Source organism: Thiorhodococcus drewsii AZ1 (assembly GCF_000224065.1).
GTDB lineage: Bacteria > Pseudomonadota > Gammaproteobacteria > Chromatiales > Chromatiaceae > Imhoffiella > Imhoffiella drewsii.
Genome location: NZ_AFWT01000017.1, coordinates 57,672 through 113,534 on the forward strand (window position 1 = coordinate 57,672; position 55,863 = coordinate 113,534).

Genomic DNA, 55,863 nt, shown 5'->3' on the forward strand with positions numbered 1-55,863 from the left:
CTGGACGGCATCCTGGGTCCGCTTCAGGACATGATCGGCACCGGCGGCCCGGTGCTCATGTTCCTGAGCCTGCTTTCCGTGGTCGCGCTCGCCATCGTGCTGGTGAAACTGTGGCAGTTCCATCGTCTGCAGTTGGGCCGGCTGGGTCCGGTCCGCGAGTCGCTGCGACGCTGGCAGCAATCGGACGCCCAGGCCGCAATCGCGCTGGTCGCCGGCCGCAACCAGCCTGTGGCGCATCTGGTCCATCTGGCCTTGGTCGGGCTCCATCGGCCCAGGGTCGAGATGGCGACACTACGCGAGGAGCTGACCCGGGTCGCCAGCCTCCAGCTCGAAAGCCTGCGCAGCCATCTGCGCGCACTGGAGATCATCGGCACCCTGAGTCCGCTGCTGGGTCTGCTGGGGACCGTGCTGGGCATGATCGAGGCCTTCCGGCAGCTCGAAGTGGCGGGCAGCCAGGTCGATCCATCCATCCTCTCGGGCGGCATCTGGCAGGCACTGCTGACCACGGCGGTCGGACTCACGGTCGCCATCCCGGTGGTGCTGGCCCACACCTGGCTGGAACGCCGGGTCGAGCGCTGCGGTCATCAGATGGAGGATGCCGTCACCCAAGTCTTCACCCGCGGACTCAAGGCCCCGGTACTGACCACCGAGGGACGGCATCATGCCAAGTCCCAATCCGAGGTCGGCTATGCAGCTTGATCTGCCGCGCTCGCGCGCCGGCCGAGGCATCAGTCTCACGCCGCTGATCGACGTGGTCTTCATCCTCCTGCTCTTCTTCCTGCTGGCCTCGCACTTCGATCAATGGCGGGCGCTGCAGCTCGACACCGCCTCCTCCCTGGTCAGCGACCAGGCGGACGACAGCCAGCCGCCCGCGCTGCTGCTGCGCGTCCACACCGATGGCCGGCTGGACATCAATGGCGAATCGCTGGATTCGGCCCAGCTCGTCTCCAGCCTGAAGGATTATCGTGCACGCCGCCCGGATGTCTCGGTGGTGATCGAATCCGATGCGGACGTCCGGCTCCAGCATCTGGTCCGGATCATCGACGGCGTGAGCGCGGCCGGGATCGAGGAGCTGAGTCTGAAATGAAGTTGGCCCGTCAGAACCAGCGTCCAGTGAGCGACAATCACCTGATCCCGTTGATCAACGTCATCTTCCTGATGCTCATCTTCTTCATGGTGGTCGGGCAGATCAGTCCGCGCGAGCCATTACCGGTGGATCCCCCGATCTCGGAGCAGCAGGCGAACGGCGAGACGCACGACCGGGTCATCGTCCTCGATGCCGAAGGCCGCATGGCGGTCGGCGACCGGATACTCTCGTCCGAGGCGCTGACCGAACAGCTCGCCGCCTGGAAGGCGGCTGCGGGCGGAGCCGACAGGATCCGGGTCACCCTCAAGGCCGATGCCGCCGTCACCTCCGCGAAGCTGCGCGAGACCCTCAATCTACTGGAGGCGGCCGGTATCCCTCGCATCGAACTGATCACGCGCGCGGCCGGTCGATCCTGATGGAGATTCGCCCACGTCACTGGATGATCGCCGTTTCGACGGCCGCCCTCGCCCACCTGGCGGTGGTCGCTGGCATGCGGGAAGAACCGCGCTCGCCGCCACCGACCCCGGTCGTCATCCAGCTCGGCGACGCGGGAGGCCCTGCGGCGGCCTCCGGCGGTGAGCCGGCGGCCGCCGAGTCGAGCGCGAGCCCAGCGGCCCCCCTCGCCGCAGCCACGCCCCTGCCGATGCTCGCGCCCAGCGAGACGATCAAGGCGGAGGTGGTCGAACCGCCCAAACCCAAGGTCGTCAAACCCAAACCAAAACCAAAACCGAAGCCGAAACCCAAGGCCAAGCCGAAACCCAAGCCCAAGGCCAAGCCGGCGCCAACGCGGACCGAGCGACCCAAGCCCAGGTCCCGAGCCAGCGCGAGCAACGGCCCGAAATCCAAAACGCCCGGCTCCAGTCGCGGCTCCGGGACGCGCTCCAGCGGCAAGGCAGGCAGCGGACGCGGCCATGGATCCGGCTCTGGCTCAGGCTCCGGGTATGGCTCCAAGGGCACCGCCAACTACTACGGCAAGCTGGCCGCCTGGCTCAACCGCCACAAGCGCTACCCGAACCGCGCCCGGCGCCTGCGTCATGAGGGGACGGTCAGGCTGACCTTCACCATCGACCGCAGCGGCCGAGTCCTGTCGCACCGCATTGCCTCCAGCTCGGGGCATGCCCTTCTGGATCAGGAGGTAAAGTCCCTGATCCGACGCGCCTCCCCGCTGCCGGCCATCCCGCCCGGAATGTCCCAGTCCCGGCTCACCGTGACGGTGCCGATCCGGTTCAATCTGCGCTGAGCGGATCCGTTCTGGTGACCGACGCCTTGCCGTGACTTATTGAAAAGTTACCCCCGCTTCGAGGAAATGGACGAGGAGCCGGCCGATCGCGTCGGGCTGATCCTCCATCGCAAAATGACCGCATTCCGGGATGAGGTGCAGCACCGAGCCCGGAATGGCCGCATGGAGCCTGTGCGCCCAGTCGACGACCTGCCAGGGGTCGTTCTCGCCCCAGAGGATCTGTACTGGGACGGCCGAGAGCTCCGCCAGGCGGGAGGCGATCTCCAGCGTGTGTTTGGGGTCGTAATGTGCGACCTGATGCTGGAACAGACTGGCCTGTCCGACCGGCCCCGAAATCAGGTCCAGATAGGTGTCGAGCGCCTCGGAGGCGAAGTGCTCGCGGTGGTGGGCGGCGTCCCTCAGCCAGGCGCTGAAGTGTGCTCGATGCTCGGCGTCGGGGCGTTTGCTCAGGGTATCCAGCCCAGCCGCCATCTGTTCGCGCGTGCGCGGCGACGGGTAGCTGTCGAAGCTCACCGCGTCAATCAGGGTCAGAGACCTCAGCCGTTCCGGTGAGAAGATGCCGAATCGCTGTGCGATCCCACCGCCGAAGTCGTGCCCCACGACATGGGCCGAGTCGAGTCCCCAATGCGCCAGCATCCCCTCCAGAATCGGCACCTGTGCCGAGATCGAGGTGTCGATCGCCGGATCCCAGGGGCGCTCCGAGAGCCCGTATCCCAGCAAGTCGAAGACATGGACCCTGTATCCCGCCTCGACCAGTCGCGGCATGATGTTTCGCCAGATGAACGAGGAGGCGGGAGTGCCGTGTAGGAGCACGACTGGCTCGCCCGAGCCATGGACGCCATGGGCGATACGCGATCCGCGGATGATGGCATGATCGGTGACGATGTGCGGCATGAGAAAACCCCGTGATATTGGTTTTCTGGAATGATGCGTGTCGCTGGAATATGATTCAAAGTGATTGTTTCGATCGAATCATCGATATAAGTCATGTGAGAGCGGGATGAAGATACGGCTCGAGATCGGCGCCCTGCAGGCACTGTGCGCCATCGACGAACTGGGCGGGATCACCCGCGCAGCGGATCGGCTCGCCCTGTCGCAGTCGGCCGTGTCGCACAAGATCAAGCGGCTGGAGGCTGGACTGGGCTGCGAGCTGCTGACACGGCGTGCCGGTGCGCCCCTGTTCACCGCGGAGGGCGAGCGATTGCTGCGCTATGCGCGTCGCATCCTCGCGCTGCACGACGAGGCCGTCCTGAGTCTCGGTCAGCAGCCACTGACGGGCCGAATCCGGCTCGGCATGACAGAGGATACGAGCGGTGGCGGACTGTCGCGCATCCTCGGCCGGTTCACTCGGCGCCACCCGGAGGTCGCGGTCCAGACCCAGGTGCTCCAAAGCCTTGAGATCGAGGCGCAGCTCGAGCGCGGCGAGCTGGATATCGGGATTCTGCAGGTCTTCATCCATCGCGTTCGGCCTTCCGATCGGGTGCTCGACACGGACAGCCTGCACTGGGTCAAGTCGCCGGATCTGTCGCTCGACCTTTCGCGTCCGGTGCCCTTTCTATCCTTCGACGACGACTGTTTCTACCGGCACTGGGCCATGGAGGTCGGGCAATCGCAGCCGCCGGGCCTGGTCACCGTGCTGACCTGCCCGAGTGGGGCCGGGATTCGCTCGGCGCTCGATGCCGGGCTCGGGATCTGTCTGATGGGCTCACGGCAGCTCACGCCCGAGATGGATGTGCTCTCCGATCCCTTCCCGCCGCCGCCCGGAATCGCCCACATCGTCCGGGTCGGACCTCAGGCCCATTCGGCCGTGGTGCGCACGCTCGTGGCCGAGATCGCGAGCGAGCTCGGATCTCGGTGGCACACCCGTGCGGCATGAAACGCGGACATTCCGCGCGTAAATCGGCCTTGCCGCTAGAGGAGCCGCCGCAGGGAAGCGTTCGGTCAGCGCCGTAGGTCGGGTTAGGCGCGTGGTAGGACGCTCGTTGTCTGCTCGATCGCTTGGCGCGCCGTAACCCGACAGCTGGCCAGGGGGTCGTCTGGTTACGCTGCGCTAACCCGACCTACAGGGGGCTATTTTCAGAAAGCCGTCTGTCGGGCCTCCCCGCGTCGGCCCAACCTACCGCCCTCATCACACCGACACATTCAATCCCTTTGCGCCCTTCGCGCCTTTGCGGTTCAAAAAGAGGAATCAGCGGTTTGTTGGGCCTCCTGACGTCGACCCAACCTACAGGGCTGCATCCTTATCCCTCGGAACCCGTCCCATAGACGGGGAACTGGTGCGTCAGCGTGGCGACCCGGTCGCGCACCTGGGCGATACGCTCGGCGTCCTGGGGCGCATCCAGCACATCGGCGATCAGGTTGCCGACGAGCCGCGCCTCTTCCTCCGCGAATCCGCGCGTCGTCATGGCCGGCGTTCCGACCCGGATGCCTGAGGTGACGAAGGGCTTCTCGGGGTCGTTGGGGATGGCGTTCTTGTTGACCGTGATGTGCGCCTCGCCCAAGAGGCGTTCGGCCTCCTTGCCGGTGAGGCCCTTGGCGCGCAGGTCGACGAGCATGAGATGGCTCTCGGTGCGCCCGGAGACGATACGCAGCCCGCGCTCGATCAGGGTCTCGGCGAGCACGGCGGCATTCGTGACGACCTGCTGCTGATAGGTCTTGAACTCGGGCGTCATGGCCTCCTTGAAGGCGACGGCTTTGCCGGCGATGACATGCATCAGCGGGCCGCCCTGGATGCCGGGGAAGATGGCCGAGTTGACGGCCTTGGCGTGCTCCTCGCGCATCAGGATGACGCCGCCGCGCGGGCCGCGCAGGCTCTTGTGCGTGGTGGTGGTGACAAAGTCGGCGTGCGGGACCGGGCTCGGATAGACACCGGCCGCGATCAGGCCCGCGTAGTGGGCCATGTCGACCATGAAATAGGCGCCGATCTCACGGGCCACCCGGGCGATGCGCTCGAAGTCGATCCGCAGGGCGAAGGCCGAGGCGCCGGCGATGATGAGCTTGGGTGTGTGCTCGCGCGCCTTGTGCTCCAGCGCCTCGTAGTCGATGTCCTCCTCGGCGTTCAGGCCGTAGCTCACCACCTGGAACCACTTGCCGCTCATGTTGAGCGCCATGCCGTGGGTCAGATGTCCGCCCTCGGCCAGGCTCATGCCCATGATGGTGTCGCCCGGCTTCAGCACGGAGAAGAAGACGCCCTGGTTGGCCTGGGAGCCCGAGTTGGGCTGCACGTTGGCCGCCTCGGCGCCGAACAGGGTCTTGACCCGATCGATCGCGAGCCGCTCGACGACGTCGACGTGCTCGCAACCGCCGTAATAGCGCTTGCCGGGATAACCCTCGGCGTACTTGTTGGTGAGCTGCGAGCCCTGAGCGGCCATCACCGCCGGAGAGGTGTAGTTCTCGGAGGCGATCAGCTCAATGTGATCCTCCTGGCGTCGGTTCTCCTGCTCAATGACAGCGGAGAGCTCCGGGTCGATGCGGTCGAGTCTGTATTGGGTGCGATCAAACATGTTCGTTCTCGGTTTTTTAGAGCTGCCAGCTTTCAGCCTCCAGCGGCCAGCCGGGCCATCGGCCGAACTGGGCAGCAAACTCTGGCTGGAAGCTGGCGGCTGGCGGCTGGCGGCTGGCGGCTGGTAGCTAGCCGCTCGAATCAGCCCAAGCTCGCCCGCAGGGTCTTGGCCGCCGAGACCATGTTGGTCAGGGCCGGGATCACCTCGTTCCATTGGCGGGTCTTGAGGCCGCAGTCGGGGTTCACCCAGAGACGCTCGGCCGGGATGCGCTCGGCGGCCTTGCGCATCAGGTCGACCATCTGCGCCTCGGCCGGGATGTTGGGCGAGTGGATGTCGTAGACGCCGGGACCGATCTCGTTCGGGTATTTGAAGTCGTCGAAGACGTCGAGCAGCTCCATGTCCGAACGTGAGGTCTCGATGGTGATGGCATCGGCGTCCATGTCGGCGATCGAGGCGATGATGTCGTTGAACTCCGAGTAGCACATGTGGGTGTGGATCTGGGTCTCGTCCGCGACGCCGTTGGCGGTGATGCGGAAGGACTCGACCGCCCAGCCGAGATAGGCATCCCATTGCGACTTGCGCAGCGGCAGACCCTCGCGCAGCGCCGCCTCGTCGATCTGGATCACGCGCACGCCGGCCCGCTCCAGATCCAGCACCTCCTCGCGGATCGCCAAGGCCAACTGCTGGCAGGAGACCGAGCGCGGCTGGTCGTCGCGCACGAAGGACCAGTTGAGGATGGTGACCGGGCCGGTGAGCATGCCCTTCATCGGCTTTTCGGTCAGCGACTGGGCGTAGTTGATCCAGTCGACCGTCATCGCCTTGGGACGGCTGATGTCGCCGAAGAGGATTGGCGGCTTGACGCAGCGCGAGCCGTAGGACTGCACCCAGCCGAACTGGCTGAAGGCGTAACCGTCGAGCTGCTCGCCGAAGTACTCGACCATGTCGTTGCGCTCGGGCTCGCCGTGCACGAAGACGTCCAGACCCAGGTCTTCCTGCTCGCGCACGCAGCGGGCGATCTCCCCGCGCATCGCCTCGACGTAGGACGCCTCCTCGATGTCCCCCGCCTTGAACTGGCGGCGGGTCTGACGGATCTCGGCGGTCTGCGGGAAGGAGCCGATGGTGGTGGTGGGGAACTTGGGCAGTTGGAGCAACTCGGCCTGCTTGGCGGCGCGCTCGGCATAGGGGCTCTTGCGCTGACCGAGCTTGGCGTCGATCCGGGCGAGCGCGGCCTTGACCTCGGGATTGTTGACGCGCGGCGAGCTGCGGCGCGCCTCGATGGCGGCGCGGTTGGCGACCAGCTCGGACTGGACCGTATGACGCCCCTGATTCAGCGCCCTAGCCAGGATGCGCAGCTCGTCGAGCTTCTGCTTGGCGAAGGCGAGCCAGGATCGGATCTCGGCATCGAGCTTCTGCTCGCTGTCGAGATCCACCGGCACGTGCAGCAGCGAGCAGGAGGGCGCGATCCAGAGACGCTCGCCGAGCTGCGCCTGGATCGGCTCCAGCCAATCGAGCACCCCGTTCAGATCGGTCTTCCAGATGTTGCGCCCGTCGATCACGCCGAGCGACAGGATCTTGCTGGACGGCAGCAGATTCAACAGCGGCACCAGATCCTCACGCCCGCGGACGACGTCGATGTGCAGACCGGCCACCGGCAGATTGGCGGCCAGATAGCGCTGATCCTGGAGCTCGCCGAAATAGGTCGCCAGCATCAGCTTGACCGGCGCGCTCTTGAGCTCGTGATAGGCGATCTCGAAGGCATGACGCCAGGGCTCCTCCAGCTCGGTGACCAGGATGGGCTCGTCGATCTGCACCCACTCGGCCCCGTTCGCGGCCAGCGTATTCAGCAGCTCGGCGTAGACGGGCAGCAATCGCTCGAGCAGGGCGAGCCGATCGGAGTCGTCCTTGGTCTTGCCGAGCGCGAGATAGGTCACCGGACCGATGATGACGGGCTTGGCACGCACGCCCTGCGCCTTGGCCTCGGCCAGCTGGTCGAGCAGACGCGAGGCGTCCAGTTCGAACCGGGTGTCGGCGGTCAGCTCGGGGACGATGTAGTGATAGTTGGTGTCGAACCACTTGGTCATCTCGCCGGCGGCGACGCCGCCGACGCAACCGGCCTGATCCTCGGCGGCCGGGGCCGAGCGGCCGCGCGCCACGCGGAAGTAGTTGTCGAGCCGGTCACCCTCGAACCCGCGCACGCGCTCGGGCAGATTACCCAGCGTAAAGCTCATGTCGAGCATCTGGTCGTAGAAGGCGAAGTCGCCGACCGGCACCAGGTCCAATCCGGTCTGATCCTCCCAATGACGCGCCCGCAGCTGGGCACCGACGGACTTGAGATCCTCGATCGAGGACTGGCCCTTCCAGTAGGACTCGAGCGCGAACTTCAATTCACGCTTAGCGCCGATGCGGGGAAAACCGAGATTGTGGGTGATTGCCATGTGATCTTGCCTCGAAGGATGAATCTGGAAAAGTGGCCAGCCTTCAGCTTCCAGCCGCCAGCAGTTGTGTCGCTCAAAAGCTGGCGGCTGGAAGCTGGTGGCTGGTAGCTAGTGACTGACTACTCTTCAACCTGCGACCATTGTCCTCGGGCCATCACATGAATAGAAATGGTATTATTTCATCAAAGCATGCACTAAATTCATGAATTAGACCCACCATGGCTCAATTGGAACGTACCCATCTGGCGATCGTCCGCGCCGTCGACCAGCACGGCTCGCTGACCGCCGCCGCCGAGCAGCTGCACCTGACCCAATCCGCGCTGAGCCACGCGATCCGCAAGCTGGAGGATCAGCTCGGCGTCGCCATCTGGACCCGCGAAGGCCGGCGGCTGCGGCCCACCCAGGCCGGGGCCTATCTGCTGTCGGTGGCCAATCGGCTGATCCCGCAGCTCACCCACGCCGAGGCGCGTCTGCGCCAGTTCGCTCAGGGCGAGCGCGGCACCTTGCGTATCGGCATCGAGTGCCACCCCTGCTACCAATGGCTGCTGAAGGTGGTGTCGCCCTATCTCGCCGAGTGGCCGGACGTGGACGTGGACGTGAAGCAGGAATTCCAGTTCAGCGGTATCGGCGCGCTCTTCGGTCACGAAATCGACCTGCTGGTGACTCCGGACCCGCTCTTTCGGACCGGACTCCAATTCGAGGCGGTGCTCGACTACGAGCAGGTCCTGGTGGTCGGGCCTGGACACCGGCTCGCCGACACACCCTGCGTACAGCCGGACCAACTGGCCCAGGAGACCCTGATCAGCTATCCGGTCCCCATCGATCGGCTCGACATCTACACTCAGTTCCTGCTGCCGGCGGGAATTCGGCCCAAGCGTCACAAGCCGATCGAGACGACCGATATCATGCTGCAGATGGTGGCCAGCGGCCGAGGGGTCGCGGCCCTGCCGCGCTGGCTGGCGAACGAGTATGCCGAACGGCTCGGGGTGACTGCGGTCAGGCTGGGCGAGCGAGGCATCGACAAACAGATCTTTCTCGGCATCCGTCAGGCCGAGGCCGGGATCGACTATCTGCACGCCTTCGTCGAGCTCGCGCGTGCGCATCGCAACCACAGAGGATGAACGACATGGATCGGACGGCCGATTTCAAGCGCGGGCCATCGCCCTGCACCGAGGGACCGAGCGAGGAAACGGACACGCGGAAGGTGTTGCTCCATTCCTGCTGCGCCCCCTGCAGCGGCGGGATCATGGAGTCGATGCTCGAGTCGGGGATCGACCTCACGGTCTACTTCTACAACCCCAACATCCATCCGAGCACGGAGTACGCCCGGCGTAAGGATGAGAACAAGCGCTTCGCCGAGAGTCTCGGCGTGCCCTTCGTGGACGCCGACGACGACCGAAATCGCTGGATCGAGCGCGTGAAGGGTCTGGAGCACGAGCCGGAGCGAGGACGCCGCTGCGGGCTCTGCTTCGATCTGCGTCTGGAAGGCACCGCGCGCCATGCGCATGCGCACGGATTTCCCGTCATCGCCACCTCGCTGGGGATCTCGCGCTGGAAGGATCTGAGCCAGGTCGACGACTGCGGTCGGCGGGCCGTCGCACCCTACCCCGGTCTCCTCTACTGGGACTGCAACTGGCGCAAGGCCGGGGGATCGGCGCGCATGACGGAGGTCGCCAGACGCGAAGGCTTCTACCGGCAGGAATACTGCGGCTGCGCCTACTCACTGCGGGAGACGAACGCCCGTCGCATCGCCAGCGGGCGCGGGCGGATCCGACTCACCGACGGGACGGATGAGGACCGAGAGCCGGTCTGAAACCGGACTCCGGAGGTCTGGTCCGCACCGCAGACCCTACCGAGGACTGAGCCGCAGCAGGGTCCGCGGTGCGGACCGAATCGCGCTGGACGCGATTACTGGTTGCTCAGGCTGACCAGCGTCTCGAAAAGGGTGCCGTCGACCAGACCGGTATCCGACAGCCCGCGCGCGCGCTGGACGATCTTGAGCGCCTCGCGGGTCTGGGGACCGAAGTCGCCGTCGATCGAGCTATCGTAGAGACCGATCTCGCGTAAGGCCTTCTGCACGCTGCGCTTCTGCTGCGCGCTGAGCGCCTTGTCGAAACGCTCGGCGTCCTTGGGTTCGACGGCAGCGGCCATGCCGGCGCTCGAGCCGGCCGAGGCGCCGAGGGTCTCCGCATTGATCCAGATCACCGCATCCTGCGACAGCTCTTTGCCCTCGTGCTCTTTGACCGGACCCGATCCGAGGCAGGCGAAGCCCCAGACGCCGGGCGTCGGGATGCCGAAGGTGAAGACGCCGTTGGCGTCGGTGATGGCGACGATACCGGTCGCGGGCACCTCACCGTTGGCCTCCTCGGAGAAAGCGTTGGCCTTCATGTCGATGTCGGTGTTGATGTACTCGATCTCACACTCGACGCCGGGTGCCGGCTTGCCCTCCGAGAGCAACTGACCGCTGAAGGTGCTGCCGACGAACACCTGATAGGGCTTGTTGAGCGGAACGATCTCGGTCGGCAGACCAAGCGGTTCGTTCCAGGTGGTCGGCATGGCGCCCTTGTTCACATAGGACTTGGTGATCTGCTGGATGTAGATGTCCTCGCTGCCCTCGTAGTAGGGCGCCGGGGTCAGTGCGAAGACGTAGTCGCCGTTGCGGCGCACCTTGTAGGTCGTCTCGTAGGCCTTGGCCTCGTTGTGGGCGCCCTTCCAGGTGATGGGCTTGAGGCTGTCCTTGAGATCGGTCCGCTTGTCCTTGAACTGGACGAAGAAGTCGACCGGCTCGCCCATGTCCATGGTGTGGCCGTTTTCCATGGGATGACCGAAGACCAGCTTGAGACCGATCTCGGCCGGCTTCTCGAGCATCATCTCCGGGGTGTAGACGAGCTGGAAATGCGCCTGCGCAATGCCAGCGCTCAGGGTTGCCGCCGAGGCGAACAATGCGATGGATGTCTTCATGAAACTACAGCTCCACTAAGGTAAATAAGGCGTTCTGGCCCGGTTCGTCTCTGGCTGGCCGGAAGGATTTCTGCGGCGGAATCCGAGGCCCGGATCCAGCCGTTATTCCACGATATCCTCGCCGTCGATGGTGATCTCGTGACCCGGACCCGCGTCGAAGACGACCTTGTAGTCACCGTCTGGCTTGTCGAACTCGAACTCGCTGTTTTCGCTCATGACGCCCTCGACGACGGCGTTTCCGCTGCCGTCCATGACGCTTATCTTCACGCCCGAGGCAGACGACCCGTCGGAGAAGCCGCCTTCGCAGAAGACGGTCCCGTCGCCGTTGTCATAGCAGGAGCAGAGCGGGGTGTGGGCGAAGACCTGAACGGCCATGAGGCCGGTCGCGAGCATAAGGGCGGTTTGGATATAACGCATGGTGAATCTCATATCGGCTTGTAAACACGAATGGGTGGCATTGCCACAGGGGCAAAACCATACCGCAAGGAGTTAATTTGATCAAATGATAATCCTTATCGTTTGCGTCAAATAAAGACTAGTGCGTAGAATTCGTATTCATTCGCAATCCGAGCCTCGAACTTCCCCATGCCCAAGTCCCCAGAGCGCCCCGCGCTCACGCTCAACGACATCCGCCCCGGGCGTCGCGCCCGAATCCGCCGACACCTCGCCCGAGGGGCGGTCCGACAGCGGCTCATGGACCTAGGGCTCATGCCGAACGTCGAGGTGATCCTGGTGCGCAGCGCGCCGCTCGGCGACCCCATCGAGCTCAAGCTGGAGGCCACCAGTCTGACCCTGCGCCGCCGTGAGGCATCGACCATCGAGATCTTCGACGATGAATGAGCGCAACGACCTACTCGTGGCCCTGGCGGGTCAGCAGAACGCAGGCAAATCCACCCTCTTCAACATGCTCACCGGGGCGCGCCAGCACGTCGCCAACTATCCGGGCGTCACGGTCGACAAGAAATACGGCCAGTACAGCGACACCGAGGGCGTGGTGCGCACGGTGGACCTGCCGGGCACCTACAGCCTGACCTCCTTCTCGCTCGAGGAACGGGTGGCGCGCGACTTCCTGATCCAGGAGCGCCCGGACGTCACGATCAACGTGGTGGACGGCTCGAATCTGCACCGCTCGCTGCACCTGACCCTGCAGATCCTGGAGATGGAGCTGCCAGTGGTGCTGGCGCTGAACATGATGGACGTGGCCGAGGGCCGCGGACTCGCGATCGACCAGGCGGCCCTGTCCACGCGACTGGGTCTGCCCGTGGTGCGCACCGTGGGTCGTAAGGGCGAGGGACGCGCCCCGCTGCGCACCGCGATCCGCGCCCTGGCCGCAGCGGACAAGCCGCAAACGACCAAGTTCCCAGTCACCTACGGCCCGCTCGAGCCGGATCTGGTCGCACTCACCCAGGCGATTCAGACCACGCCCGAGCTGACCGGGATGCCGGCCCGCTGGCTTGCGCTCAAGCTGCTGGAGTGCGACGCACAGGCGGCGACATGGGTCCGCGAGCGGCTCGAGCCGGCCCAAGCTGAGCCATTGCTGGAACAGGCCGCCGCTCTGAGCGCGACCTTCGAGCGGAACAATGGACTGGACGTTTCCGATCATCTGGTGAGCTGCCGCGAGCGCGCCGTCTCCAACCTGCTCGACGGCGTCACGACCGACCCCGAGAGCGGCCGCCCGACACTGACCGATCGCATCGATCGGGTCCTCCTCAATCGTCTGGCGGCCCCCGCCTTCCTGGTCCTCACGGTCTTCCTCATCTACCAGATCGCCATCGTCTGGGGCTACGAGTTGACCAACTACACCTGGCCGATACTCGCCAAGACCCGCGAGCTGATCGCCGGGGTGCTGCCCGAGGCCGGATTCCTGGTCGATCCCTACACCCGGTCCATGGGCCTGTGGCTGGTCGACTCGGCCAACACACTGCTCAACTACGTGCCCATCTTCCTGATCCTCTTCGCCCTGATCGCCATGCTCGAGGACTCGGGCTACATGGCGCGCATCGCCTTCATCCTCGACAAGGTGCTGCACAGATTCGGGCTGCACGGACAGAGCACCCTCCCCCTGATCCTCGGCGGCGTCTTCGCCGGCGGCTGTGCCGTGCCCGGGGTCATGGCCACCAAGGGCATCCCGGACAACCGCGCGCGCATGGCCACCATCCTGACCGTGCCCTTCATGAACTGTCTGGCCAAGGTCCCGCTCTACACCTTGCTGCTCGGCATCTTCTTCGTCGAAGACAAGTCGCTGATGATGTTCTACATCTCGACCATGACCATCATCTTTGCCCTGCTGGTCTCCAAGCTGTTGACCAAGACGGTGCTGCGCGGCGAGGAGACCTCGCCCTTCGTGATGGAGCTGCCGACCTATCATCTGCCGACGGTCTCGGGCGTGCTGCGTCGAGCCTTCGAGCGCACCTGGATCTACATCAAGAAGGTCGGCACCATCGTGGTCGCGGTGGCCGTGGTGGTCTTCACCCTGCTGCAGTTCCCGGGCGTCCCCGAGGAGCGCATGGCCGAATTCGAGCACCGGGGCGAGGCGGCCGTGGTCGCCTTCGAGCGAGCGATGGCCGGCAATGCCTATCAGCGGCTCGCGACCGCAGAGCACATCGGTCCGCTGGTCAACTACTACAACGACTACAAGCGCGCCAAGCTCAACGCCTCGGGCGCTGAAGGGTCGCGGGCCGTCAACGCCCGCTTCGAGCAGCGCAATCCCGAGTACTACCCACTGGTCTCGCGCCCCAAGGGTGACAAGGACGCACGCAAGGCCAACCGCTACCTACGCAAGCTCAGCTCGGAACGCAAGTCGATCCGCCGCGAGATGAAGGAAGAGCGCATCACCAATTCGCTGCTCGGCATGATCGGGCGCAGCATGGAGCCCGTGACCCAGTTCGCCGGCTTCGACTGGAAGATCAACGTCGCCCTGCTGTCCTCCTTCGCCGCGCGCGAGAGCAGCGTCGCGACCCTGGGCGTGCTCTTCCAGCAGGACGAGGACCAGAACGCCTCGCTCGAGGAGCGCATGGGCGCCGAGACCATGGCGGGCGGGGCCACCGCGCTGCTGGGGACGGCCATCATCCTCTTCTTCGCGCTCTATCCGCCCTGTCTGGCGACCACGGTCATGGTCAAGGTCCAGACCGGATCCTATAAGTGGATGATCTTCTCCATCGTCTTCCCGACCCTGCTCGGACTGGGCGTGGCGAGCGCCGTCTATAGCATCGGGCTGGCCACCGGGACATCCGGTATCGCCATGATGAGCTGGACCTATTTCAGCGCCCTGGCACTGCTTCTGATCCTCGGCTTTCTGGGCGGTCGCAGCGGACGCAACCTTCGATCCACGAGCGTCGATTCGACCGAAACGGGAGAGGTGCGCGCATGAGCCATGCTGAACAATCCACTCAGACCGTCGAGCAGATCCAGTCTGGGACGGAGACGGCGGAGTCCGTGGTCAACACGAGCACCCCGCTCGGCTGGGCCGACATCGCCATCGCCGCCGTGATCGTCGCCGTGGCCTTCCACTACCTCTATCGCAAGCTGTGGCGCAGACGCGGACAGTGCGAGGGATGTGCAAGCAAGGGCAAGGAAGGCTGCGCCGTCAACAAGGTCGAACCACCCAAAATGCCGTAGGGTGCAATAGGCCGCGCAACCGGACGAAACGCCGTTCGGACGCTTGGCGCCGAGGTTTCATGCACCGCGTGCCTAACGGGAGCATGGCGCGGCCGTATTGCGCCGCATGTGGGACGGGTACGAAGCCGAATGGGATTATCCATTCGGCGCAATACGCTTCGCTATTGCGCCCTACGTCGATGACCGAGGAAAGATGTCCGCCATCCACGTCGATCGGATCACGCACCGCTACGGTCAGCGCACCCTCTATCGGGACCTGAGCTTCCGGGTTCCCGAGGGGCGCGTGGTCGCCCTGCTCGGCAAGAACGGGGTCGGAAAGACCACGCTGATCCGTCTGCTCATGGGCTTCCTGCGACCCAGCGGCGGGAGCTGCCGGGTGCTCGGGGAGGATGCGCACGACCTCTCGCCGGCGACCCGCGCCCGTATCGGTCTGCTGCTCGAGGGGCATCTGACCTACGACTTCATGAGCATCGAGCAGATCGAGCGCTTCCATCGGCCCTTCTATCCGGGCTGGCGGCGGGAGCTCTACTACGATCTCGTCGATCGTCTCGGACTGCCCTACAGCCACAAGATCGGCAACATGTCCTGCGGTCAGCGCTCCCAGGTCGTGCTCGGACTCATCTTCGCCCAGAACCCGGAGCTGATGATCCTGGACGATTATTCGATGGGGCTCGACGCGGGCTACCGCCGGCTGTTCCTCGACTATCTGCAGGACTATCTGAATCAGGGCGGAAAGACGGTCTTCGTCACATCCCACGTGGTCCAGGACATGGAATCCCTGGTGGACGAGGTGATCTTCCTGCAGCGCGGCGGCGAGCTGCTCCAGATGGATCTCGCGGACTTCCGGCGCGACTATCGCTGCTATGCGTTCGAGCGGGAAGGCACGGAGCCGCCGCGCCCGGACGCGCTCATCCGCTCGGTGGACACCCATGGCGGCCAGCCGAGGCTCTATGCCTTCGCCGAACGTGACGGGGTCGAGAAGCATCTGGCCGAACACTGGCCCGGCGTGAGGCTCGGCGAAGAGCTGGCGATGACCCTGGAAGACGCCTTCATCGGACTCACGGGGAAATACTGAGCATGCTGGGTGCCATCATCCTGAAGGAATGGCTCAAGATCCGCTGGGTCTGGGGTGCCGCGCTGCTGGTCCACCTCGGCATGCTGGTCTATCTGCTGCTCGCGATGCGGCACCAGTTCCAGGTCGAGCACTCCGAGATGATCTGGTACTGGGCCTTCGAGCTGCGTCGTCTGCTCTACACCCAGATCCAGTATCTCCCCGCCCTGACCGGGGCAGTCATCGCGGCCGCCCAGTTCGGTCCCGAAATGCTCGGCGGACGCTTCCGGCTCTCGCTGCATCTGCCCGTGCGCGGCGACCTGCTGGTCTGGAGCTGGGTCGGCTTCGGCGCGCTCATGGGCGGTCTGCTCGCGTTGCTCGACGGGGCCGGACTCTATTGGATCATCTCGACCTGGTTCCCGCACGAGGCGGCCGAGAGCGCCCTATTGACCGCCCTGCCCTGGCTGCTCGGCGGCTGGGTCGCCTATTTCGGCACCACGCTCGCCCTGCTGGAGCCAAGCAGGGCACGGCGTGCGGTCTATGCCGGGCTGACGCTGGCCTTCCTCGCCCTGCTCGACCAGGGGCACGGCTATCAGGAATACGACCGGATCATGCCCCAGCTGACCGGTCTGGCCCTGCTGCTCCTGCCTGCCGTCATCCTGCCCGCGCACCGCTATCGTCACCGGAGCTGATCCACCATGACCGCCCGACTCGCCCGCTGGTCACTGCTCCTGCTGACGATCCTGCTGCTGGCCATCTGGATCCCCCAGGCCAAGGAACTGCTGTTCGACGACCGCTTCGACAAGACCCAGCTCTTCTTCAGCCCGGTGATCGAACGCTTCGTCTACAAGGAGCTGATCGGCGAGGGCCACCAGTTCGTCTATCGCGACCAGGACGGCACGGACTACGACCGCGAGTCCTTCGAGACACTCATCCCCTTCATCTATTACAAAAACATGGAGCTCTGGGGCCGGCTGCCGCTCGTGCTAGGCGAGCATCGCTTCGACAAGGCCGCCATCGTCGCCGAGCGCCAAGTGATGGAGTTCAAGCCCCAGGACCTGTCCGATCAGGCCCCGCGCATCCAGCTCTTTCCGCTGCTCGAGTCCAATCCGGGGCGCGCGCGTCTGCGATTTCCCGAGGACATCATGCGTGCGGGCGAGCAGCTCGACTTCATCGACAGCGACGCCAACCGGTTCGATCCCGAGCTGACTCGAACCTTCACCCAGGCACTGGAACAGGCGGGCTTCCGCTTCCCGGTCCGGGCCGCATTCGGTCGGGTCTCCATCCTCAAGGCGTTCGATGCCGGCTATTTCTTGCTCGACAGCCGGGGGTCGCTCTTCCATCTCAGACGTCTCGACGGCGCACCCGAGGTCGCGGCCGTGCCCATCCCAGAGGGCATCGCGGTGCGCGACATCAAGGTGACCGAGAACAAACGGCACGAGCTGATCGGCTTCCTGCTGGCCGAGGACGGACGGCTCTTTCTCATGACCGAACGCGATCACGACCTGATCGCACTGGATCTTCCGGGCTACGACCCCGACCGCATGGAGCTGAAGATTCTCTTCAACCCGCTCTACCGCATCGCCGTCTATTCGGATCGGGAGACCATCCATGCCGTCGTCATGGACCGCGATTACCACCCCATCGATCGTTACGCGCGGCGCATGGCCATGGCCCGAGAGCGGCCGGTCGACAGGGTTTGGGAGATGCTGGTCCCCTTCGATCTGAATCTGCACGACCCGGACAGCCGCTATCTGAGCCTGGACGCACGCTTCCATGGTCTGGCTGCGGCGATCGGCGTGGCGGCCTCGCTGCTGCTGGCGCTGGAGATCCTGCGCCTGCGCGGCATCCGTCCCACGCGCGCCCGGATGGACCTGCTGCTCGTCCTCTTCGCCGGCCTCTATGGACTGCTGGCGCTCATCCTCATCCCGCCCGAGCGCGGCGACGAAACCTGAGACCATGTCCCTGCTGAGACGCCACGCTCCCGCTCCACCCCCGGAGATCCTGGTCGTCATCGGCGCCCATCGCGACGAGCTGGCCTTCGGCGATCAGGTGGCGGCACGGCTGGACGGCACGCGCTTCGGCCTGCTGCGAATCCCTCAGGGTCTCTCGGGCGAGCACCCGAGACCGGATCAGGTCGCCCTCTTCCGCCAACGTCACCAGGATCTCTATCTCCAGCTCCTGGATCATGTCGCGCCACACCATCGTCTGCTCGTCGACCTCCACTGCGGGGTCAATCAGGGCGGATACTGTGGCGACGTCCTCTGTGCCGATCATCGGCTGCTCGACTGCGTGGCCGACCATGCCGCCGAACTCGGCGCCCCGGTGCGATGCATCACCCTGGTCTCGAACACCCGGACCCTGTCCAGGACCTCCCACCTGGTGGCGCGGCCCGAGATCCCTGAGGCCGTCTGGAATCGCTCCAGTCCGATCTACGTGGGTCTGGAGGTCTATCTGTGCGACGAAGGCTCGGGCAGCCAGCAGGAGCGGCGCTTCGCCGAATCCTTGATCGGACGCGTCGCCGACTGCTCCGAGTCGCTACGCGATCGAAATGGACAGAGACGCCTTGACCTCAAATAGGAATAATTATCAATACAACTAAAGGGCGGCATGATAGAATGCGCCCCGTTGTCGATATTTGGTGGATGGGTCAATCGCGTGCAGATCAAGATTGGCGCGAGGCTCATGCTGGCGAACATGGCTGTTCTGGGCATCAGCCTGGCAATTTTCGGCCCACTGCTGCAAGAGGCAGATCCGGGCATTCTGATGATTTTCTGTCTGCTGACGGCGGTTGCCAGCCTGACGCTAACCCCCTTCCTACTCCCCTGGATCTGCTCACGCGACCTGAGGGCCATACAAGAGGTGATCACCGGGCTCAAGCGGGGCAATTTCGATGTGCCCTTGAAGATCGCGCCCGAGCCCTCGGATCCGGACGACGAGTACGAACTGAACCGTCTCAAGCGCGAGATCCACTGGATGCGCCGTGCGCTCGCGATGCGCGAGCAGAACATCCGCCGGCAGTCCGAGCATATCCTGAACCTCAACGAGGCGCTGCGCATCGAGGCGATCACAGACACCTTGACCGGGCTCTACAACGCGCGTCATTTCTGGGAATGTATCGGCCAATGCTTCAACGGGCATTTGCACACGGGCGAACCCTTCGCCTTCGTCATCCTAGACATCGATTTCTTCAAGCGGATCAACGATACCTATGGCCATCCGGGGGGCGACCGGGTGCTCGAGGAGTTCGCCCGGACCTTGCGCGAGCACACCCGTGAAACCGATGTCGTGGCCCGGATCGGCGGCGAGGAGTTCGCGCTCATCCTCCACCGGGTCTCGTCCCGGGACACCCAGGACCTGCTGCATCGATTGCACGGCCAGCTGCGCGAGCATCAGATCCAGCTGACCCCGGACACCCTGGTCAAGATCACGGTCAGCATCGGCTACTACGTGATCGAACAGCAACCACCCGCGCTCCTAGCCCATCCCGATACGGCCGAGGACATCGTCAAACGCGCCGACGATGCGCTCTATTGGGTCAAGAACAACGGACGCGACGGCATCATGGCTTGGCACGAACTGACCAAGGACTATCGCGAGCGCCGGCTCAAACTCAGAGTCTCGAACCGGCCGCCCTCCTATCCACACCAGAGCACCGATACAGCAGTCGATGACGGCGATTCCCGAACGCGTACGCTTGCATGAGGTCATAGACGTCGTCCTGACGACGCTGGACGCACGCGACCCCTATACCTACGAGCACTCGTTCCGAGTCGCTCTACTCTCCGAGATGATGGCCCGCGAGCTGGGTCTGCCGTGCGAGATCCAGCAGCAGACCCATGTCGCCGCCCAGCTGCACGACATCGGCAAGATCGGCATCGCGGATCAGGTGCTCAACAAGGCGGGACGGCTCAACCGCGACGAGATGCTCGAGATCCAGCGCCATCCGAGCATCGGTTTCAACATCCTCAGCCGGCTTCCAACCTTCCACGAGGTCGCGACCATCGTGCTGCATCACCACGAGCGGTTCGACGGAGAGGGATATCCGGAGCGGCTCGCCGGCGAGGCCATCCCGCTGGGGTCCCGGATCATCTCCGTGGCCGACGCCTTCGACGCCATGACCTCGAACCGTCCCTACCGCAGGGCACTGACGATCGACGAGGCCATCGCCGAGATCCAGCGACACGCGTACGAGCAATTCGATCCGCAGATCGCGGCCAGCATCACCAGGCTGCGCGACGCGCTTCACGAGCATCTGACCAACGGCCACACCCCGATCAACGGCGGCCACCATGCCTATGTGGGTCACGAGGACCTGATGCACTCGCGCATCGTTCAGAACACGGGCTTCTTCGTCGAGGACGACGGCCCCATCCGGCGCGCCATTCCATCCACCCTCTTCGGGCGCGACTGGACGCGCAACCTCTACAGCCGCTACCACGCGCTCCAGCACCAGGCCAGCCGCAAGGGCATTCCCTTCCACTGGAACAGCTTCTCCGACTTTCTGACCGCCCTCGCCAGGGTGGCCCCGGATGACTATCACCCGGAGACCCACCGCTTCAGCTTCGATCTCAAGCGCACCGACGCCCAGGGTCGGCGCCTGGGCTACTGCCTGGACACCATGAGCGTCCGACCCACGACGACACCGCACCGATCTCCCGGCACCGCCCGCCACAATGCGGATGCCTGATCCGTCGGGCCAGATCAGACGGTCCTGACCCGAGCGATCGCCCGGCAACTGCGGAGCCGGGCTTGTGCAATGGACCGTCGGCACCATCTCATCCGCTATCCGGTTTGGATGGTACCCCATAGGCGGATCCTTGCCCCTTCAGCGCCCAGATGCATCCCGCTCCAGTGCGCCAGCCGCGATCGCGTCCCCAACGGGGAACGGTGATGCGTCCACCGACGTCCTCTTGATCCTGGTGGCAGGGGCCTATCTGATCGCGTCCCTGGCCGGGCTGCCCCTCTATGCCGACGGCGGTCACTATCTGTTCCGCATCATCGTCGACGGCGTCCCCTATGTCCCCGATGGTCGCCTGGCCGCCGTCATCCCGCAGCTCCCGGCCTGGTTCGCCGCGCGTCTGGACACCGGACTCGCGGCGATCAGACTGGCCTTCTCCGTCAGCTATCTGCTGCTGCCCTTGGTATCGCTCCTGACCTGCTGGCTGATCCTGCGCCGGACCGCGCCCTGGCTCATGGTCCTTCCGGCGACCGGGGCATTGCTGAACCAGATCAATGCCTCCGGTGTCTCGGAGCTGCTCGCCCTCATCGATCTGATGTGGCCGCTGGTGCTGGCACTGAGTCTGGAGGGACATCGCCGGGGCGTCAGGTCGCTCGTCTGGCTGGCCGGACCGCTGATGGTGACCCTGCATCCGGTCTCGCTCCTTGCCTGCCTGACGCTTGCCTTGGCGGTCTGGCTGACGAGCCGCGACCTGCGGCTGACGATCTGGCTGGGGATCTGTGCCCTGGGTAGGCTCGCCTGGAGCCTGATGGGGCTCAGCGGCTACGAGCAGTCACATCTGGTCGGCGACGGCGCACTCTGGTACCTGCTGACACAGACGCCGGGCCAGCACGCCATGCTGGCGGTCGTCACACTCATCGGTCTGGCGGTCACCTGGGAGTCGGGGAGCAGGTCGGGACGGCTTCCGAGATGGATGCCCAGGGTCGCGGCCGGTCTGCTGCTGGTAGCCGCCGCCCTCGTCGGCCATGAGCTGATCTGGGGACAGGGCTGGCGTCTGAAGTCCGGGATCACCTTCGTCGTGCAGCTCGGCCTGATGATGGCCGTCACCCTCAGCGTGCCAGTCGCGAATGGGCGTCGAGGATCGACTCCATTGGGATCCGACATACGCTGGTCGTCCGTCCGCGATGCCGCACTGTTCGCGATCGCCGCCCTGATGCTGGTCAAAACCGCCGCCTGGTGGACCGCGACACGCGGACTGCAGAATCTCGTCAGCGAACCCGGTGGACCCTGCATCCAGCATACCCGACAGGCCCCATTCGCCCTGCAGTGGCCCTGGATGGCCCCGATCGACGAATGGAACGCCCCGATGAACGCGCTGCTGTTCCGGCCGGACTTCCGCCCGTCCGGCAGCGAGAACCTGGCCCCGATCGCCGTCCTGCTCCCGCGTGATGGCTGCGCGCGCGCCGCCGCGACCGGCATGGCTTACATGACCCCTTGGCTGCCGGTATCCTGGACTCGCCTGGAACAGCATTTTGGTCCGCTGAGACCCATGATCCCCAACCCACCGATGGAGCGACGAGCATGGATCCAAGCACCCAAACCGACGCCGAGGACCGGCTCTGGTCTCTGATCCTCGCCGCCTCGCGCCTGGTGCGCACAGGCGATCTGGATCCCGGTATCGCGACCGGCTTCAGCTTCTCCGACGGGCCGGATGCGTCGCTCCGGCCAGTCCCCGAGGGACGCGATGGCGCGGACATCCAGTGGCGTCCAGGAGAGGGCTGGAACCTGACCGAGACGCCGACCCAGGACCCTATGCGCTCGCTCGCCGAGCTCTATCTGCCGCTCTGTACGCCAGTGACCGAAGGATGCACAGCGGTCGCCCATCTGGGCCAGAGCATCGACAGCTGCGTGGCGACCGCCAACGGCGACTCCTGCTACGTCACCGGCGACGAGAATCTGCGCCATCTGCACCGGATGCGCGCACTCTCGGATGCGGTTCTGGTGGGGACCGAGACCGCCGCTTGCGACAACCCCAGGCTCACGACGCGCCTGGTCGCCGGGGACAATGCCATCCGCATCGTCCTCGACCGCTGCCGCCGGCTGCCCCCGGATCTCGGGGTCTTCACCGACGGCGCTGCGGAGACCTGGCTGGTCTGCGACGAGTCCCGGCTTGGGGATTCGGGCACTGTCCCCAAGCGTGGACGCCTGATCGGCGTCCCGACCCGCGACGACCGTCTCGATCTGGCGGCGCTGATCCAGAGGCTCGCCGAACTCGGTATCCGGCGTCTCTTCATCGAAGGCGGCGGCGTGGCCGTCTCGGCCTTCGTAGCGGAGAATCTGGTGGACCGGCTGCAAGTCGCGATCGCGCCGCTCTTGATCGGCGGCGGACGACTCGGCCTATCGCCGCCGGCGAGCGACCTGCTGCGCAACGCCATCTGTCCCTGCTCCCGCCTCTATCGCATGGGCAAGGACGTCCTCTACGACATGGACATGCGCCGCCCCCGCGACGGACGTTCGGATCGCCCGCCGACGGGGTTGCAGCGAATCGCCTGAGCTCGAGTCAGGCGATTCGACCGATCTCAAGCAACCCTGTCGAGCGGAAGCAGCCCGCCCTCCTCGCGCAAACGTCGCTGAATGCCTCCACCGCTGAGTTCGAATCCGTTGGGCCAGCAGAGAGCGCCCAGTTCGAGGAAAAACTGCCGGAAGAAGTCTTCATTCTCCAGCGGCTTGACCATCTCGGTGCCTCGCGCAATCAGGTGTTGCAGATCGTAGTCACCTCGGGTGCCGTCCGAAAAGTCCAACCGGATGACGCGATCTTGAAGAAACTCGGCCTTGACGATCTTAATCATTGTCGGCTCCAGGAATTCTCCGAAGTGGTTGCAGTGCGATAGCGCGCTGCCAATTGTCCCATAGCGCTTCCTGATGCTCGGCGCACCACTCCTTGATCAGCTTCGCAGCCTTTTTCGGCAGCCGCCCTTCGAGCAATTCTCCGGTCTCGATCGAGACCAATGCCTCCGCACCCTAGTACTCCACATGGAAGTGAGGAGGGGCATGGTCGTCGAAATACATGCGGACATAGAGTCCGAAAAAGCAGGATATGATCGGCATGGCCACCTCTGGTCGGGATCGTCCCTTCAAACGCGACCAGGGCCTCGCGGATCTCGGGATCTCGGTACGGCGAAGCATACAGAGATCTGAAGATCCAAACCTAAGGCGATGCAATCTCCAGCATCACCTCATTGCGCCTCATGAACCATGGGGTGAAGGGCGGGTTGTAGCGGGCGTAGACGGGCTCGCCGACCGTTTCCAAACCGGCCTCCCGGATGGCCGAGCGAAGGATGCCAAGGTTCTTCTCGTAATTGTCGCGGGTCCAGCGCCCGGAGTAGCGGCGTACGGCCATGAGCTTGGCCGGCTCCTCGCGCAGATGCACGCGCGCATCGTTTGGCGTCGGCAGGGTGTCCAGGCTGTAACCGGACGGCATCACGAAGCTGACGACATAGGTGCCCGGCTTCCCCTCGCCCGCCTGTTGGCTGACCGGGGCCGTCATACGGATCTTTTCGCTCTGATCCTCGGCGGGACGCTGGTTGACCGGCGCCGTCATGTCCATCTTGGTCTTGGAGCGGTTGTTGCCGAAGATGTAGTCGGCGAGGATGCGGAAGGCCTGATTGCCCGCCTCGTCGAAATCATCCCCAACCGCCGTCTCCGCCACCAGATAGGGCGCATATTGGCGCAGCTCGAACATGGGGTAGGTGCGTGTCACCTCGTAGCTCGGTTCTTCGATGGCCATCGGGGCTCCTCCGCTGAAGAACGCCAAAATCAGGAACAGGAGTCCTGCGATCGGAGTCGGGCGTATGTCTCTTGTGTTCATCGATTCGACGCCGTCATGCTGACGGTCTCTTCTGTTGCCATGGGACCTACCTCTATTGGTGCGGCCGGATGGAATCAAAGGGGATGTTCCGGTGACCGGCGTGGATCAGCGGCCAGACGCCTCCCGGATGATCCGATGCACGTACTCCATCTTCTCGATCGCCGGCTGGGGTAGCACGAATGGATAGAGATCCTGCTGACCCATGCTTTGGTTGAGGCTGTTGATCGCCGAGGTGAGCGGCACCCAGTTGTCGATGATCGGCTGGAAGTCCGCGATGTCGTAAGGGTCGAATTCCGGGTCCGCACGCTGCACGCTCCCGTCCGGCAGGCGTCGCTCCACCTCGAGCCCGTAATGGGCCGCAGTCTCCATTGTGTCGGTGATGTGCATGTAGTGGGCCCAGGTCTCGGCCCAGTCCTCCCAGGGATGGCTGCTGGCGTAGGGGGTGATGAAATGGTCCTGCCAGTCGGCGGGCGGTCCGTCGCGATAATGGTCGTCGAGGGCCTGCTGGTAATTCCGTTGCTCGTCGCCGAAGCGTGAGCGGAAGCCCTCCAGACGTCCACCGTCCCGGATGAGCAGATCCCAGTAGTAATGGCCGATCTCATGGCGAAAGTGGCCCACCAGGGTGCGGTAGGTTTCGTTCATATCCACCCGGATTCGTTCTCGATTGGCCGAGTCCGCCTCGTCGATGTCGATGGTGATGACACCGTCGGCATGACCGGTCATGACGGCCTGGCCCGGTGGCGCATCCTGGCTGGAGGGAAAGTCGAAGAGGATGCCCTGCTCCGGGTCCTCGGTCCGCGCTCTCATCGGCAATCCGAGCCGGATCAGGCCATAGGCGAGGCGCCGCTTCCCGCATTCGATGCGGTACCACTTTTCGAGATTGCCCGGACGGTCGAGATTGGGGATCGTCCGATTCGTGCGACACACGGGGCAAAGGCTGTCGGCGGCATCGGCCGGGACCATCCAGTTGCAGACGTTGTACTGGGTGTAATTGGCACACTTGCGATACCGCCGGGTATTGTCCGGAATCTCAGGGCGGCGGCTGAACCGGCTCAAACGGCGCAGCTTGTCCGTGGGTGGAATCGGCGTCCAGGTCCCGCCGGGCTGCTCCTGCAAGGCCGCCAGACGCAGCTCCTCCGGAATGAACCCCAAGACCGCACCGCAATGGATGCAGGTGTGGTTCGTGAAATAGATCGGCTGACCGCAGGATTGGCAGGCGAAGGTGCGCATCGGTTGGGTTTTGGATGGAAATCGAATATGGAGATAGACCCGACAGATCGGAATTGGTGTGTTAGACAGCGCGCGCAAACCCTCTCAGATCGACCACTCACCCAACACTCAGCCGATACCTTTCCTGCCGAACCCCCGAATGCCGCTCAGGCGGCGTGATGCAGCTCCTCGCGCAATATCCGGCGCAACGCATCCTCGTCCAAAGGACGGCGCCCGAGAGACTCGCGGAGGGCCAGGTTGATGAGCGTCTGATAGCCGATGCCCTTCTCGTCCGAGCTTCGCCGAAACGCATCCAATACGTCATCGTCCAGCATGATCGTGATTCGAGTCTTGCCGGCGCGCAGACGGTTCAGATGGTCGATCTCCGTCGCGCGGCGCACGCCCGTCATGTCGTACTCAGGTTTCATAGGCGTGTTTCTCTCGCAACGTAGCCAGGCGTGCCGAGATGAGTCGAACGGCGTTATGAACACGAAAATTGTATACGACCGTCAGCAGGGCCTTGGCCATCCCTATCGACCGCCCGGTTGCTCTACCGCCGAAGGTCCGCGCAGCGGACCCTACGGACCGTAGTTTTGAGTAGGGTCCGCTGTGCGGACCAGTCGCCGCTGTCCGGAACGACGATCAAGGCTGTCAGCAGACTCCCCAGCCATCAGCGTCTTCGCGTACCAAAGCGCGGGGATCGAAGAGCACTGGCATCGCATCTTCGAGATCGATACCGTGCTTGCGCAGATTCGCGGCACGTTTCGCTGGGTCGTATTCCAGGCACATAGGTCGAAAGTATGCATATTGAATATGCATTATCAAGGTGCGCGCTCGACCTGAGCGACGGTCGATCCGATCCTCAATCGCCCCCTGTCCGACCCAGCCCGCGAATGCCGCGCGGCAGTGCGGTGCGCTCGGCCCGCTCGAACAGCCATTGGACCGTCACCGCCAAGACGGCGGCTGGGATCGCCCCCTCCATGATCAACCCCATGTCGTCGAGCCGGATGCCGGCCAGGATCGGCTGTCCGTAGCCGCCGGCGCCGATCAGTGCGCCGAGTGTGGCAGCGCCGACGTTGATGACGGCCGCAGTCTTGATGCCGGCCAGGATGGTCGGCAGCGCCAGGGGCAGCTCGATCAGACGCAGACGCGCGCCGGCGGGCAGACCCAGCGCCTCGGCGGACTCGATGGTGGCGGCCGGGATGCCGCGGATGCCGGCGTGGGTGTTTCGCACGATCGGCAGCAGGCTGTAGAGGAAGAGCGCCACCAGGGCCGGTCCCGCCCCGATCCCGAAGAAGGGGATCATGAGGACCAGCAGGGCCAGCGCGGGGATGGTCTGGGCGATGCCGACGAAGGCGAGGACGAGCTGTCCCAGTCGCGGCCGGTGCGCGGCGAGCAGCCCGAGCGGAACGGCGGCCAGCACGGCGGCGAGGAGCGAGACGCCGACCAGGGTGAGGTGCTCCAGCGTGCACTGGGCCAGGCGCGCCAGGAGACCCCTGGTCTCGGTCGCGTCGAGGATGCCCAGCCGCTCGCGCAGCAGCTCGCCGGCGACCTGAGACTCGGTGCGTCCCTCGATCTGGACGGCGGCGTTCATCGCGATCATGCGCCTCGCGTCGATCAGACCCAGGGCGCGTTCGAGCGCCGTGACGGCCTCCGGCACACGTTGCGCCAGATCGGCCCGGTAGAGCAGCACCGCATCGTATCGGGCGAACCAGTCGCGATCGTCGCGCAGCGGCCGCAGATGGTAATAGGCGATCTCGGCGTCCGTGGTGTAGAGGTCGGTCAGATCGGCCTCGCCGCTGGCGAGCGCGCGGTAGGCCAGTTCGTGCTCGAGACCGCGCACGTCGCGCTGCGGCAGTCCGTAGAAAGACCGCAGACCCGCCCAACCGTCGGCGCGGTCCATGAACTCGTTGCCGAAACGGAATCGGAGCTCGGGATGGTCGCGCAGATCCGAGATGCGCTCGATCCCCAGCGCTTCCGCCCGCGCCTCGGGCATGCCGAGCGCATAGTTGTTCTGGAAGCCGATCGAACCGGCGAGACGGATGCCCCGCTCGGCGAGCCGCTCGCTCAGCGTTCGCCCCTGCGCGGCCTTGTCCTCTGCCAAGACCTCATGGAGCAAGGTGCCCGTATAGTCGACATAGGCGTCGATCTCGCCGCTCTCCAGGGCATTGAAGACGATCCGGGTCCCGCCGAGCGCGCGGCGGTGGTGCACCGGGAGCCCGGTCTCGGCGACCAGGCCGCGCAGCACCTCGCCGAGGATGATCCCCTCGGTGAACTTCTTGCTGCCGATGCGGATCTCGCCGTCCGACCGACCGCAGCCCGTGAGCAGCCCCAGCACCAGGGGTGCCAGAAGCAGCCAAGGCAGAACGGACGAAACCCGCCTCATGCGCCCTCCCCCAGCGCGACCCGATGGGAACGCTGGGCGCGCACGAACCGCTCGACGAAGGGCTCGGCCGGCGCGCGGATCATCTCGTCGAGGCTGCCGCTCTGAACGATCCGGCCCGCGCGCATCAGGACGATGGTCTCGCCGAGGAAGGCGGCCTCGGCCAGATCATGGGTCACCAGCACGACAGTCTTGTCCAGGGTGGCGAAGATCTGCTTCAGCTCCTCCTGCAGCTCGTAGCGGATCATGGGATCCAGGGCACCAAGGGGTTCGTCGAGCAAGAGCACCTCCGGGTCCAGCATCAGGGCACGCATGAGTCCCACGCGCTGATTCTGACCGCCGGACAGCTCGGTGGGATAGCGCTCCAGCCCCGCTCGGGGGAAATGCGTCAGCTCCATCAGTTCGCTCAAACGCGTCTTGATGCGGTCGGAACTCCATTTGAGGAGGCGGGCCATGAGGACGACGTTTTCGCGCGCCGTCAGATGCGGAAAAAGACCGCCCTGCTGGATGACGTAGCCCATCCGTTGCCGCTGGGCACGAATCCGCGTCCGCTCCAGCATCTGCCCATCGAAGCGGACATGGCCCACATCCGGCTCGATCAGACCGATCAGGATCCGCAGCAGGGTCGACTTGCCGCAGCCGGAGGGTCCGATCAGCGCCGTCGTACTCCCGCGCGCGATACTCAGCCGAATGCCGTCGAGGGCCAGCGAGGAGCCGTAGCGCTTGGTGATCCGATCGAGTTCGAACATGGATATGGTTGAACCGCAAAGGCGCTAAGGGCGCGAAGGGAATGAGGGTTCCAAGAAGAGATCCTGGTGGCCGACACGGATCACGAGTGCGCGTGATACCAGGTCCTGCTTCCGCTGGCCATGCCATGCCTCGATGCGGTCGGTCTCTGCGGGTACCTGGCGCGCGACGGCCTCGGCCCAGCCGGCGATCAGTTGGGTCATCAGCTGCCGGTCGTCTCCGTCCAGCAGCCAATCCGAGCTGGCCTGGTGGATTCTGAACCCCTGGGCCTCGGCAAGCGCACGCAGTCTCCCTGCCGCCGTGGGGCCGAGCGCCGGACCCAGTCCCTTGTCCCGGCGCTGATCGCAATTGAATCGGTCGAGGATCCAGTCGTCCGAGGGATGCTCTGGATGGAGCCCGACACGGCCATCATAGGTCATGGCGACGAGCAGCGCGGCTCCACTGGGATGACAGTCGGCAACCAGATCCGCGAGCCAATCCTCGGACACCAGGTCCAGCAAGGCGCTGGCGGTCACCAGGGTCCGCGAGTCGATGTCCGCGAGCAGTCCGGGCGCCTGGAGTCGCTCGACGCGGGTGGTCAAACCGGCGAGCTGTGGCGAGTTTGGGGCCATCGCGACCAGTCGCCCGATCAGCTCGGGATCCTGGTCCACGCACACCCAATGCTGACGCACCGGCAGGCTCGGGCACAGATAGCGCAGATTGGAGCCGGAACCGCAGCCGAGATCGATGATCCGCAGCGGATCATGATCGGCCGCCCAGCGACGGACCTGGGACAGCACCAATGGGGATCTGGACCTGTGATCCGCCGGCTCCCGCAGGCTGAGCCAGTCCGCCGAGAAGCGTTCTTTGGTGTCAGCTTTAGACATGGATGCTCGCTGGGTCGAGTGGTGCCGGCAGCGTCCCCACATCATCCAGCACAGCAGAGAACGCCCTCACCGCCTGACTCCAAGACGGTAACGTCAGGGCGGCACGCCAGGCCGTTTCCGCAAGACGCGCGCGTTTTTCGGGGTCGGAGAGGAGACTCCGCAATGCCTGACGCAGTGCCGCGACATCGTCCACCGGGACCAGGATACCGGCTCCGTCCGGCAAGGTCTCCGCAGCGGCGCCCCCAGAGGTCAGCACCATCGGCAACCCATAGGCTACGGCCTCGGTAACGGCCATGCCATAACCCTCGAAGCGGGTCGCGAGCACCGCCAGGTCGGCGCTCTGGTAATGCTGCTCCAGGATCTGCAGGGACAGTACCCCGGTGAACCGGACCCGATCAGTCAGCCCCAACCGCTCGCACTGTTCGAGAATCCGAGCGGACCAGACAGGATCCCTGTCCAGATCACCGATACAGCTGAGTCGCCACGGCAGGTCGCGAAGCCCGGCCAAGGCCTCGAGCAGGATGTCATGGCCCTTGCGCTCGGTGATGGTCGCCACGCAGATCAGCGACAACGGATTTCCACCGATACCCTGGGTTCTGGGACTTGGATCCACGCCGGGCTCGACCACGCGCAGTCGTTCGACCGGCACGCCATAGTGCCTCAGCCTGACAGCGGTGAAACGGCTGGTGACGATGGTCCCGCGCACGGCAGCCAGTGCACGGGGCTCGCTGTCTTCGAGCTCGGCCCGCTGTGTCGGTGCAAGCCCGGTCTCGTCGGCCAAGGGGTGATGCACCAGGGCCACCAGCCGGAGCCTCCGGCATTCATCTCGTACCAGGAATGGCATGGCACCGAGCGCCAGACCGTCGATCAGCACCAGCGCCTCATCGGGGATCTCGGCCAGCATCTGACGGGCATGCTCCAGTGCTGCTCGCGAAGGCTGCGGAAAGCTCGCGTCGAGCCGCCGCTGCTCGATGCGCCAACCAGACTCAACGAGACCGGCAGCGATCCGGCGGTCGTAAACATAACCGCCGGTCGGCGTATCAGGGTCGCCGGGGATCAGGAACCAGAGCGTGCGGTTCACGTCGCCCCTGGGAGCGAACCTTCGAAGAAGGCCCAGGCACGATGCGATTCGGCCAGCTCGACACGCATGCCGTTGAGTGCCAAGGCGGTGGCACCGAGCTCACCACTGGCGATGCGCTGAGCCATGGCATCGAAGATGTGGCGGGCGAGGAATTCGGTGGTGGTGTTCTGTCCGGTCAGCTCAGGCAGCTCGTCCAGGTTGCGGTAATCGAACGCGTCCAGCACCTGGCGCAGCGCCTGGCTGGCGAGCCCAATGTCGACGACCAGGTTGGCCTCGTCCAGGGTCTCGCGCCGAAACTCCACGTCGACCACATAGGTCGCGCCGTGGAGCCGCTGGGCCGGACCGAAGACCTCACCCTGGAAACTGTGGGCGATCATGATGTGATCGCGAACGCGGATACCGTACATAGGGGGCCTCGAAGGTCGGTGGTCATAGATGCCTTTCCGGGCAGGGTGACGGCTGCCGGGGAACGCTGTGAATACATCCCTGTACGCTTGACGACAGCCTCCCCGCTGTCGACACTCCCGTCAGCCGTCACCCGACCCTCTACTGTGCCCCGGATAGCGGATACGGTGCATGAGGACGCCGGGCGGGTTTTGGGCCAGTCGAGCCTGGACCTCCGGGAGCTCGGAGAATGGGCTCTCCCCGCTGACCAAGCAGTCCAGCAGCGGATCCCGCAGGAGCCGGAGCGCCAGACCCATGCGCCGACGATGATCCCAGCGCGCACGCTGGACGTCGGCGACGCTGCCAACCTGGGATGAGATCAGACGCAGTCGGCGTTGATGAAAACCCTGCCCGAGTGCGAGCGGGACGGTTCGGGTGCCGAACCAGCTGAGCTCGATCACCCTGGATTCGAAGCCGGCGAGATCGAGCGCGGTGGACACGCCAGCAGGCGCACCGCTCGCGTGGATGACCAGATCGGCGTCCGGGCTGGCCTGGTCCGGCTCGCGGAAGACGACCCCGAGCTTGGCGGCGATCACGGCGCGCTGCGGGTCGATGTCGATCAGCTCGACCTCGCAGCCCGGAATCCGCGACGCCAGCCAGACGCAGAGACAGCCGAGCACCCCGGCACCGATCACCGCGACCCGGTCTCCGACCTTCGGGGTCGCATCCCAGAGACCGTTGACCGCCGTCTCCATGTTCGCGGCCAACACCGCGCGCTCGGGGGGCAGTCCATCCGGCAAGGGATGGACCCACTCGGCGGGCACCTGATAGAGGGTCTGGTGTGGATGGAGACAGAAGACCGACGAACCCATCAGCGTGTCTGGGCCGGCCTCGACGAGGCCGACATTGCAATAGCCGTATTTCACCGGCCCGGGAAACTCGCCAACCTGGAATGGCGCGCGCATCCGCTGGTGCTCGCTCTCCGGGACCTCTCCGCGATACACCAATGACTCGGTGCCTCGGCTGATGCCGCTATAGAGGGTCCGCACCCGGACATGGCCCTCGGGCAGTGGCGGCAACGGCTCGTCGCGCAGTTCGCCCTGGCCAGGTGCGCAGACCCAAAAGGCCGTCGTGCGTCCGTCCTCGCCCGGCATGCTCATGCAGACCGCTCGGCCGATGAGGTGGCGGTCGCGACCTCCAGGGAGCCGTCGGCCATCTCTTCGTCCTGGATGGGGACGGTATCGACCGGCTGAACCGGGTGCCTCGATCCAGCGGCGACTCGAATCGCATCCAGATCGAGCGAAGCCAGGAACCGGCTCGGACCCAGTTCCTCCGGGATGGCCCAGAGACCCGCCCGAGTGACCCAAGAGCCAACCCGAAGATCCGCGCTCCACACCGCAATCGGCACCGCGAGCAAGGCGCCGACGAAAAAGGGCGACAGGAGCGCCATCGTCACACCGCTGTGCAGCGTCAACGCCAGGGTTGCGGCGAACCCGAGCAGGGTCTGGGGCCAGAGCCGACGCCAGGCCAACGCGATGGGCACCGCATGGGTCACCCGTCGCTGAGGACCCCACACCAGCTTCTTGCCGAACACCAAGCCGCTCATGAAGACGCTGTGGGCGATCGCAAGCACCGGCGCCAACAGGGTGCTGAACAGGGCCTCACCCAGTGCGCCCCCCAGCACCCTTGAAGCGCCGCCAAATGCCTTGCGGCGCTCGGCATCGGCCAGCACGTCGATCACCGAGGCGAGCTTCGGGGCGAAGACCATCGTCAGGATGGTGAACAGCAAGGGCACGCCGTAGGCGGGATCGAACAGCGGCGTCCCGGTATCGAGGAAGGCCCGGGAGGCGGCGATGGCCATCAGGAGCACCCAGAAGGGCGAGCCGACGAACATGAGGATCGCCAGGACCAATTGAGTCCTACTCCATGGATTTAACCCCGGTGTGCCGAGCAGCCTGAGATACTGCAGATTGCCCTGGCACCAGCGCAGATCGCGGCGGATGTACTCCAGCAAAGTCGTGGGATTCTCCTCGTAGCTACCGGTCTCTTCGGGCAGCACCCGAACCTGATAGTCGGCGCGACGCATCAGCACCGCCTCGACCTGATCGTGACTCAGCACCCAGCCGGACAGCGGACCCCGACCGGGAATGATCGGCAGCCTGCAGTGCTCAACGAATGGACGAACCCGTAGCAGCGCATTGTGTCCCCAGTAGGGACCGCAATCGCCCTGCCACCAAGCGCTGCCCAGGGTGTAGGAGCGCATGCCGAAACGCATGCCGAACTGAAACACCCGAGCGAAGGCACTGCTCGACGGCAGACCGACCACCAGGCTCTGCAGGATGCCCAGTCGCGGATTGGCCTGCATGGTGCGCACCATCCGCAACAGGACGTCCGGATCCATGAGGCTGTCGGCGTCGAGCACCAGGGCCAGGTCGTAATCCTCGCCGCGCCGGGCCATGAATTCGGCGATGTTGCCCGCCTTGAAGCCCGGGTTGTCGAGACGACGGCGATAATCGACCGAAAGTGTTTGGCCCCATCGCTCGCGGAATCTCCTCATACCCTGCTCTTCGGCCGCGCTGCATTCCTCCCAGGTCGAGTCGCTCAGCAGATGCAGGTCGAAGCGGTCCGCGACGCCGCGCTCGACCAGCCCGGCGACCATGCGATCGAGGTTGCGGAACACCGTCGCCGCATCCTCGTTGCGGATGCAACTCAGGATGGCGACGCGCTGGTCCAGCGGGGCATCCTCTCCTCGATCGAGCGGAAAGACCCTGGCCACGGGATCGCGATAGAGCCGCATCAGCCCCAGCCCGATGACGGCGTTCCAGAATCCGATCGCGGTCCAGGGCAGCGTAAAGCCGAAACAGACCAGCAATACCCAATCCCAGACATCGAGACCGCCAGGGCTCAGAGTTCGAGCCATCGACAGCATCAGCAGGGACATGGTCGCCAGCACCGCACTGGCGAACAGCCAACGGCGGCGACGCAGAACCGGCTCCCCGTCACCACATGGCGGGGACGGACTCCGGGACGAAGAGATCGATGGGGTTTGGGGCGCAGCGAGCACGGCAGTATCTTCGGCGGCATCAAGGTCGGTAGCATCGAACCTGATGCTACCCGGCGCCGAATACAACCGGCGACAGAGTGCGAGACTCGACCACGCCATTGCGGCCCCAAGCCTGCGTGGCTACCGAAACGCCCTGGCGGCGTTGCCGCACAAGGATCCCTGCCACCGGCCTGGGCCTGTAACATAGCCGACGACGATAGAGCTCAGCTCGCGACTCGGGAAACTCCCTCCCCGTTCGCCTGTCTTCCCGAATCAGCGCATCCTTTACCTTGCAAACCGCGCATTTTAAGCTCGCCAACCCTATTTCGAGGATCCGGCGCCCCTATGAAACTCCTGCTCGATTTCTTTCCCATTCTGCTCTTCTTCATCGCCTACAAGCTGGCGGGCATCTACGTGGCCACCGGGGTCGCGATCAGCGCCTCCGCCGTTCAGGTCGGCTGGTCCTGGTGGCGGCACCGACGGGTCGAGAAGATGCATCTGGCGACCCTGGGTCTGCTGGTCGTCTTCGGTGGACTCACCCTCGCGCTCCGGGATCCCATTTTCGTGATGTGGAAGCCGACCCTGGTCAACTGGTTGTTCGCGGCCACCTTCCTGGGGAGCCAATTCGTCGGCGAACGTCCCCTGATCCAGCGCATGATGGGGCATGCCGTCGACATCCCGGCGCCCATCTGGACGCGTCTGAATCTGCTCTGGACCCTGTTCTTCGTCTTCCTCGGCGCCGCCAACCTCTTCGTGGTCTACATCGGCAGCGGATTCTTCGATGCCCAGCAGGCGCTGCTAGGTGCCAGCGGACAGGACAGCGTCGATCTCACCACATGCGCGGCCAGCTATAGCGGGCACCTGCTCGATCTCTGCAACGATGCGCAGGCGCGCGAGGAGACCTGGGTGAACTTCAAACTCTTCGGTATGATGGGTTTGACGATCCTCTTCGTGATCGCCCAGGCGTTCTACCTGACCCGCCACGTGAAAGAAGAACCCCAAACACTGGAGACCGATTGACGTGCTCTACGCCATCATCGCTGTCGACAATCCGGACAGCCTGAGCGCCCGCAAGGCGGCACGCCCAGCCCATCTCGAACGCCTACAGACATTGCAGAACGAGGGCAAACTGGTTCTGGCCGGGCCACACCCGGCCATCGATAGCGCGGATCCGGGCGAGGCTGGATTCACGGGTTCGCTCATCGTCGCGGAATTTTCCGACCTCGGCGTGGCCGAATCCTGGGCCGCCGCCGATCCCTATGTCGAGGCCGGCGTCTACCGGACGGTCTCGGTCAAGCCCTTCCGGCAAGTCTTTCCTTGATGCACCGGCTTTGCGCCGGAACATCCGTCTTACCATTTCCGATAAGGATGATCCCTTTATGAAATCTGCTCGTATTTCACTGGTGGCATTCGCATTGCTCGCCTCCGGAGCCTGCTACGCCGACAGCGCCAAAGATACCGACTCCCCGGACACCCTGATCGCGACCGTCAACGGCACGCCCTACACGCTCGACGTCTTCCGTCTCTTCTACATGGAGCGTCTGCAGGGTAGCCGAGGCGAAAACTCGCCGGCCTTGCAGCAGCAGGTCTTCGACGAATTCATGGGACTGATCGTCGCCTCTCAGGAGGGCGAAAAGCTCAAGCTCGAAAACGACCGCAACGTGATCGCCGCGCTTAAGCTCGAGCGCATGAAGGTCATGTCCAACGCCGCCTTGTCGAAGATGGCCGAGGAACTGGAGCCCACCGAGGAGCAACTGAAGGCCGCCTACGATCAGGTCAAGGAACAGGCCGCCCGCACCGAGTACAAGGCGCGCCACATCCTGGTGAAGGACGAGGACGAGGCCAAGAAGATCATCAAAAAGCTCGACAAGGGCGGCGATTTCGAGGAACTGGCGAAGAAGAATTCGCTCGGCCCCACCGCCAAGAACGGCGGCGAACTGGGTTGGTTCGATCCGAGCCAGATGGTCGCGCCTTTCGCCGAGGCAATCGCCGCGATGAAGCCGGGCAGCTACTCGAAGGAGCCGGTGCACACCCAGTTCGGCTGGCATGTCATCAACCTGCAGGAGACGCGCAAGGCCGAGCCCCCGACCTTCGAGGAGTCCAAGCCACGTCTGATCGCGGCGGTCAAACGTCAGATGATCGCCGAAAAGCTCGCCAAGATGCGTGACAGCGCCATGGTCGAGCTCAACGAGGACGTCGTGAAGCTCAAGCCAAATCCAGAGGCCGAGGAGGACAAGTAAGGAGAGACTCAGCGCAGAGGCCGTTTCAAACGGCCTCTCGCCGCGACTGGGGGCGGATGACCGCTCCCGTTTCCATCGACATCGGGATCCACGCCCTCCCGAACACCGCCGTCAGCGCGCCAGCCAGAAGACCTCTCGGTCGTTGAGTGGCTGCACCGGCCTCGCATTGCTCCCGACCAACTCGGCCAATCTCCGCAACTGATCCTTGGTGACGTCCAGCGGCTCGTAGAGGACGTACCAGAGAACCGGCTCCTTGCAGGGCGGCGTCGAGGCGGACCCCGTATAGCGGAAATAGCCGCGTCTGCTCGGCAGTAGGAAGAGCGGATTGATTCCAACCTGGCGATAGTGGACCCGCTCGCCCGGCTGGCTGGGCAGATGATCCAGAACGCGTGTCAGGATCCGATTCTCGCGCCCGCTCGAACGCAGCGGGACGGCCACCACCACCATCGCCCCCAGCCGATTTCGATGCACGAGCTGAATCTCGGCCTCGGGCCTCGCCCCCTTGAATCGATGCTCGCCAGGCACATGGAAGACAAACTCGTCCAGATCGTAGACATCGCCCCGCACCAGCAGGGCGCTCCCTGGCGGCGAGACCACATGAATCCCCTTGCCGCTGTTGTAGGCCTCAAGCGGTTGCGAGTGATATTGGAAGGTCAGTGGAACATAGGGCACGCGGTGAACGCGGTCGATATCGATCGGAGACTGGAGGCGTCCGGTCCGACAGGTCGAAAAGGAAGCATCCAGATCGCCCCAGTGCTCCGGCCCCTGGGATCCCGAATAGGCCCAGTCAGAAGGGGGGGACGCCGGAGCCTTCGCACCGCTCGCCTGACCCGCCCCGATCGCCGCGACCAGGGCCGTCAAGCCGAACATGAAACGGGGGCCACGTCCCGCCGCGCGCGCTTGGAGCTCGGTGGGCGACATCGGATCAATCCCCGCGCCGCTTGAGTTCAGGGAAGGGCACCAGATGCACATCCTTCGCCTCGTCGGCGAAATAGGGACGCTCGCCGCCACGGCCCTGAGCATCGGCCAGTTCCTTCTCGCGCATGGCGATCATGCCGAGACACTCGCGGACCTGCTGAATCGTTCCGTCCGACAGCGGATGTCGCATCCCAGGCGGCGGCGTCACGTCCCTGACGATGGCCGACAGGGTCTTGCGCATGGCGATCAGGATCTCTTGCTCTTTGGTCAGCTCGCTCATCATGGTCCCCTCGGATTGCTGGCGGAAAAACCGCCGATGGCCTGAACGCAAAGACGCGCGGTGCGTCTGGAGTCTTGAAGCAGCCTTCCCGGATCGGATCAGTCGATGAGCGCGGCGAGCCCTGCCTCGTCCAGCACCTCGACACCCAGAGAGCGGGCCTTGTCCAACTTGGAACCGGCCTCCTCGCCCGCAAGCAGGTAGTCGGTCTGTTTCGAGACGCTGCCCGTCACCTTGGCGCCGAGTTCCTGTAGCCGCGCCTTGATCTCGTCACGTGGACGACTCAGGGTTCCGGTGATGACGATGGTCTTTCCGGCCAGTGGCTGGGCGATCGGCTCGGACGGTGGCTCGCTGGTCGAGGGCCAGTGGATTCCAGCCTCAAGCAGATGCTCGATCGCCTCGCGATTGTGATCCTGGGCGAAGAATCCGGCAATATGGGCCGCGACCACCGGCCCCACGCCGTCCACCAGACGACGGCTGTTGAGATAGAGATCCTCGGGCTCGGCCGCCCGCAACCCGGCCAGATCGCCGAAGCGCTCGGCCAGTGCCTCCGCCCGCCCGCGCGTCAGGCCGCGAACGCCGAGCCCGGCGAGCCATTCGGCCAGATCGTCCGAGGCTTCGAGGTCCGGATACTCGGCCAGATAGGCATGGAGCGCCTTGGCCGTCTCGGGACCGACACCCTTGACGCCACGGATCTGGACGAAATCCTCCACGCGCGCCTGCATCAGTGACTCGATACCGTCGAAACGACCGGCCAACGCCTGGGCCGTCGACACGCCGACCTCGCGGATACCGAGCGCGTGGATGAAGCGGGCGAAACTGGTCTCCTTGCTGTGCTCGAGCGCGGCCAGCAGATTTGCGGCCGACTTCTCGCCCATACGCTCCAGATGCACGAGGCGATCCTGGGTCAGATGATAGAGATCCGCCGGCTCGCGGATCCAATCGAGATCGACCAGTTGTTCGATCAGCTTGTCGCCCAGCCCCTCGATATCCATGGCGCGACGAGAGGCGAAATGCTTGAGCGATTCCTTGCGCTGCGCCTGACAGAAGAGACCGCCCGTGCAGCGTGCGACGGCCTCGCCCTCGGGTCGGATCACGTCCGACCCGCACACGGGACACTGGCTCGGCAGCTCGACCTCGCGGACATCCGCCGGACGTCGTTCGACGACGACCCGAACCACCTCGGGAATCACATCTCCGGCGCGTCGCACGATGACGGTATCGCCGATCCGCACGTCCTTGCGTGCCACCTCGTCCATGTTGTGCAGGGTTGCGTTCGAGACCGTCACCCCGCCGACCTGAACCGGACGCAGGCGCGCAACCGGAGTCACGGCACCGGTCCTTCCGACCTGGAATTCAACGGACTCGACCCGGGTCATCTCCTCCTGGGCAGGAAACTTGCGGGCAATGGCCCAGCGGGGATGGTGATTGGTGGCACCGAGCCGGGTCTGATCGGCCAATGAATCCAGCTTGAAAACGACTCCATCGATATCGAAGTCGAGCCGATCGCGACGACGGCTCAGATCCTCGAAATAGTCCCGGCAGCCATCCAGTCCGGAGACCAGACGCAGCTCGCGCGAAATGGGAATCCCCCAGCCGGCCAGACGCCGGAGCATCTCGGACTGACGCGCGTCGGCCGGTACCGAGAGCTCGCCCCATCCGTAACAGCAGAAGGTCAACGGACGCCTGGCGGTCACGCGCGGATCGAGCTGGCGCAGGCTGCCGGCGGCGGCGTTGCGGGGGTTGGCGAAGGGACGCTCGCCGCGTTCCAGGATCTCCTCGTTCAGACGCGCGAAGCCGGCGCGGGTCATGTAGACCTCGCCGCGCACCTCCAGGATCTCGGGGCGATCCTCGCCAATCAGCGACAGAGGAATACTGGGGATGGTGCGAGCCGTATGGGTAACATCCTCCCCCCGGGTCCCGTCACCGCGCGTAGCAGCCAGGACCAGAACGCCCCGCTCGTAACGCAGACTGATGGCGAGACCGTCGAGCTTTGGCTCGGCGACATAGAGTGGCGCGTCGCCACCGCTCAACCCACTCAAGACACGGCGATGAAAATCCGCCAGCTCCTCGTCGCTCATGGCATTGTCGAGCGAAATCATCGGAATGGCGTGACGGACCTCGCGGAACTCCGGGCGCGGCGCCGCTCCAACCCTTTGGGTCGGCGAATCGGACGTCACCAAATCCGGATGCGCGGACTCCAGTCCCTTGAGTTCGCGGACCAGTCGGTCGTACTCGGCGTCCGGAACCTCCGGGTCGTCGAGGACGTAGTAGCGATGATTGTGATAGAGGATCCGCGCGCGCAGCGATTCGGCGCGCAAACGCTCCTCCGCAGACACGGTCACCGTAACGCGACCTTAGACCAGCGCACCTCGTTGGCGAGCACCGCCTGGCGCATCTCTTCTTCCTTGCTGACCGTCAGCGGACGTCGGCTGTTGTCGAGCACGTCGCCATTGAGCGCGAGCGCCAACTTGCGCGCGGTGGCAATCATTTCGTCGAGGATGGTCATGTCTTCCGGATTCCCTTCGAGCTGAGCGAAGAGCATCAGCCCAGGCGTCGAGAATGACTCCATCTCATCGAAGGGGAAGGTGCCCGGTTTCACCATATTGGCCATGCTGAAATAGATACGGGTCTGATCGTCAAACTCGTCGAGACAATGGAAGATGTCCATGTCGCCGGGATAGAGACCGCAACGCTCGGCCACTTCGAGCATTTCCGTTCCCTTGAAGGGATAGCGTCGCGCGCTGACGCTCAATTGGATCAGTAGGGGCTCCAGCGTCTCGCCCTGGTCCTCGTCCTCGGGCGTGTCGACCGATTCCGAATCGGATTCCGACGTGGATGCAACCTGTCGGGCCGGTCCGTCGCGCTCAGGCTCATCGCGGTCCTCCTCGAACATGGTCGAATCCGAGTCCTTGGCGGAACGCGGCGTCAGATAGGACCAATCGCTGTCCGGCGAGTCGTCATCCTCGTCGTCGTAGACCCCGATCTTGGGATCCCGCTTACCCGCCTTGCCCGAACGCACACCATATGGCGCATCCCCGGCGTCGCTGGCCGCAACCCCCATCTCTTCTTCGTATTCGTCACCTTCCTGCTCCCGCTTCTCACGATGACGCTCCCACAGATAGAGCAGCAGGATCAGCACGGCTCCGACGACGATTAGGATCAAGCGAATAGTACTGGCGTCCATTACTAATTCTGGTTGCTAGATTGGGTTTAGAAAGGGTCGGACGAGTATATCAACGCTCGCCATGGCTGTATTGTCCCGAGACGGGACTCGGCGAACGCGTCTCAGGACGACGCCGCCAGACGCACCGCCTCGTCCACATCGACCGCCACCAGACGCGACACGCCCGGCTCGTGCATGGTCACGCCGATCAGATGATCGGCAATCTCCATGGTCACCTTGTTGTGACTGATGAAAATGAACTGAACACGATCCGACATAGAACGCACCATCTCGCAGAAACGACCGACGTTGGCATCATCCAGCGGTGCGTCGACCTCGTCCAGCATGCAGAAGGGTGCCGGATTGAGTTCGAAGATGGCAAACACCAACGCCACCGCCGTCAGCGCCTTCTCGCCACCGGACAGCAGATGGATGCTCGAATTGCGTTTGCCGGGCGGGCGCGCCATGACGGTCACGCCGGTCTCCAGCAGATCCTCGCCGGTGAGATCCATATAGGCATGACCGCCGCCGAAGAGACGCGGAAAGAGCTGCTGGAACCCCTGATTGACCTGATCGTAGGTCTCCTTGAACCGATTGCGGGTCTCGCGATCGATCTTGCGGATGGCCTGTTCCAGGGTATCTAGCGAACGCGCGATGTCGTCATGCTGCGCATCCAGATAGACCTTGCGCTGCGACTGCTCCTTGAACTCGTCGATCGCCGCCAGGTTGATCGCACCCAGACGCTGGATCCGCGCCCCAACCCGGCTCAGCTCTTCCTGCCAAGCCGACTCGGTCGCGCTCGGATCGAGCGACTGCAGCACCGAGGCGGGTACTGTGTTTGACTCGGCCAGCTGCTCCTCCAGGGTCCGCCGACGCACCAATCGCTCCTGACGCTCCAACCGCAAGCCGTCCAATCCGCTCCGGTCCGCCTGCACCTGCTGCTCGGTACGCTGACGCTCCTGCTCCAGACCACGCACCTCGGCGTCCAACGCCTCGCGACGGTTGCGCGCCTCGCTCAAGGACGCCTCGACCTCGACACGCAGCGCGAGCTGTTCGTCGAGACGCTCCCGCTGCTCCGCCAACGGCTCCACGCCCTCCTCCAGCGCCATCACCAGCGTTTCGCGCCGCTCATGGAGCTGGATCTGCTGCTCGCGGGCCCGCTCCAGGCTCTCGCAGGTCGCCAAACGGGCCGCGCGGTTGGACTCGACCTTGACCAGAAGCCCCTGAGCACGGTCGCGACTGACGCGCTCGCGCTCGCGCGCCTCGCCGACCCCGAGACGCAAACGCTCGCGCTCGGCCGACATGGACTCGCGCCGTTCGGCCAGGGCATCGACCTCGGCGAGCAGGTCGTGCAGACGCTCGCGCGCCTCTTCCATCTCGGCGATCGACTCCGCCTCCTGCGCCCGCAGTTCCTCGCGCTCCAGTTCGAGCGCGCGCTGGCGCTCAAGCAGATGCTCGCGCCGGGTCTGAATGTTGCTGATCTCGGAGCGGACGACCGAGCGCTCGCGCTCGCCCGCCGTCAGGTCGCGTCCGACGGCATCGAGGACCTGATCCAGCTCCAGGCGCTCGGCACGCCGTCCCTGCTCCTCGTCCAAGAGCGCAGACTCGCGCTCCCGTAGCGACTCGATCTCGACACGCAGCGCCTTGATGGCCTCGGCGCGCTCCAGCACGCCACCAGTCGGCACCGATGCCGGTGTCGCCAACCAGTTCATGCCGACCTGGACGCCCTCGCGCGTAATCCAGCGCTCTCCGGGACCCAGGGCCGAGCGACCGACCAGGGCCTCGGCCAGCGACTCGGCGACACGCGCACCTTGCAGCAGATTGGCAAGCGGCCAGGCGGAGCCCGCCCGCGCGGCCAGGGCATCGGAACCGACAGCATCGCCCGAGCCAGACCCCGCAACACCCGTATCGAACAGCATCAGGCCCGGAACCAGATCCTCCGGGGATCCGACATGGGACTCAAGCCCCGTGGTACCGACAGCGCGCAGGGCGTCACCAAGCAGGGTCTCGACCGCGCGCTCCCAGCCGGATTCGACCTCCAGCTGATCGACCAGACGCGGCGCATCGGCCAGCCCACGACGCTCCAGCCAGGCCGCGCAATCGCCCTCGGGATCGGCGAGCGCCGCGTCCTGAAGCGCCGTCTGGGAGGCGAGCCGACCCTTGGATTCCTGAAGCTCGGTGCGCAGTCCGTCAAGCTCGTCGGTCAGGCCGCGCAGACGTTCGTCGAGTTCCGCAAGCTCGGCGCCATGACGCTGGCGATCGTCCGACAGGGACTCGATCCGTTCGGTCAGCCCAGACTCGCGTTCGGTCAGATCCTCGATACGCTCGGTCAAGGGCACGATATCGAGACGCGCAAGCTCCTCCTCGACACGACGCACACGCTCATGATCGCGCCCGATGGATTGCTCCAGCGCGTTGATCCGCGCCCGCTCCACCTGCGCCTGCTCGGCGGGCTTGGCGGCGGCCTGATTGAATCCGTCCCACTCGGCCTCCCAGCCCTTGAGCCGGTCCTCCAGTGTCATGAGCTCACCGGCCGCCTCGCCCAGCTCGGACTGGGCCGTGTTCAGCTCGGGTTCATGCTGAGTCAGTTCCGCATCGATCTCGGACAAACGACGCTGATCGCGCTCCAAATGCCGATCGGCCTCGTAGAGTTCCTGTTCCAGGCGGACCAGCTCCGCCTCGCGACGGCCACGCTCCTCGTTGGCGAACTGGATCGCCTGCTCGACGCGAGCGATCTCGGTCCCAACCGCATAGAAGCGCGCCTGGACCTCGTTGAAAACCTCGGACGCCGTCGTGTGATCGGCGCGGCGCGCCTCGATATCGGCCTCCAGGCGGCGCTGATGGGTCAATCCGGCCTCGGTCGCCATCTCGGCCTCGCCGAGCCGGCGATCCATGGTCTGGATCTCGCCATCCAGGATGCGCCAGCGCAACGCCTTGAGTTCCTGTTCCAGACGCCGCTCGTCCGCCTTGAGCTGGGTGTATTTCTCGGCGGTCGCCGCCTGACGCTCCAGGTGCTGGAGCTGCTTGCCAACCTCTTCGCGCAGATCGTTCAGACGATCGAGGTTCTCGCGCGTATGGCGCATCCGGGTCTCGGTCTCGCGACGGCGCTCCTTATATTTGGAGATACCGGCCGCCTCCTCCAGGAAGAGACGCAGATCCTCGGGACGGGCCTCGATGATGCGCGAGATCATCCCCTGCTCGATGATGGCATAGGAGCGCGGCCCCAGACCGGTACCGAGGAAGAGATCCTGGATGTCGCGCCGACGGCAGCGTGCGCCGTTGAGGAAATAGGCCGACTGGCCGTCGCGCGTCACCTGGCGCTTGACCGAGATCTGATTGAAGGCCGCGTACTCGCCCCCGGCGGAGCCATCGCTGTTGTCGAAGACCATCTCGATGCTGGCCACACCGACCGGCTTGCGTCCGGTGCTGCCGTTGAAGATGACGTCGGCCATGGACTCGCCGCGCAGCATCTTGGCCGAGCTCTCGCCCATGACCCAGCGCACCGCGTCGATGACGTTCGATTTGCCGCAGCCATTGGGGCCGACCACCCCCATCAGGTTGCTCGGAAATGACACCGAGGTCGGGTCCACGAAAGACTTGAAGCCGGCCAGCTTGATCTTTTCAAGCCTCATGAGTTAAGGAGCCACATTACTTGAACAGCCACCAGACCTTCTCGTTAGCGGAAAAAACGGGCTTATAGTGACGAACCGCGCTCGCCTTCGTAACCCTTTTGATCTGATTGTCGAGCAGCAGCGCCCGCCCCCCGACCTCGGCCAATAGGACGGCGTGTCCGACATTCAGGTTGAGGTCCATCACGGCCACCAGATTCAGCTCATCGTTATCGAAACCCAGCGCGCGCAGACTCATGAACTTGACGATCGCATAGTCCTCGCAGTCCCCGCTCTTGTCGAAGAACTCACCGGGCGTCGCCCAATAGTCGTCCACGCCCCAATTGACGGGATCCGTGATATAGCGCCAGCTGTTGGCGAATCGATTGACCTCCTCGACCTGGGTCAAGCGATCGCGCCCCTTGAGTCGGTCGATCAGCGCCTTCCACTCGGTATAGGGGCAATTCCCGCGACCTCGGGACCGGCAATTCACGTCTTTTCGCTCTTCCTCCCGATAGCGTTTCAGCAGGGTGTTCCACTTGGGAATGGGGCGCAGATCGGTGAATTTCTTTCCGGTACGCCCGAACACATGACCGGTCGCCAAACCCGAATCCGCGCGCACCGAGCACATCGGTCCGAGCGCAAACAACATCAGGGAAAGGAACAGACAGAGCAGACGATGGGACCAGGGGCCGGGGTACGAGTGAATCGCCATTGCGGTGGATTGGACGCTCGGCTCATGCTAGAAACAATGGCATGATTCGCTCATGGGAAAGGTCGGCTGACATCTCTGGCAGGACGGTGTCGCCATGATAGCGCCAAACCAGGGCCGAACGGCAATTCGGGATGACGCGCACGCCCCAGTCGCTATCCAGGAGTTGGAACAGTGAAGAAACAGATCTATGCCGTCGCAACCCTCATCGCGACCATGCTCGTCGCATTCTACGGCATCCTGCTGCTCGACTCCTCCGAGCGCGATCGCGACATCCAAAACCTCCAATCGCAGATGAGCCTCGTCGTCGACAGCCGGGCCGAAGCCCTCAACGACTGGCTTCAGGCCCAGTACGCGGTACTCGGGGCACTGGCCGACAATGCATCCCTTCAACTTTATGTGACCGTAATCGGCATGAGCGGCGCGAACCAGCCGCTGGAGGAGGATCCGGCCGAGCGCGATTATCTGCGCAACCTGTTGAACGCCAAGGCCGAGCAATTCGGTTTCCTCCCGGAGCGCATCGCCGCCAAGCTCCCGGCCAACACCAGACCGCTGGACACGGCCGGACTCGCCCTGCTGGACCCGACGGGAGGTGTCATCGCCTCATCCGACGGTATGCCGCCGATCGAAGGCCGCCTCAAGACCTTTCTGGACGATACGCCCCTGACCGAGCACGGCCTGCTGGATCTCTTCCCAGGCCGAGGGACGCATCCGACACTCGGCTTTCTCGCACCCGTCTTCGGAGAAACCGAGGAAGGAAAGACCCAGGTCATCGCCCGCGTCCTCGGACTCCGTCAGGTAGACGAGCGCTTCTTCGGCGCGATGAAGCAACCGGGTCTAACCGCCAAAACGGCCGAATCCTATCTGATACGACGCGACGGCAATCGCATCCAGTATCTGACGCCGCTGCACGACGGCAGCGAGCCGCTGTCGAAGACCCTGGCCATCAACTCCGAGCGACTGGTGGATGTCGCCGCCTTGAGCGAACCGGGTCGCTTCCACGAGGGACTGGACTATGCGGCCAACGCCTGCTTCGCCGTGAGCCGCCAGATCCTCGACACGCCCTGGACGCTGGTACACAAGATCGATCGCAGCGAGGCATTGGCCCAGAGCGATGCTGACCGAACCACACTGTTCAGCGTCCTGAGCCTCGTCTTGGTACTGTTCGGCGCGGGACTGATCGTCGCCTGGCGCTACTCCACCTCCCTGCGTGCCGAGGAGGCAACCCGCGAGGCCGAACGCTTGGCGCAACGCTACAAGGAGTCCTCCGAGCGCTTCGAGTCCATTTCACGCTTCCTCGATATCGTGACGGACGCCCAGCCCCATGCCATCTTCGTAACCACCAGTGACAATACGCTGTCCTTCGGCAACGAGCGCATCGCCGAGATCAGCGAGATTCCGAAACGGGAGCTTGAGGGCCGCAGCCTGATTGGACTGCTGGGACAGGAGCGAGGCAGCGCCTATAACGCCATCAACCAGCAGGTACTGGCGACGGGGCGTCCAATCCGCGAAACCTCCCGCTTCGCGGATCAAAATGGCCAAGAGCAGGTCTGGCGCTCCTTCCACTGTCTGCTGGAGACACAGGATGGCGCACAGCCACGGGTACTGACCACGATCGAGGACCTGACCGATCTCATGCGCGAACGGGCACGCAGGGAACGCAACACCCGACAACTGATCGAAACGCTGGTGGGACTGGTCGACGAGCGAGATCCGGACTCGGCCCATCAGTCACGCTACGCCGCTCAGGTCGCGCGCAAAATCGCAGAGGAAATGGGACTCGAACGCCCCCTGATCGAAACCGCCGACCAGGCGGCACGACTCGCCAATATCGGCAAGGTCCGTATCCCGCGCGCACTGCTCACCAAGGACGAATCGCTCAGCGAAGACGAACTGCGCATCGTCAGACAGTCGCTGGACGAGGGTCCAAATCTGCTGAAGGAGATCGAGTTCGACGGACCGGTGGTCGAGACGCTGCGCCAGATCAACGAGCGAATCGATGGAGCGGGCAGACCCCACGGACTGAAAGAGGACGCGATCCTACCGACGGCGCAGGCAGTGGCCGTCGCGAACTGCTTCGTCGCGCTCCTGAGCCCACGCGCCTTTCGCGACCCCAAGTCGTTCGATGAGGCGGAAGCCATCCTGATGCAGGATATTGACCGTCGTTTCGACCGACGCGCCGTCTTCAGCCTGCTCAACTACCTCAACAACAAGGGCGGCAAAGAGACCTGGGCCGAGATGACACGACTTCATGGAACCCCAAGGCCATCGAGCTCGCGCGACACCTGATTCGACGAATCGACATGCTAGGATTTTTCAGAAAACGCAGAGACCCAACCCCACCTACGATCCCACCGAGCACGCCGCCGGGGACACGCATCTACGCCGTCGGCGATATCCATGGACGCTACGATCTGCTGCTCGCCCTGCAGGAAAAGATCCTGGCGGATGCCACTGAACAGGCGAACGTGCATAAGATCGCGATCTATCTGGGAGACTATATCGATCGCGGACCGGACAGCCGCAAGGTCGTGGAACACCTGCACTCGAACCCCTTGCCCGACTTCACGTCCATCCACCTGATGGGCAACCACGAGCAATCGATGCTCCGCTTCATCCGCACTCCCGAGCATCACGCCAACTGGCTGCAATTCGGCGGATTGGCGACCCTGACATCCTACGGCGTCGGCTCAAGCGCGCTCGGGTCGGATACAGAGCTGATCCAGATGGCAAGAGAACTGGAGATGCAGATCCCCGAGCCTGAGCGCGTCTTTCTGGAACGACTGGAGACCTATCGCGTATTCGGGGACTACCTTTTCGTCCACGCGGGGATTCGCCCGGGACGCCCGTTGGAATCTCAGGAGGTAGAGGATCTCTTTTGGATCCGAGAAGATTTCCTGCGCCACACCAAGCCGTACAGCCACGTTGTCGTACATGGCCATCACGTCACCGAGGAACCGGTCGTCAGGGACAACCGCATCGGCATCGACACAGGTGCATTCGCCACTGGATGCCTAACCTGTCTCGTGCTGGATGGGGAAGCGCGTCGCTTCATCGATACCCGAGAGCCAGAGACAATCGACTGACGACATACAAAAGAAAAAGCCCGTTGGATTCAATATCCAACGGGCTTTCAATATGGCGGAGAGAGAGGGATTCGAACCCTCGATAGGGTATTAACCTATACTCCCTTAGCAGGGGAGCGCCTTCAGCCACTCGGCCATCTCTCCAAAACATGCATCGTTTATGATCGCGTTACCAGTTAAGAACTGATAGATACTTAGCTGGTTGGCATTTAGACGACGTCTAGAATACCAGATAACGCGATCACTTTCGATCAAGGCTGGCCACTATATCAGGTTCAGCCCTGCGTTTCTAGTCAGTCAAGCTGACCGGCGTGACTTTCGACACTAGCGCCTTCGCCAGCCTCAGCCTGCTCCCTTTTGATCCGCTCGTAAATCTCTTCACGGTGAACGGCCACATCACGGGGCGCATTGACGCCGATCCGCACTTGATTGCCTTTGACGCCCAGAACGGTCACGGTCACTTCGTCACCGACCATCAGCGTTTCGCCAACCCGGCGAGTCAATATCAACATTTTATTTCTCCCTACGTTCCCTTATCCGCAACGATGATTCCCCGCCCCGGCTTTCCGACCTCTTCGGTACCGCTCGGAGGGTTAAACCACCCCCAGACCAAGAATGAGAGAATACTCACCTTGGAATTCTATCAGCAGCTGCCATGAGATCGCCATAGCAGCTGCAGCTTGACAGTCTCAGTTAGTTTGGCCGACAGCAACGAATGCAAGAAGGCTGACATCCGTTCCGACCAGTGGCTGCACCATGTTTGTGACCAGCATCACGCGGCGCTCGCCTGATCCAGCCCGAATGCCTCGTGCAGCGTGCGCACACCGAGTTCCAGATACTTTTCATCGACCACGACCGAAATCTTGATCTCGGACGTCGAAATCATACGAATATTAATGCCTTCCTGGGCCAGCGCCGAGAACATGCGGCTCGCGATACCCGCGTGGCTGCGCATACCGACCCCGACCAGCGAAATCTTGACGATTTGGAGATCGCCCAGTACCTGACGTGCACCCAGCTGCTTGGCCGACGCCTCCAAGATCTCCATCGCGCGCGCATAGTCGTTGCGGTGGACGGTGAAGGTGAAATCCGTCAGCGCCTCCTGCGCGGCGATGTTCTGGATAATCATGTCCACTTCGATATTGGCAGCGGCGATCGGCCCCAAAATCTGGTGCGCCACGCCCGGCTGATCCGGCACGCCAAGCACGGTCAACTTGGCTTCGTCGCGGCTGAACGCGATTCCAGCAATCTTGGCGTTTTCCACGGCATCTTCCTCGAAGGTAATCAATGTGCCCTCTCCCTCGCCGAAGCTGGAGAGAACGCGCAAAGGGACTTTGTACTTTCCGGCGAACTCGACCGAGCGGATCTGCAACACCTTCGATCCCAGGCTTGCCATTTCGAGCATTTCCTCGAAGGTGATCCGTTCGAGCTTGCGCGCCTTGGGCTCGACCCGAGGGTCGGTCGTGTAGACGCCATCCACATCGGTGTAGATCTGGCACTCATCGGCCTTGAGCGCTGCGGCAATCGCGACCGCCGAGGTATCGGATCCACCACGACCCAAGGTCGTGATGTCGCCAAGCTCGTCGATACCCTGAAAACCGGCGACCACGACCACATGCCCGGCGTCCAAATCCGCCTTGACCCGTGCTGCATCGATATCACGAATGCGCGCTTTGTTATGTGCGCTATCCGTCAATATGTGTACTTGAGCACCTGTATAGGAACGCGCCGGACAGCCCTGAGCGGACAGTGCCATGCTCAGGAGCGCGATGGTGACCTGTTCACCGGTCGACATGAGCACGTCGAGCTCGCGTGGCTCGGGGCGCTCCTGAATCTGTCGTGCGAGTCCGATCAGACGATCGGTTTCGCCGGACATGGCGGACAGCACCACCACGACCTGATTCCCCTGATCGCGCCAGCGCTTGACGCGCTCGGCCACGGCCAGGATCCGCTCGGCGCTGCCGACGGAGGTTCCGCCGTATTTCTGGACGATCAGCGCCATCGACCGCCCCTACCCTGCAGGTCGCCTTGCATCTTTCTCAAATACCCAGACGGAAATGCGCACAAGAAGTGCACCATTGAAGAAAGGCGAGCGGGCGAGGGCCCACTCGATTCATTAGATTCGGCCATGCCGTCGGACTCCAGAGACGGTTAGGAGAGACGTCCTCTCACCCAGCCGTCGACAGACGCGAGCGCGCCCGGGATACCAGCCGGGTCGTTGCCGCCAGCCTGAGCCATATCTGGACGCCCACCGCCCTTGCCACCGACCTGGGTCGCAATCTCGCGAATCAGATCGCCGGCCTTGAAGCGGTCGGTCAGGTCCTTGGTGACGCCGGCGACCAGGCTGACCTTACCGTCCGCCTCGGTCGCAAGCACGATGACCGCAGAGCCCAGCTTGTCCTTGAGCTGATCCATGGTGGTTCGCAGGCTCTTGGGATCGGCGCCATCGAGCCGGGCGGCCAGCACCCTGACACCTTCGACGTCGCGCGCCTGCGCGGCCAGATCCTGGCCGGCCGAGCTTGCGAGCTTGCTCTTGAGCTGCTCCAGCTCCTTTTCGAGACGGCGCGCGCGCTCGACCAGTTGGACCACGCGCTCGTCGACATCCTCGCGCCCACCCTTGAGCAGACCCGCCAGACGCAGCAAACGCTCCTCGTCAGCCTCGACCCAGTCGAGCGCCGCTGCGCCCGTGATGGCCTCGATACGACGGACCCCAGCGGCAATGCCGGTTTCGTTGACGATCTTGACCAGACCGATGTCGCCGACCGCCTTGACGTGGGTGCCACCACACAGCTCGGTGGAGAAATCGCCCATGCGCAGCACGCGCACCTGATCGGCATATTTCTCGCCGAAGAGTGCCATGGCACCGGACGCCTTGGCGTCATCGAGACTCATGATTCGGGTTTCGACCAGATGGTTGGCGCGCACCTCGCGGTTGACCAGACGCTCGATCTCCAACAGCTGCTCGCGCGAGACCGGTTCGAAGTGCGAGAAATCGAAACGCAGACGCTCTGGACCGACCAGCGAACCCTTCTGCTGGACGTGATCGCCGAGCACCTGACGTAAGGCCGCGTGCAGAAGGTGCGTGGCCGAGTGATTCAGGGCGGTTTCAAGCCGACGCTCGGCATCGACGCGCGCATCGACCCGGTCACCAACCGTCAGCGATCCTTCGAGCACGCGCCCGACGTGAATCATGACGCCGCCGCCCTTCTTCTGGGTATCGACCACCTCGAAACGGGCGGTCTCGGTGGACAGCCAGCCATGGTCGCCGACCTGGCCACCGGACTCGCCGTAGAAGGGCGTAATGTCCAGAACGACCAACCCTTCCTCGCCCGATTCGAGCGCGTCGCAGGAGACACCGTCGCGATAGAGTGCGACAACGGTCGCCTCTTCCCGAAGACGCTCGTAGCCGCAAAAATCGGTCTCACCCTGGACCTGGATCTCCAGGGTCTGGGTGGCACCGAACTGACTCGCCGCGCGGGCACGCTCCTTCTGTGCACCCATCGCCGACTCGAAGCCCTCCATGTCCAGCGTCAGACCACGCTCGCGAGCGATATCCGCAGTCAGGTCGGTCGGAAAGCCGTAGGTGTCGTAGAGCTTGAACACGGTCTCGCCAGGGATGCGATCACCGGATAGCCCGGCGATCGCCTCGTCCAGGATGCGCATGCCGTGATCGAGGGTCTCGGCGAAGCGTTCCTCTTCCAGCTTGATCAGGCGCTCGACATGGGCCTGAGCGCTCTTGAGCTCCGGATAGGCATCGCCCATCTCGACGACCAGCGGCGCAACCAAACGATGGAAGAAGGGGTCGCTGCAACCGAGCCGATAACCGTGACGGATCGCCCGGCGCATGATGCGGCGCAGCACGTAGCCGCGCCCCTCGTTGCTTGGCGTCACGCCGTCGATGATGAGGAAGGCGGTCGAGCGGATGTGGTCGGCGATGACACGCAGCGATTTATCGGCCCGGTCGGCGCACCCCGTCACCTCGGCCGCCGCCTCGATCAGATGGCGGAAAAGATCGATATCGTAATTGCTGTGCACGCCCTGCTTCACGGCCGCGAGACGCTCCAACCCCATGCCGGTGTCCACCGAGGGACGCGGCAGCGGCGTCATTTTGCCCTCGGCGTCGCGATTGAACTGCATGAAGACCAGATTCCAGATCTCGACGTAACGGTCGCCGTCCTCGTCGGGCGAGCCCGGAGGGCCGCCGGGGATCTCGGGACCGTGATCGTAGAAGATCTCGGAACAGGGACCGCAGGGTCCCGTGTCGCCCATCGACCAGAAATTGTCCTTGGCGCCACAACGCGAGAAACGTTTGGCGTCGACACCGATCTCCTTGAGCCAGATGTCGGCGGCCTCGTCGTCGTCCTCGAAGACGGTGACCCAGAGACGCTCCGGCGGCAGCGACAGCACCTGGGTCAGATACTCCCAGGCGAAACCGATGGCCTCGCGCTTGAAGTAATCGCCGAAGCTGAAGTTACCCAGCATCTCGAAGAAGGTGTGATGACGCGCCGTGTAGCCGACATTCTCCAGGTCATTGTGCTTGCCGCCGGCACGCACGCAGCGCTGGGATGAAACAGCCCGGTTATAGGCACGCCGCTCACGTCCGAGGAACAGTTCCTTGAACTGAACCATCCCCGCATTGGTGAACAGCAGGGTCGGATCGTTGGCCGGAACCAAGGGGCTGGAGGCAACCTCCGCGTGTTGGCGTTGCGCGAAATAGTCGAGGAAGCTCGCTCGAAGCTCTGCACTGGTGATCATGGAGAAATCTCGAATGGACCGCTCGTCGAAAGGGCCCGGTCAGTCATTCCAGCGCAACAGACGCCGGATGGATTCGGTGGGAAACCCGCGCTGCGCGAGAAAACGCGCCCGCCGGGCGAAATCGGCGCGGTCCTCGGGCGGCTCGGCGCCGAAGCGCCGGTCGCAGACTGCAGCCAGACGCGCCTCCAAGGTCTCGTTCGAGACCTGAAGGCAGCGGTCGATCAATTCATCGGCGACACCCTTGTGGCGCAGCTCGCTGCGGATACGCAAAGGACCGAAGCCCTTCTCGATCCGCTCCTCGACATAGCGTTCGGCAAGACGCCTCTCGTCGATTGCACCCTCGCGTTCGAGCGGAATCAGCGCCTCGCGAATCACCGAGTCCTCGAAGCCGCGAACGGCGAGCTTCTGCTCCAGCTCTAGGCGAGAGTGCTCGCGCCCGGCCAGCAGACGCAGTGCCTGCTGACGGGCGGCGACGATTGGATCCGTCGCTGTCGAATGTCCAGCCTGGGCGCTCAGAATCACTCCTCCGGGAGCGTCTCGGGGCTCTCTTCAGCCGCTTCGTCAACCACTTTGGGCAACAGCTTCTCGCGAATCTTGGCCTCGATCGCCTGGGCAATCTCGGGATGTTCGAGCAGAAAGTTGCGGGCATTATCCTTGCCTTGACCGACGCGGTTGCCCTCATAGCTGTACCAGGCGCCCGACTTCTCGACGAAGCCCTCTTTGACGCCCAGATCGATGATCTCACCCTCGCGCGAAATACCCTGACCATAGAGGATGTCGAACTCGGCCTGCCTGAATGGCGGGGCCACCTTGTTCTTGACCACCTTGACCTTGGTCTCGTTCCCGACAACCTCATCGCCCTTCTTGATGCTGCCGGTGCGACGGATATCCAAACGCACCGAGGCATAGAATTTGAGCGCGTTACCACCGGTGGTGGTCTCGGGCGAACCGAACATGACGCCGATCTTCATCCGGATCTGGTTGATGAAGATGACGCAGCAGTTGGAGCGCTTGATGTTGGCCGTCAGCTTGCGCAGCGCCTGCGACATGAGGCGCGCCTGCAATCCGACGTGCGAATCGCCCATCTCGCCCTCGATCTCGGCCTTGGGCGTCAGTGCCGCGACCGAGTCGATCACGACGATGTCGACCGCATTGGAGCGCACCAGCATGTCGGTGATCTCCAGGGCCTGCTCGCCGGTGTCCGGCTGCGAGACCAGCAGATCGTTCATGTTGACGCCAAGCTTTTCGGCATAGACCGCATCGAGCGCGTGCTCGGCATCGACGAAAGCCGCCGTACCGCCGAGACGCTGGCACTCGGCAACGACGTGCAGCGTCAGGGTCGTCTTGCCCGAGGACTCCGGACCATAGATCTCGATCACGCGCCCCTTGGGAACGCCGCCGATACCCAGCGCGAGATCCAGCCCAAGCGAGCCGGTGGAGATGGCCTCCACGTTGCGCACGGCACCGGCGTCACCCATCCGCATGACCGAGCCCTTGCCGAACTGCTTCTCGATCTGGCCCAGGGCCGCAGCCAGCGCCTTTTTGCGGTTCTCGTCCATTCGATCTCCGTTAGATTCAGTTCGCTTCTGCCCGGTATTGGTCTGCTTCTTGGATCGCACTCTGATAACCGTGGCGCGCGCTCGACGCCCATGAAAACGGTGAATTATGGCATAGCTGGAGCGTGTGCGTCATATCCTGCGATGAGCGGACAAAAGCCCTCGCGCAAAGAACCAGCGCTCACCCATGCGCCGCCAGCAGATCGAAGAGCCGCTGCAGAGCGACACGCACCGTCTCCCGCCGCACCGCCTCGCGATCCCCACCGAATCGACAGCAGTCGGCCAGAACCCCTTCACCGGGAACACCCCAGGCGATCCAAACGGTACCGACCGGTTTCTCCTGCGTACCGCCACCAGGTCCGGCGATGCCGCTCACGGCCAAGGCGACCTGGGCGCGACTGCGGCCCAGCGCCCCGGCAACCATCTCCATCACCACCGCCTCACTGACCGCACCATGCCGCGCAAGGGTCTCCTCGCGCACGCCCAGCATCTCTTGCTTGGCGGCGTTGCTGTAGGTGACGAAGCCACGATCGAACCAGGCGCTGCTGCCGGCAACATCCGTGACGCACTTGGCGATCCAGCCACCCGTACAGGACTCGGCGCAGGCCAGCATCAGCGCGCGCGCAGTCAGACGCTCGCCGATACGGGCAGCAATCGTCTCGAACCCAAGGTCGGTGCTCTGTTCTATCATCGGGCGCGAGTGTCGCCGAACTCGGAGGTCGAGACAATCCCATGCGTGGAAATCGCCTGGATCGACCCACACATCCGGCGACGATGGTCTCAATTCCGCCATCCGGCGACGAACCGAAGGAGCCCCGATAACCGATGAGCGATTTAGAGATTCGGTGCGAGCACAAGCCCTCTCCCGCCAAGCTGGAGGTCATGGGCGTGGACGACTGGCCGATCTGGAAGAAGGAGGTCTCGACCTTCCCCTGGCAGTACAGCCAAACCGAGACCTGTTACGTGGTTAGAGGACGTTTCAGCGTCACCCCCGAGGGCGGCGAGCCCGCAAGCTTCACGCGCGGGGACCTCGTCACCTTCCCCGCCGGACTCTCCTGCACCTGGGAGATTCAAGAGCCGGTCGAAAAGCACTATCGACTCGACTGAGCCACACCGACCGCAAGCCCCTATCCCCCGACAACGAAAACGACGACGAGAGAGGATCACCATGCGCACCCTACCCTGGCTCACCCTGTTCCTGATGCTACTGCAGTCGCCCGCCCAGGCGAGCGACATGACGATCGCCGACACGGTGGTCAAGCTGCCATTGGCCGAGGACGTCACCATGGACGACGCGGTCGATTCCATGCTGCTTCGCGCCAACGCGCTCAATTTCAAGCTGGTCGCCCGACTGCCGCTGTCCAAGGAGCTGGATGCCATGGGCGTTC

At 64.2% G+C, this 55,863-nt stretch carries 53 protein-coding genes, 1 tRNA gene and 1 pseudogene (2 of these 55 running past the window's edge); 25 read left to right on the plus strand and 30 right to left on the minus strand.

Going from position 1 to position 55,863, the window contains the following annotated elements; genetic code table 11:
- The 4 genes in view from THIDRDRAFT_RS12820 to THIDRDRAFT_RS12835 are tightly spaced (each overlapping or abutting the next) and all read left to right on the plus strand, a layout consistent with a single transcriptional unit that may run on beyond the window.
- A protein-coding gene (locus tag THIDRDRAFT_RS12820) for a MotA/TolQ/ExbB proton channel family protein (RefSeq protein WP_007041280.1) crosses the window boundary here: on the plus strand, positions 1 to 699 show its 3' portion. 168 nt of this gene lie to the left of the window's left edge; the window shows 699 of its 867 coding nt (coding positions 169-867); its start codon lies beyond the left edge, outside the window; its stop codon occupies positions 697 to 699.
- Positions 689 to 1,087, plus strand: a complete 399-nt coding sequence (locus THIDRDRAFT_RS12825) for an ExbD/TolR family protein (protein ID WP_007041281.1) — start codon at positions 689 to 691, stop codon at positions 1,085 to 1,087. Before THIDRDRAFT_RS12820 ends, THIDRDRAFT_RS12825 begins: the two co-directional genes overlap by 11 nt.
- Positions 1,084 to 1,503, plus strand: coding sequence for an ExbD/TolR family protein (locus tag THIDRDRAFT_RS12830; RefSeq protein ID WP_007041282.1), 420 nt, complete (start codon positions 1,084 to 1,086; stop codon positions 1,501 to 1,503). The genes THIDRDRAFT_RS12825 and THIDRDRAFT_RS12830 overlap by 4 nt, the downstream gene beginning before the upstream one ends.
- The gene (locus tag THIDRDRAFT_RS12835; protein WP_007041283.1) at positions 1,503 to 2,327 is read left to right on the plus strand and encodes an energy transducer TonB family protein; all 825 of its coding nucleotides are present in this window, start codon (positions 1,503 to 1,505) and stop codon (positions 2,325 to 2,327) included. The genes THIDRDRAFT_RS12830 and THIDRDRAFT_RS12835 overlap by 1 nt, the downstream gene beginning before the upstream one ends.
- 36 nt (positions 2,328 to 2,363) lie before the next feature.
- On the opposite strand, the gene THIDRDRAFT_RS12840 is transcribed toward THIDRDRAFT_RS12835, so the two are convergent.
- Positions 2,364 to 3,221: an alpha/beta fold hydrolase gene (locus THIDRDRAFT_RS12840; protein ID WP_007041284.1), complete on the minus strand. Its 858-nt coding sequence runs from the start codon at positions 3,219 to 3,221 to the stop codon at positions 2,364 to 2,366.
- 106 nt (positions 3,222 to 3,327) lie between these two features.
- Between THIDRDRAFT_RS12840 and THIDRDRAFT_RS12845 the strand changes: the two genes are divergently transcribed.
- On the plus strand, positions 3,328 to 4,203 hold the full coding sequence (locus THIDRDRAFT_RS12845) for a LysR family transcriptional regulator (protein ID WP_007041285.1): 876 nt from the start codon (positions 3,328 to 3,330) through the stop codon (positions 4,201 to 4,203).
- Between the two features lie 364 nt (positions 4,204 to 4,567).
- Here the strand turns inward: THIDRDRAFT_RS12845 and glyA are convergent, their stop codons facing one another.
- Both glyA and metE read right to left on the minus strand, forming a co-directional pair.
- Positions 4,568 to 5,830 (minus strand): serine hydroxymethyltransferase, encoded by a 1,263-nt coding sequence (gene glyA / locus THIDRDRAFT_RS12850; RefSeq protein WP_007041286.1) that lies wholly within the window; start codon positions 5,828 to 5,830, stop codon positions 4,568 to 4,570.
- 140 nt (positions 5,831 to 5,970) lie between these two features.
- Entirely contained in the window at positions 5,971 to 8,265 is a 2,295-nt protein-coding gene (metE, locus tag THIDRDRAFT_RS12855) for a 5-methyltetrahydropteroyltriglutamate--homocysteine S-methyltransferase (protein ID WP_007041287.1), read from the minus strand.
- A gap of 218 nt (positions 8,266 to 8,483) precedes the next feature.
- Here metE and THIDRDRAFT_RS12860 point away from each other — a divergent pair, with 218 nt between their 5' ends.
- Both THIDRDRAFT_RS12860 and THIDRDRAFT_RS12865 read left to right on the plus strand, forming a co-directional pair.
- Positions 8,484 to 9,386, plus strand: coding sequence for a LysR family transcriptional regulator (locus THIDRDRAFT_RS12860; RefSeq protein ID WP_007041288.1), 903 nt, complete (start codon positions 8,484 to 8,486; stop codon positions 9,384 to 9,386).
- A gap of 5 nt (positions 9,387 to 9,391) precedes the next feature.
- Positions 9,392 to 10,078: an epoxyqueuosine reductase QueH gene (locus THIDRDRAFT_RS12865; protein ID WP_007041289.1), complete on the plus strand. Its 687-nt coding sequence runs from the start codon at positions 9,392 to 9,394 to the stop codon at positions 10,076 to 10,078.
- Between the two features lie 95 nt (positions 10,079 to 10,173).
- On the opposite strand, the gene THIDRDRAFT_RS12870 is transcribed toward THIDRDRAFT_RS12865, so the two are convergent.
- On the minus strand, positions 10,174 to 11,226 hold the full coding sequence (locus tag THIDRDRAFT_RS12870) for a DUF4198 domain-containing protein (protein ID WP_007041290.1): 1,053 nt from the start codon (positions 11,224 to 11,226) through the stop codon (positions 10,174 to 10,176).
- A 102-nt stretch (positions 11,227 to 11,328) separates the two neighbouring features.
- Complete coding sequence (locus tag THIDRDRAFT_RS12875; protein WP_007041291.1) at positions 11,329 to 11,643, minus strand: hypothetical protein; 315 nt, start codon at positions 11,641 to 11,643, stop codon at positions 11,329 to 11,331.
- Positions 11,644 to 11,811: 168 nt separating this feature from the next.
- On the opposite strand from THIDRDRAFT_RS12875, the gene THIDRDRAFT_RS12880 reads away from it, so the two are divergent.
- The 11 genes from THIDRDRAFT_RS12880 to THIDRDRAFT_RS12930 all read left to right on the plus strand — a co-directional run bounded on the left by THIDRDRAFT_RS12880 (position 11,812) and on the right by THIDRDRAFT_RS12930 (position 23,129).
- A complete protein-coding gene (locus THIDRDRAFT_RS12880) occupies positions 11,812 to 12,066 on the plus strand; it encodes a FeoA family protein (RefSeq protein WP_007041292.1) in 255 nt (84 codons plus the stop codon).
- Entirely contained in the window at positions 12,059 to 14,596 is a 2,538-nt protein-coding gene (gene feoB, locus THIDRDRAFT_RS12885; protein WP_007041293.1) for a ferrous iron transport protein B, read from the plus strand. The genes THIDRDRAFT_RS12880 and feoB overlap by 8 nt, the downstream gene beginning before the upstream one ends.
- Complete coding sequence (locus THIDRDRAFT_RS12890; protein ID WP_007041294.1) at positions 14,593 to 14,844, plus strand: hypothetical protein; 252 nt, start codon at positions 14,593 to 14,595, stop codon at positions 14,842 to 14,844. The genes feoB and THIDRDRAFT_RS12890 overlap by 4 nt, the downstream gene beginning before the upstream one ends.
- A 193-nt stretch (positions 14,845 to 15,037) precedes the next feature.
- Complete coding sequence (locus THIDRDRAFT_RS12895; RefSeq protein WP_040844791.1) at positions 15,038 to 15,919, plus strand: ABC transporter ATP-binding protein; 882 nt, start codon at positions 15,038 to 15,040, stop codon at positions 15,917 to 15,919.
- A 2-nt stretch (positions 15,920 to 15,921) separates the two neighbouring features.
- Positions 15,922 to 16,587: a hypothetical protein gene (locus THIDRDRAFT_RS12900; RefSeq protein WP_007041296.1), complete on the plus strand. Its 666-nt coding sequence runs from the start codon at positions 15,922 to 15,924 to the stop codon at positions 16,585 to 16,587.
- A 6-nt stretch (positions 16,588 to 16,593) separates the two neighbouring features.
- Entirely contained in the window at positions 16,594 to 17,850 is a 1,257-nt protein-coding gene (locus THIDRDRAFT_RS12905; RefSeq protein ID WP_007041297.1) for a DUF4857 domain-containing protein, read from the plus strand.
- 4 nt (positions 17,851 to 17,854) lie between these two features.
- A complete protein-coding gene (locus THIDRDRAFT_RS12910) occupies positions 17,855 to 18,475 on the plus strand; it encodes a hypothetical protein (protein WP_007041298.1) in 621 nt (206 codons plus the stop codon).
- A 78-nt stretch (positions 18,476 to 18,553) separates the two neighbouring features.
- Positions 18,554 to 19,600, plus strand: a complete 1,047-nt coding sequence (locus THIDRDRAFT_RS12915) for a GGDEF domain-containing protein (protein WP_245535844.1) — start codon at positions 18,554 to 18,556, stop codon at positions 19,598 to 19,600.
- Positions 19,566 to 20,585, plus strand: a complete 1,020-nt coding sequence (locus THIDRDRAFT_RS23850) for an HD-GYP domain-containing protein (RefSeq protein ID WP_007041300.1) — start codon at positions 19,566 to 19,568, stop codon at positions 20,583 to 20,585. The genes THIDRDRAFT_RS12915 and THIDRDRAFT_RS23850 overlap by 35 nt, the downstream gene beginning before the upstream one ends.
- A gap of 223 nt (positions 20,586 to 20,808) precedes the next feature.
- Positions 20,809 to 22,206 (plus strand): hypothetical protein, encoded by a 1,398-nt coding sequence (locus tag THIDRDRAFT_RS12925; protein ID WP_040844792.1) that lies wholly within the window; start codon positions 20,809 to 20,811, stop codon positions 22,204 to 22,206.
- Positions 22,158 to 23,129, plus strand: coding sequence for a RibD family protein (locus THIDRDRAFT_RS12930; RefSeq protein WP_007041302.1), 972 nt, complete (start codon positions 22,158 to 22,160; stop codon positions 23,127 to 23,129). Before THIDRDRAFT_RS12925 ends, THIDRDRAFT_RS12930 begins: the two co-directional genes overlap by 49 nt.
- 26 nt (positions 23,130 to 23,155) lie before the next feature.
- Here THIDRDRAFT_RS12930 and THIDRDRAFT_RS12935 read toward each other — a convergent pair whose 3' ends face one another.
- The 12 genes and pseudogenes from THIDRDRAFT_RS12935 to mdoH form a co-directional block, all read right to left on the minus strand.
- Positions 23,156 to 23,425: a DUF2442 domain-containing protein gene (locus THIDRDRAFT_RS12935; RefSeq protein ID WP_007041303.1), complete on the minus strand. Its 270-nt coding sequence runs from the start codon at positions 23,423 to 23,425 to the stop codon at positions 23,156 to 23,158.
- Positions 23,418 to 23,762 (minus strand): annotated as a pseudogene (locus THIDRDRAFT_RS27220) (DUF4160 domain-containing protein). The gene THIDRDRAFT_RS12935 and the pseudogene THIDRDRAFT_RS27220 overlap by 8 nt, the downstream one beginning before the upstream one ends.
- A 22-nt stretch (positions 23,763 to 23,784) precedes the next feature.
- Positions 23,785 to 24,363: an SOUL family heme-binding protein gene (locus tag THIDRDRAFT_RS12945; protein WP_007041304.1), complete on the minus strand. Its 579-nt coding sequence runs from the start codon at positions 24,361 to 24,363 to the stop codon at positions 23,785 to 23,787.
- Positions 24,364 to 24,549: 186 nt separating this feature from the next.
- Complete coding sequence (locus THIDRDRAFT_RS12950) at positions 24,550 to 25,674, minus strand: zinc-binding metallopeptidase family protein (protein ID WP_007041305.1); 1,125 nt, start codon at positions 25,672 to 25,674, stop codon at positions 24,550 to 24,552.
- Between the two features lie 146 nt (positions 25,675 to 25,820).
- Complete coding sequence (locus THIDRDRAFT_RS12955; protein WP_007041306.1) at positions 25,821 to 26,081, minus strand: BrnA antitoxin family protein; 261 nt, start codon at positions 26,079 to 26,081, stop codon at positions 25,821 to 25,823.
- Positions 26,082 to 26,515: 434 nt separating this feature from the next.
- The gene (locus THIDRDRAFT_RS12960) at positions 26,516 to 28,039 is read right to left on the minus strand and encodes an ABC transporter permease/substrate-binding protein (protein WP_007041307.1); all 1,524 of its coding nucleotides are present in this window, start codon (positions 28,037 to 28,039) and stop codon (positions 26,516 to 26,518) included.
- Complete coding sequence (locus THIDRDRAFT_RS12965) at positions 28,036 to 28,785, minus strand: ATP-binding cassette domain-containing protein (protein WP_007041308.1); 750 nt, start codon at positions 28,783 to 28,785, stop codon at positions 28,036 to 28,038. The genes THIDRDRAFT_RS12960 and THIDRDRAFT_RS12965 overlap by 4 nt, the downstream gene beginning before the upstream one ends.
- A 24-nt stretch (positions 28,786 to 28,809) precedes the next feature.
- Complete coding sequence (locus THIDRDRAFT_RS12970; protein WP_007041309.1) at positions 28,810 to 29,649, minus strand: class I SAM-dependent methyltransferase; 840 nt, start codon at positions 29,647 to 29,649, stop codon at positions 28,810 to 28,812.
- Positions 29,642 to 30,730: a glycosyltransferase family 4 protein gene (locus tag THIDRDRAFT_RS12975; protein WP_007041310.1), complete on the minus strand. Its 1,089-nt coding sequence runs from the start codon at positions 30,728 to 30,730 to the stop codon at positions 29,642 to 29,644. Before THIDRDRAFT_RS12975 ends, THIDRDRAFT_RS12970 begins: the two co-directional genes overlap by 8 nt.
- The gene (locus tag THIDRDRAFT_RS12980; RefSeq protein ID WP_007041311.1) at positions 30,727 to 31,137 is read right to left on the minus strand and encodes a 6-pyruvoyl trahydropterin synthase family protein; all 411 of its coding nucleotides are present in this window, start codon (positions 31,135 to 31,137) and stop codon (positions 30,727 to 30,729) included. Before THIDRDRAFT_RS12980 ends, THIDRDRAFT_RS12975 begins: the two co-directional genes overlap by 4 nt.
- A gap of 120 nt (positions 31,138 to 31,257) precedes the next feature.
- Complete coding sequence (locus tag THIDRDRAFT_RS12985) at positions 31,258 to 32,274, minus strand: zinc-dependent alcohol dehydrogenase (protein WP_007041312.1); 1,017 nt, start codon at positions 32,272 to 32,274, stop codon at positions 31,258 to 31,260.
- Positions 32,271 to 34,277 (minus strand): glucans biosynthesis glucosyltransferase MdoH, encoded by a 2,007-nt coding sequence (gene mdoH, locus THIDRDRAFT_RS12990; protein WP_007041313.1) that lies wholly within the window; start codon positions 34,275 to 34,277, stop codon positions 32,271 to 32,273. Before mdoH ends, THIDRDRAFT_RS12985 begins: the two co-directional genes overlap by 4 nt.
- A gap of 225 nt (positions 34,278 to 34,502) precedes the next feature.
- On the opposite strand from mdoH, the gene THIDRDRAFT_RS12995 reads away from it, so the two are divergent.
- The 3 genes from THIDRDRAFT_RS12995 to THIDRDRAFT_RS13005 are packed head-to-tail and all read left to right on the plus strand — an operon-like array spanning position 34,503 to position 36,397.
- Entirely contained in the window at positions 34,503 to 35,177 is a 675-nt protein-coding gene (locus tag THIDRDRAFT_RS12995) for a septation protein A (protein WP_007041314.1), read from the plus strand.
- 1 nt (position 35,178) lies between these two features.
- A complete protein-coding gene (locus THIDRDRAFT_RS13000) occupies positions 35,179 to 35,478 on the plus strand; it encodes a YciI family protein (RefSeq protein WP_007041315.1) in 300 nt (99 codons plus the stop codon).
- Between the two features lie 58 nt (positions 35,479 to 35,536).
- Entirely contained in the window at positions 35,537 to 36,397 is an 861-nt protein-coding gene (locus THIDRDRAFT_RS13005; protein ID WP_007041316.1) for a peptidylprolyl isomerase, read from the plus strand.
- Between the two features lie 111 nt (positions 36,398 to 36,508).
- On the opposite strand, the gene THIDRDRAFT_RS13010 is transcribed toward THIDRDRAFT_RS13005, so the two are convergent.
- The 6 genes from THIDRDRAFT_RS13010 to THIDRDRAFT_RS23855 form a co-directional block, all read right to left on the minus strand.
- The gene (locus THIDRDRAFT_RS13010; RefSeq protein ID WP_007041317.1) at positions 36,509 to 37,318 is read right to left on the minus strand and encodes a carbonic anhydrase; all 810 of its coding nucleotides are present in this window, start codon (positions 37,316 to 37,318) and stop codon (positions 36,509 to 36,511) included.
- 4 nt (positions 37,319 to 37,322) lie between these two features.
- Positions 37,323 to 37,595: a hypothetical protein gene (locus tag THIDRDRAFT_RS13015; RefSeq protein ID WP_050984721.1), complete on the minus strand. Its 273-nt coding sequence runs from the start codon at positions 37,593 to 37,595 to the stop codon at positions 37,323 to 37,325.
- A 98-nt stretch (positions 37,596 to 37,693) separates the two neighbouring features.
- Positions 37,694 to 39,937, minus strand: a complete 2,244-nt coding sequence (gene ligA / locus THIDRDRAFT_RS13020; protein WP_007041319.1) for an NAD-dependent DNA ligase LigA — start codon at positions 39,935 to 39,937, stop codon at positions 37,694 to 37,696.
- Positions 39,934 to 40,779, minus strand: a complete 846-nt coding sequence (gene zipA, locus THIDRDRAFT_RS13025) for a cell division protein ZipA (RefSeq protein ID WP_007041320.1) — start codon at positions 40,777 to 40,779, stop codon at positions 39,934 to 39,936. The genes ligA and zipA overlap by 4 nt, the downstream gene beginning before the upstream one ends.
- A gap of 101 nt (positions 40,780 to 40,880) precedes the next feature.
- The gene (gene smc, locus THIDRDRAFT_RS13030; RefSeq protein ID WP_007041321.1) at positions 40,881 to 44,390 is read right to left on the minus strand and encodes a chromosome segregation protein SMC; all 3,510 of its coding nucleotides are present in this window, start codon (positions 44,388 to 44,390) and stop codon (positions 40,881 to 40,883) included.
- A gap of 16 nt (positions 44,391 to 44,406) precedes the next feature.
- Entirely contained in the window at positions 44,407 to 45,081 is a 675-nt protein-coding gene (locus THIDRDRAFT_RS23855; RefSeq protein WP_007041322.1) for a transglutaminase-like cysteine peptidase, read from the minus strand.
- Positions 45,082 to 45,252: 171 nt separating this feature from the next.
- On the opposite strand from THIDRDRAFT_RS23855, the gene THIDRDRAFT_RS13040 reads away from it, so the two are divergent.
- Together THIDRDRAFT_RS13040 and THIDRDRAFT_RS13045 are read left to right on the plus strand one after the other, a co-directional pair.
- A complete protein-coding gene (locus tag THIDRDRAFT_RS13040) occupies positions 45,253 to 47,367 on the plus strand; it encodes an HD domain-containing phosphohydrolase (RefSeq protein WP_007041323.1) in 2,115 nt (704 codons plus the stop codon).
- Positions 47,368 to 47,381: 14 nt separating this feature from the next.
- The gene (locus tag THIDRDRAFT_RS13045) at positions 47,382 to 48,164 is read left to right on the plus strand and encodes a metallophosphoesterase family protein (RefSeq protein ID WP_007041324.1); all 783 of its coding nucleotides are present in this window, start codon (positions 47,382 to 47,384) and stop codon (positions 48,162 to 48,164) included.
- Between the two features lie 53 nt (positions 48,165 to 48,217).
- Here THIDRDRAFT_RS13045 and THIDRDRAFT_RS13050 read toward each other — a convergent pair.
- From THIDRDRAFT_RS13050 to pncC, 7 genes are all read right to left on the minus strand, one after another.
- A tRNA-Ser gene (locus tag THIDRDRAFT_RS13050) sits at positions 48,218 to 48,308 on the minus strand.
- 149 nt (positions 48,309 to 48,457) lie between these two features.
- Complete coding sequence (gene csrA / locus THIDRDRAFT_RS13055; protein WP_007041325.1) at positions 48,458 to 48,676, minus strand: carbon storage regulator CsrA; 219 nt, start codon at positions 48,674 to 48,676, stop codon at positions 48,458 to 48,460.
- Between the two features lie 260 nt (positions 48,677 to 48,936).
- On the minus strand, positions 48,937 to 50,166 hold the full coding sequence (locus THIDRDRAFT_RS13060; RefSeq protein WP_007041326.1) for an aspartate kinase: 1,230 nt from the start codon (positions 50,164 to 50,166) through the stop codon (positions 48,937 to 48,939).
- 149 nt (positions 50,167 to 50,315) lie between these two features.
- Positions 50,316 to 52,919, minus strand: coding sequence for an alanine--tRNA ligase (gene alaS, locus THIDRDRAFT_RS13065; RefSeq protein ID WP_007041327.1), 2,604 nt, complete (start codon positions 52,917 to 52,919; stop codon positions 50,316 to 50,318).
- Between the two features lie 39 nt (positions 52,920 to 52,958).
- A complete protein-coding gene (locus THIDRDRAFT_RS13070; protein WP_007041328.1) occupies positions 52,959 to 53,441 on the minus strand; it encodes a regulatory protein RecX in 483 nt (160 codons plus the stop codon).
- The gene (gene recA, locus THIDRDRAFT_RS13075; RefSeq protein ID WP_007041329.1) at positions 53,438 to 54,478 is read right to left on the minus strand and encodes a recombinase RecA; all 1,041 of its coding nucleotides are present in this window, start codon (positions 54,476 to 54,478) and stop codon (positions 53,438 to 53,440) included. The genes THIDRDRAFT_RS13070 and recA overlap by 4 nt, the downstream gene beginning before the upstream one ends.
- A gap of 178 nt (positions 54,479 to 54,656) precedes the next feature.
- Positions 54,657 to 55,166: a nicotinamide-nucleotide amidase gene (gene pncC / locus THIDRDRAFT_RS13080; RefSeq protein WP_007041330.1), complete on the minus strand. Its 510-nt coding sequence runs from the start codon at positions 55,164 to 55,166 to the stop codon at positions 54,657 to 54,659.
- 134 nt (positions 55,167 to 55,300) lie between these two features.
- Between pncC and THIDRDRAFT_RS13085 the strand changes: the two genes are divergently transcribed.
- Positions 55,301 to 55,582: a cupin domain-containing protein gene (locus tag THIDRDRAFT_RS13085; protein ID WP_007041331.1), complete on the plus strand. Its 282-nt coding sequence runs from the start codon at positions 55,301 to 55,303 to the stop codon at positions 55,580 to 55,582.
- 61 nt (positions 55,583 to 55,643) lie between these two features.
- Positions 55,644 to 55,863, plus strand: the 5' portion of a protein-coding gene (locus THIDRDRAFT_RS13090; RefSeq protein WP_007041332.1) for a DUF302 domain-containing protein. The gene runs 263 nt beyond the window's last position; 220 of the gene's 483 nt are visible here — the first part of the coding sequence; it begins with the start codon at positions 55,644 to 55,646; its stop codon lies off the right edge, out of view.

Excerpts from the sequence above, each read along its gene's own strand:
- THIDRDRAFT_RS12825 (WP_007041281.1), top strand. The coding sequence starts at position 689 with ATGCAGCTTGATCTGCCGCGCTCGCGCGCCGGCCGAGGCATCAGTCTC.
- THIDRDRAFT_RS12830 (WP_007041282.1), top strand. The coding sequence starts at position 1,084 with ATGAAGTTGGCCCGTCAGAACCAGCGTCCAGTGAGCGACAATCACCTG.
- THIDRDRAFT_RS12835 (WP_007041283.1), top strand. The coding sequence starts at position 1,503 with ATGGAGATTCGCCCACGTCACTGGATGATCGCCGTTTCGACGGCCGCC.
- THIDRDRAFT_RS12840 (WP_007041284.1), bottom strand. The coding sequence starts at position 3,221 with ATGCCGCACATCGTCACCGATCATGCCATCATCCGCGGATCGCGTATC.
- THIDRDRAFT_RS12845 (WP_007041285.1), top strand. The coding sequence starts at position 3,328 with ATGAAGATACGGCTCGAGATCGGCGCCCTGCAGGCACTGTGCGCCATC.
- glyA (WP_007041286.1), bottom strand. The coding sequence starts at position 5,830 with ATGTTTGATCGCACCCAATACAGACTCGACCGCATCGACCCGGAGCTC.
- metE (WP_007041287.1), bottom strand. The coding sequence starts at position 8,265 with ATGGCAATCACCCACAATCTCGGTTTTCCCCGCATCGGCGCTAAGCGT.
- THIDRDRAFT_RS12860 (WP_007041288.1), top strand. The coding sequence starts at position 8,484 with ATGGCTCAATTGGAACGTACCCATCTGGCGATCGTCCGCGCCGTCGAC.
- THIDRDRAFT_RS12865 (WP_007041289.1), top strand. The coding sequence starts at position 9,392 with ATGGATCGGACGGCCGATTTCAAGCGCGGGCCATCGCCCTGCACCGAG.
- THIDRDRAFT_RS12870 (WP_007041290.1), bottom strand. The coding sequence starts at position 11,226 with ATGAAGACATCCATCGCATTGTTCGCCTCGGCGGCAACCCTGAGCGCT.
- THIDRDRAFT_RS12875 (WP_007041291.1), bottom strand. The coding sequence starts at position 11,643 with ATGCGTTATATCCAAACCGCCCTTATGCTCGCGACCGGCCTCATGGCC.
- THIDRDRAFT_RS12880 (WP_007041292.1), top strand. The coding sequence starts at position 11,812 with ATGCCCAAGTCCCCAGAGCGCCCCGCGCTCACGCTCAACGACATCCGC.
- feoB (WP_007041293.1), top strand. The coding sequence starts at position 12,059 with ATGAATGAGCGCAACGACCTACTCGTGGCCCTGGCGGGTCAGCAGAAC.
- THIDRDRAFT_RS12890 (WP_007041294.1), top strand. The coding sequence starts at position 14,593 with ATGAGCCATGCTGAACAATCCACTCAGACCGTCGAGCAGATCCAGTCT.
- THIDRDRAFT_RS12895 (WP_040844791.1), top strand. The coding sequence starts at position 15,038 with ATGTCCGCCATCCACGTCGATCGGATCACGCACCGCTACGGTCAGCGC.
- THIDRDRAFT_RS12900 (WP_007041296.1), top strand. The coding sequence starts at position 15,922 with ATGCTGGGTGCCATCATCCTGAAGGAATGGCTCAAGATCCGCTGGGTC.
- THIDRDRAFT_RS12905 (WP_007041297.1), top strand. The coding sequence starts at position 16,594 with ATGACCGCCCGACTCGCCCGCTGGTCACTGCTCCTGCTGACGATCCTG.
- THIDRDRAFT_RS12910 (WP_007041298.1), top strand. The coding sequence starts at position 17,855 with ATGTCCCTGCTGAGACGCCACGCTCCCGCTCCACCCCCGGAGATCCTG.
- THIDRDRAFT_RS23850 (WP_007041300.1), top strand. The coding sequence starts at position 19,566 with ATGACGGCGATTCCCGAACGCGTACGCTTGCATGAGGTCATAGACGTC.
- THIDRDRAFT_RS12930 (WP_007041302.1), top strand. The coding sequence starts at position 22,158 with ATGGATCCAAGCACCCAAACCGACGCCGAGGACCGGCTCTGGTCTCTG.
- THIDRDRAFT_RS12935 (WP_007041303.1), bottom strand. The coding sequence starts at position 23,425 with ATGATTAAGATCGTCAAGGCCGAGTTTCTTCAAGATCGCGTCATCCGG.
- THIDRDRAFT_RS12945 (WP_007041304.1), bottom strand. The coding sequence starts at position 24,363 with ATGGCCATCGAAGAACCGAGCTACGAGGTGACACGCACCTACCCCATG.
- THIDRDRAFT_RS12950 (WP_007041305.1), bottom strand. The coding sequence starts at position 25,674 with ATGCGCACCTTCGCCTGCCAATCCTGCGGTCAGCCGATCTATTTCACG.
- THIDRDRAFT_RS12955 (WP_007041306.1), bottom strand. The coding sequence starts at position 26,081 with ATGAAACCTGAGTACGACATGACGGGCGTGCGCCGCGCGACGGAGATC.
- THIDRDRAFT_RS12960 (WP_007041307.1), bottom strand. The coding sequence starts at position 28,039 with ATGAGGCGGGTTTCGTCCGTTCTGCCTTGGCTGCTTCTGGCACCCCTG.
- THIDRDRAFT_RS12965 (WP_007041308.1), bottom strand. The coding sequence starts at position 28,785 with ATGTTCGAACTCGATCGGATCACCAAGCGCTACGGCTCCTCGCTGGCC.
- THIDRDRAFT_RS12970 (WP_007041309.1), bottom strand. The coding sequence starts at position 29,649 with ATGTCTAAAGCTGACACCAAAGAACGCTTCTCGGCGGACTGGCTCAGC.
- THIDRDRAFT_RS12980 (WP_007041311.1), bottom strand. The coding sequence starts at position 31,137 with ATGTACGGTATCCGCGTTCGCGATCACATCATGATCGCCCACAGTTTC.
- THIDRDRAFT_RS12985 (WP_007041312.1), bottom strand. The coding sequence starts at position 32,274 with ATGAGCATGCCGGGCGAGGACGGACGCACGACGGCCTTTTGGGTCTGC.
- mdoH (WP_007041313.1), bottom strand. The coding sequence starts at position 34,277 with ATGGCGTGGTCGAGTCTCGCACTCTGTCGCCGGTTGTATTCGGCGCCG.
- THIDRDRAFT_RS12995 (WP_007041314.1), top strand. The coding sequence starts at position 34,503 with ATGAAACTCCTGCTCGATTTCTTTCCCATTCTGCTCTTCTTCATCGCC.
- THIDRDRAFT_RS13005 (WP_007041316.1), top strand. The coding sequence starts at position 35,537 with ATGAAATCTGCTCGTATTTCACTGGTGGCATTCGCATTGCTCGCCTCC.
- THIDRDRAFT_RS13010 (WP_007041317.1), bottom strand. The coding sequence starts at position 37,318 with ATGTCGCCCACCGAGCTCCAAGCGCGCGCGGCGGGACGTGGCCCCCGT.
- THIDRDRAFT_RS13015 (WP_050984721.1), bottom strand. The coding sequence starts at position 37,595 with ATGAGCGAGCTGACCAAAGAGCAAGAGATCCTGATCGCCATGCGCAAG.
- zipA (WP_007041320.1), bottom strand. The coding sequence starts at position 40,779 with ATGGACGCCAGTACTATTCGCTTGATCCTAATCGTCGTCGGAGCCGTG.
- smc (WP_007041321.1), bottom strand. The coding sequence starts at position 44,390 with ATGAGGCTTGAAAAGATCAAGCTGGCCGGCTTCAAGTCTTTCGTGGAC.
- THIDRDRAFT_RS23855 (WP_007041322.1), bottom strand. The coding sequence starts at position 45,081 with ATGGCGATTCACTCGTACCCCGGCCCCTGGTCCCATCGTCTGCTCTGT.
- THIDRDRAFT_RS13045 (WP_007041324.1), top strand. The coding sequence starts at position 47,382 with ATGCTAGGATTTTTCAGAAAACGCAGAGACCCAACCCCACCTACGATC.
- csrA (WP_007041325.1), bottom strand. The coding sequence starts at position 48,676 with ATGTTGATATTGACTCGCCGGGTTGGCGAAACGCTGATGGTCGGTGAC.
- THIDRDRAFT_RS13060 (WP_007041326.1), bottom strand. The coding sequence starts at position 50,166 with ATGGCGCTGATCGTCCAGAAATACGGCGGAACCTCCGTCGGCAGCGCC.
- alaS (WP_007041327.1), bottom strand. The coding sequence starts at position 52,919 with ATGATCACCAGTGCAGAGCTTCGAGCGAGCTTCCTCGACTATTTCGCG.
- recA (WP_007041329.1), bottom strand. The coding sequence starts at position 54,478 with ATGGACGAGAACCGCAAAAAGGCGCTGGCTGCGGCCCTGGGCCAGATC.
- pncC (WP_007041330.1), bottom strand. The coding sequence starts at position 55,166 with ATGATAGAACAGAGCACCGACCTTGGGTTCGAGACGATTGCTGCCCGT.
- THIDRDRAFT_RS13085 (WP_007041331.1), top strand. The coding sequence starts at position 55,301 with ATGAGCGATTTAGAGATTCGGTGCGAGCACAAGCCCTCTCCCGCCAAG.